The sequence below is a fragment of the Thermococcus celer Vu 13 = JCM 8558 genome (assembly GCF_002214365.1).
GTDB classification, from domain to species: Archaea; Methanobacteriota_B; Thermococci; order Thermococcales; family Thermococcaceae; genus Thermococcus; species Thermococcus celer.
In genome coordinates, this window is the sequence record NZ_CP014854.1 from 1,705,307 (window position 1) to 1,761,058 (window position 55,752).

At 56.2% G+C, this 55,752-nt stretch carries 60 protein-coding genes and 2 pseudogenes (2 of these 62 only partly in view); 42 read left to right on the forward strand and 20 right to left on the reverse strand.

Annotated features, from left to right (window positions below):
• The 4 genes from A3L02_RS09300 to A3L02_RS09315 all read left to right on the forward strand — a co-directional run.
• Nucleotides 1-312, forward strand: the 3' portion of a protein-coding gene (locus A3L02_RS09300; protein WP_088863644.1) for a translation initiation factor IF-5A. 99 nt of this gene lie to the left of the window's left edge; only the last 312 of its 411 coding nucleotides appear in the window; the start codon falls outside the window, past its left edge; it ends in the stop codon at nt 310-312.
• An 84-nt stretch (nt 313-396) separates the two neighbouring features.
• Nucleotides 397-1,260, forward strand: a complete 864-nt coding sequence (gene speB, locus A3L02_RS09305) for an agmatinase (RefSeq protein ID WP_088863645.1) — start codon at nt 397-399, stop codon at nt 1,258-1,260.
• A 138-nt stretch (nt 1,261-1,398) separates the two neighbouring features.
• On the forward strand, nt 1,399-1,893 hold the full coding sequence (locus tag A3L02_RS09310) for a CBS domain-containing protein (RefSeq protein WP_088863646.1): 495 nt from the start codon (nt 1,399-1,401) through the stop codon (nt 1,891-1,893).
• Complete coding sequence (locus A3L02_RS09315) at nt 1,881-3,200, forward strand: cation:proton antiporter (RefSeq protein WP_088863647.1); 1,320 nt, start codon at nt 1,881-1,883, stop codon at nt 3,198-3,200. The genes A3L02_RS09310 and A3L02_RS09315 overlap by 13 nt, the downstream gene beginning before the upstream one ends.
• Nucleotides 3,201-3,215: 15 nt before the next feature.
• Here A3L02_RS09315 and A3L02_RS09320 read toward each other — a convergent pair whose 3' ends face one another.
• Nucleotides 3,216-3,686, reverse strand: coding sequence for a hypothetical protein (locus A3L02_RS09320; RefSeq protein ID WP_088863648.1), 471 nt, complete (start codon nt 3,684-3,686; stop codon nt 3,216-3,218).
• A 75-nt stretch (nt 3,687-3,761) separates the two neighbouring features.
• On the opposite strand from A3L02_RS09320, the gene A3L02_RS09325 reads away from it, so the two are divergent.
• The 10 genes from A3L02_RS09325 (at nt 3,762) to A3L02_RS09370 (ending at nt 15,319) form a co-directional block, all read left to right on the forward strand.
• Complete coding sequence (locus tag A3L02_RS09325; protein ID WP_088863649.1) at nt 3,762-5,480, forward strand: chloride channel protein; 1,719 nt, start codon at nt 3,762-3,764, stop codon at nt 5,478-5,480.
• A gap of 18 nt (nt 5,481-5,498) precedes the next feature.
• Nucleotides 5,499-6,758 (forward strand): TIGR00375 family protein, encoded by a 1,260-nt coding sequence (locus A3L02_RS09330; protein ID WP_088863650.1) that lies wholly within the window; start codon nt 5,499-5,501, stop codon nt 6,756-6,758.
• Nucleotides 6,759-6,763: 5 nt separating this feature from the next.
• The gene (locus A3L02_RS09335; protein WP_088863651.1) at nt 6,764-7,735 is read left to right on the forward strand and encodes a thiamine-phosphate kinase; all 972 of its coding nucleotides are present in this window, start codon (nt 6,764-6,766) and stop codon (nt 7,733-7,735) included.
• Between the two features lie 40 nt (nt 7,736-7,775).
• Nucleotides 7,776-8,657 carry a lysylphosphatidylglycerol synthase transmembrane domain-containing protein gene (locus A3L02_RS09340; protein WP_088863652.1) on the forward strand — a complete coding sequence of 294 codons (882 nt, stop codon included), beginning with the start codon at nt 7,776-7,778 and terminating at the stop codon, nt 8,655-8,657.
• Nucleotides 8,633-9,859 carry a glycosyltransferase family 4 protein gene (locus tag A3L02_RS09345; RefSeq protein WP_088863653.1) on the forward strand — a complete coding sequence of 409 codons (1,227 nt, stop codon included), beginning with the start codon at nt 8,633-8,635 and terminating at the stop codon, nt 9,857-9,859. Before A3L02_RS09340 ends, A3L02_RS09345 begins: the two co-directional genes overlap by 25 nt.
• Nucleotides 9,856-10,578 carry a polysaccharide deacetylase family protein gene (locus tag A3L02_RS09350; protein ID WP_088863654.1) on the forward strand — a complete coding sequence of 241 codons (723 nt, stop codon included), beginning with the start codon at nt 9,856-9,858 and terminating at the stop codon, nt 10,576-10,578. The genes A3L02_RS09345 and A3L02_RS09350 overlap by 4 nt, the downstream gene beginning before the upstream one ends.
• A 24-nt stretch (nt 10,579-10,602) precedes the next feature.
• The gene (gene amrS / locus A3L02_RS09355) at nt 10,603-11,649 is read left to right on the forward strand and encodes an AmmeMemoRadiSam system radical SAM enzyme (RefSeq protein ID WP_088863655.1); all 1,047 of its coding nucleotides are present in this window, start codon (nt 10,603-10,605) and stop codon (nt 11,647-11,649) included.
• 2 nt (nt 11,650-11,651) lie between these two features.
• Nucleotides 11,652-12,476: a hypothetical protein gene (locus A3L02_RS09360; protein WP_088863656.1), complete on the forward strand. Its 825-nt coding sequence runs from the start codon at nt 11,652-11,654 to the stop codon at nt 12,474-12,476.
• Nucleotides 12,477-12,676: 200 nt separating this feature from the next.
• Complete coding sequence (locus A3L02_RS09365; RefSeq protein WP_088863657.1) at nt 12,677-14,491, forward strand: S-layer protein; 1,815 nt, start codon at nt 12,677-12,679, stop codon at nt 14,489-14,491.
• A 45-nt stretch (nt 14,492-14,536) separates the two neighbouring features.
• Nucleotides 14,537-15,319, forward strand: coding sequence for a hypothetical protein (locus tag A3L02_RS09370; RefSeq protein WP_088863658.1), 783 nt, complete (start codon nt 14,537-14,539; stop codon nt 15,317-15,319).
• On the opposite strand, the gene A3L02_RS09375 is transcribed toward A3L02_RS09370, so the two are convergent.
• On the reverse strand, nt 15,309-17,054 hold the full coding sequence (locus A3L02_RS09375; RefSeq protein WP_088863659.1) for a radical SAM protein: 1,746 nt from the start codon (nt 17,052-17,054) through the stop codon (nt 15,309-15,311). The genes A3L02_RS09370 and A3L02_RS09375 overlap by 11 nt on opposite strands.
• Nucleotides 17,055-17,140: 86 nt before the next feature.
• Between A3L02_RS09375 and A3L02_RS09380 the strand changes: the two genes are divergently transcribed.
• Nucleotides 17,141-17,683, forward strand: coding sequence for a ferritin-like domain-containing protein (locus tag A3L02_RS09380; protein ID WP_088863660.1), 543 nt, complete (start codon nt 17,141-17,143; stop codon nt 17,681-17,683).
• Here the strand turns inward: A3L02_RS09380 and rsmA are convergent.
• From rsmA to A3L02_RS09405, 5 genes are all read right to left on the reverse strand, one after another.
• Complete coding sequence (gene rsmA / locus A3L02_RS09385) at nt 17,647-18,504, reverse strand: 16S rRNA (adenine(1518)-N(6)/adenine(1519)-N(6))-dimethyltransferase RsmA (RefSeq protein WP_088863661.1); 858 nt, start codon at nt 18,502-18,504, stop codon at nt 17,647-17,649. The two genes, A3L02_RS09380 and rsmA, sit on opposite strands and share 37 nt — an antisense overlap.
• Nucleotides 18,501-19,121, reverse strand: a complete 621-nt coding sequence (locus tag A3L02_RS09390; RefSeq protein WP_088863662.1) for a DUF655 domain-containing protein — start codon at nt 19,119-19,121, stop codon at nt 18,501-18,503. Before A3L02_RS09390 ends, rsmA begins: the two co-directional genes overlap by 4 nt.
• 68 nt (nt 19,122-19,189) lie before the next feature.
• The gene (locus A3L02_RS09395) at nt 19,190-19,552 is read right to left on the reverse strand and encodes an RNA polymerase Rpb4 family protein (protein ID WP_088863663.1); all 363 of its coding nucleotides are present in this window, start codon (nt 19,550-19,552) and stop codon (nt 19,190-19,192) included.
• 2 nt (nt 19,553-19,554) lie between these two features.
• Complete coding sequence (locus A3L02_RS09400; protein ID WP_088863664.1) at nt 19,555-19,851, reverse strand: 50S ribosomal protein L21e; 297 nt, start codon at nt 19,849-19,851, stop codon at nt 19,555-19,557.
• Between the two features lie 135 nt (nt 19,852-19,986).
• Nucleotides 19,987-21,147 (reverse strand): tRNA pseudouridine(54/55) synthase Pus10, encoded by a 1,161-nt coding sequence (locus tag A3L02_RS09405; RefSeq protein ID WP_088863665.1) that lies wholly within the window; start codon nt 21,145-21,147, stop codon nt 19,987-19,989.
• Between the two features lie 59 nt (nt 21,148-21,206).
• Here A3L02_RS09405 and A3L02_RS09410 point away from each other — a divergent pair, with 59 nt between their 5' ends.
• The 5 genes from A3L02_RS09410 to A3L02_RS10475 all read left to right on the forward strand — a co-directional run bounded on the left by A3L02_RS09410 (nt 21,207) and on the right by A3L02_RS10475 (nt 25,120).
• Nucleotides 21,207-21,500, forward strand: coding sequence for a transcriptional regulator (locus tag A3L02_RS09410; RefSeq protein WP_088863666.1), 294 nt, complete (start codon nt 21,207-21,209; stop codon nt 21,498-21,500).
• A gap of 104 nt (nt 21,501-21,604) precedes the next feature.
• A complete protein-coding gene (gatD, locus tag A3L02_RS09415; protein WP_088863667.1) occupies nt 21,605-22,924 on the forward strand; it encodes a Glu-tRNA(Gln) amidotransferase subunit GatD in 1,320 nt (439 codons plus the stop codon).
• A complete protein-coding gene (gene gatE, locus A3L02_RS09420; protein ID WP_088863668.1) occupies nt 22,924-24,813 on the forward strand; it encodes a Glu-tRNA(Gln) amidotransferase subunit GatE in 1,890 nt (629 codons plus the stop codon). The genes gatD and gatE overlap by 1 nt, the downstream gene beginning before the upstream one ends.
• A 50-nt stretch (nt 24,814-24,863) precedes the next feature.
• Complete coding sequence (locus tag A3L02_RS10470) at nt 24,864-24,986, forward strand: hypothetical protein (protein WP_257789352.1); 123 nt, start codon at nt 24,864-24,866, stop codon at nt 24,984-24,986.
• A complete protein-coding gene (locus A3L02_RS10475; RefSeq protein ID WP_257789353.1) occupies nt 24,986-25,120 on the forward strand; it encodes a hypothetical protein in 135 nt (44 codons plus the stop codon). The genes A3L02_RS10470 and A3L02_RS10475 overlap by 1 nt, the downstream gene beginning before the upstream one ends.
• A 15-nt stretch (nt 25,121-25,135) precedes the next feature.
• Here the strand turns inward: A3L02_RS10475 and hmgA are convergent, their stop codons facing one another.
• Both hmgA and A3L02_RS09430 read right to left on the reverse strand, forming a co-directional pair.
• On the reverse strand, nt 25,136-26,362 hold the full coding sequence (gene hmgA / locus A3L02_RS09425) for a hydroxymethylglutaryl-CoA reductase (NADPH) (RefSeq protein ID WP_088863669.1): 1,227 nt from the start codon (nt 26,360-26,362) through the stop codon (nt 25,136-25,138).
• A gap of 16 nt (nt 26,363-26,378) precedes the next feature.
• Entirely contained in the window at nt 26,379-27,122 is a 744-nt protein-coding gene (locus A3L02_RS09430) for a MinD/ParA family ATP-binding protein (protein ID WP_088863670.1), read from the reverse strand.
• Nucleotides 27,123-27,266: 144 nt separating this feature from the next.
• On the opposite strand from A3L02_RS09430, the gene tdh reads away from it, so the two are divergent.
• The 4 genes from tdh to truA all read left to right on the forward strand — a co-directional run bounded on the left by tdh (nt 27,267) and on the right by truA (nt 32,671).
• Nucleotides 27,267-28,319: an L-threonine 3-dehydrogenase gene (tdh, locus tag A3L02_RS09435; RefSeq protein ID WP_088863671.1), complete on the forward strand. Its 1,053-nt coding sequence runs from the start codon at nt 27,267-27,269 to the stop codon at nt 28,317-28,319.
• Between the two features lie 70 nt (nt 28,320-28,389).
• Nucleotides 28,390-29,892 (forward strand): phenylalanine--tRNA ligase subunit alpha, encoded by a 1,503-nt coding sequence (pheS, locus tag A3L02_RS09440; RefSeq protein ID WP_088863672.1) that lies wholly within the window; start codon nt 28,390-28,392, stop codon nt 29,890-29,892.
• Between the two features lie 9 nt (nt 29,893-29,901).
• Nucleotides 29,902-31,608 (forward strand): phenylalanine--tRNA ligase subunit beta, encoded by a 1,707-nt coding sequence (gene pheT, locus A3L02_RS09445; RefSeq protein ID WP_088863673.1) that lies wholly within the window; start codon nt 29,902-29,904, stop codon nt 31,606-31,608.
• Nucleotides 31,609-31,867: 259 nt separating this feature from the next.
• Entirely contained in the window at nt 31,868-32,671 is an 804-nt protein-coding gene (truA, locus tag A3L02_RS09450) for a tRNA pseudouridine(38-40) synthase TruA (RefSeq protein WP_088863674.1), read from the forward strand.
• Here truA and A3L02_RS09455 read toward each other — a convergent pair.
• Complete coding sequence (locus A3L02_RS09455; protein WP_088863880.1) at nt 32,618-34,000, reverse strand: DEAD/DEAH box helicase; 1,383 nt, start codon at nt 33,998-34,000, stop codon at nt 32,618-32,620. The genes truA and A3L02_RS09455 overlap by 54 nt on opposite strands.
• A gap of 72 nt (nt 34,001-34,072) precedes the next feature.
• On the opposite strand from A3L02_RS09455, the gene A3L02_RS09460 reads away from it, so the two are divergent.
• Nucleotides 34,073-35,338 (forward strand): UbiD family decarboxylase, encoded by a 1,266-nt coding sequence (locus tag A3L02_RS09460; RefSeq protein ID WP_088863675.1) that lies wholly within the window; start codon nt 34,073-34,075, stop codon nt 35,336-35,338.
• A gap of 106 nt (nt 35,339-35,444) precedes the next feature.
• On the opposite strand, the gene A3L02_RS09465 is transcribed toward A3L02_RS09460, so the two are convergent.
• From A3L02_RS09465 to A3L02_RS09480, 4 genes are all read right to left on the reverse strand, one after another.
• Nucleotides 35,445-36,362, reverse strand: a complete 918-nt coding sequence (locus A3L02_RS09465; protein ID WP_088863676.1) for an ABC transporter ATP-binding protein — start codon at nt 36,360-36,362, stop codon at nt 35,445-35,447.
• A gap of 4 nt (nt 36,363-36,366) precedes the next feature.
• Nucleotides 36,367-37,236, reverse strand: a complete 870-nt coding sequence (locus tag A3L02_RS09470) for an ABC transporter permease subunit (RefSeq protein ID WP_088863677.1) — start codon at nt 37,234-37,236, stop codon at nt 36,367-36,369.
• 204 nt (nt 37,237-37,440) lie between these two features.
• A complete protein-coding gene (locus tag A3L02_RS09475) occupies nt 37,441-38,232 on the reverse strand; it encodes an N-glycosylase/DNA lyase (RefSeq protein WP_088863678.1) in 792 nt (263 codons plus the stop codon).
• Nucleotide 38,233: 1 nt separating this feature from the next.
• Entirely contained in the window at nt 38,234-39,205 is a 972-nt protein-coding gene (locus A3L02_RS09480) for a beta-ribofuranosylaminobenzene 5'-phosphate synthase family protein (protein ID WP_088863679.1), read from the reverse strand.
• Between the two features lie 68 nt (nt 39,206-39,273).
• Here A3L02_RS09480 and A3L02_RS10270 point away from each other — a divergent pair.
• The 4 genes and pseudogenes from A3L02_RS10270 to folP all read left to right on the forward strand — a co-directional run.
• A pseudogene (locus tag A3L02_RS10270) lies at nt 39,274-39,372 on the forward strand (dihydropteroate synthase); the annotation flags it as partial.
• 49 nt (nt 39,373-39,421) lie between these two features.
• Entirely contained in the window at nt 39,422-39,595 is a 174-nt protein-coding gene (locus tag A3L02_RS10275; RefSeq protein ID WP_157895711.1) for a hypothetical protein, read from the forward strand.
• Complete coding sequence (locus A3L02_RS09485; protein WP_088863680.1) at nt 39,585-40,754, forward strand: RNA-guided endonuclease InsQ/TnpB family protein; 1,170 nt, start codon at nt 39,585-39,587, stop codon at nt 40,752-40,754. The genes A3L02_RS10275 and A3L02_RS09485 overlap by 11 nt, the downstream gene beginning before the upstream one ends.
• Nucleotides 40,755-40,762: 8 nt before the next feature.
• Nucleotides 40,763-41,440 (forward strand): annotated as a pseudogene (folP, locus tag A3L02_RS09490) (dihydropteroate synthase); the annotation flags it as partial.
• Here the strand turns inward: folP and A3L02_RS09495 are convergent.
• From A3L02_RS09495 to sppA, 3 genes are read right to left on the reverse strand one after another with little or no spacing between them, the layout of a single operon-like run.
• Nucleotides 41,418-42,413: an AI-2E family transporter gene (locus tag A3L02_RS09495; RefSeq protein WP_088863682.1), complete on the reverse strand. Its 996-nt coding sequence runs from the start codon at nt 42,411-42,413 to the stop codon at nt 41,418-41,420. The pseudogene folP and the gene A3L02_RS09495 overlap by 23 nt on opposite strands.
• The gene (locus tag A3L02_RS09500) at nt 42,403-42,885 is read right to left on the reverse strand and encodes a PH1570 family protein (RefSeq protein WP_088863683.1); all 483 of its coding nucleotides are present in this window, start codon (nt 42,883-42,885) and stop codon (nt 42,403-42,405) included. Before A3L02_RS09500 ends, A3L02_RS09495 begins: the two co-directional genes overlap by 11 nt.
• A 4-nt stretch (nt 42,886-42,889) precedes the next feature.
• Complete coding sequence (gene sppA, locus A3L02_RS09505; protein WP_088863684.1) at nt 42,890-43,912, reverse strand: signal peptide peptidase SppA; 1,023 nt, start codon at nt 43,910-43,912, stop codon at nt 42,890-42,892.
• Nucleotides 43,913-44,004: 92 nt separating this feature from the next.
• On the opposite strand from sppA, the gene A3L02_RS09510 reads away from it, so the two are divergent.
• From A3L02_RS09510 to A3L02_RS09565, 13 genes are all read left to right on the forward strand, one after another.
• Nucleotides 44,005-44,811 (forward strand): sugar phosphate isomerase/epimerase family protein, encoded by an 807-nt coding sequence (locus tag A3L02_RS09510; protein ID WP_088863685.1) that lies wholly within the window; start codon nt 44,005-44,007, stop codon nt 44,809-44,811.
• 97 nt (nt 44,812-44,908) lie between these two features.
• Nucleotides 44,909-45,061, forward strand: coding sequence for a hypothetical protein (locus tag A3L02_RS10280; RefSeq protein ID WP_157895760.1), 153 nt, complete (start codon nt 44,909-44,911; stop codon nt 45,059-45,061).
• Complete coding sequence (locus A3L02_RS09515) at nt 45,054-48,173, forward strand: COG1361 family protein (RefSeq protein ID WP_088863686.1); 3,120 nt, start codon at nt 45,054-45,056, stop codon at nt 48,171-48,173. Before A3L02_RS10280 ends, A3L02_RS09515 begins: the two co-directional genes overlap by 8 nt.
• Nucleotides 48,174-48,184: 11 nt before the next feature.
• A complete protein-coding gene (locus tag A3L02_RS09520) occupies nt 48,185-48,634 on the forward strand; it encodes a hypothetical protein (RefSeq protein WP_157895761.1) in 450 nt (149 codons plus the stop codon).
• 43 nt (nt 48,635-48,677) lie between these two features.
• Nucleotides 48,678-49,223 (forward strand): hypothetical protein, encoded by a 546-nt coding sequence (locus A3L02_RS09525; RefSeq protein WP_157895762.1) that lies wholly within the window; start codon nt 48,678-48,680, stop codon nt 49,221-49,223.
• Between the two features lie 38 nt (nt 49,224-49,261).
• Entirely contained in the window at nt 49,262-49,918 is a 657-nt protein-coding gene (locus tag A3L02_RS09530; RefSeq protein WP_157895763.1) for a hypothetical protein, read from the forward strand.
• Between the two features lie 4 nt (nt 49,919-49,922).
• Nucleotides 49,923-50,402 carry a hypothetical protein gene (locus A3L02_RS09535; protein ID WP_088863689.1) on the forward strand — a complete coding sequence of 160 codons (480 nt, stop codon included), beginning with the start codon at nt 49,923-49,925 and terminating at the stop codon, nt 50,400-50,402.
• 149 nt (nt 50,403-50,551) lie between these two features.
• Nucleotides 50,552-50,944: a hypothetical protein gene (locus A3L02_RS09540; RefSeq protein WP_088863690.1), complete on the forward strand. Its 393-nt coding sequence runs from the start codon at nt 50,552-50,554 to the stop codon at nt 50,942-50,944.
• 12 nt (nt 50,945-50,956) lie between these two features.
• Complete coding sequence (locus A3L02_RS09545; protein ID WP_157895764.1) at nt 50,957-52,036, forward strand: hypothetical protein; 1,080 nt, start codon at nt 50,957-50,959, stop codon at nt 52,034-52,036.
• Entirely contained in the window at nt 52,029-52,751 is a 723-nt protein-coding gene (locus A3L02_RS09550; protein ID WP_088863692.1) for a hypothetical protein, read from the forward strand. The genes A3L02_RS09545 and A3L02_RS09550 overlap by 8 nt, the downstream gene beginning before the upstream one ends.
• Nucleotides 52,752-52,769: 18 nt before the next feature.
• The gene (locus A3L02_RS09555; RefSeq protein WP_088863693.1) at nt 52,770-53,327 is read left to right on the forward strand and encodes a hypothetical protein; all 558 of its coding nucleotides are present in this window, start codon (nt 52,770-52,772) and stop codon (nt 53,325-53,327) included.
• Between the two features lie 4 nt (nt 53,328-53,331).
• On the forward strand, nt 53,332-53,835 hold the full coding sequence (locus tag A3L02_RS09560) for a hypothetical protein (protein ID WP_088863694.1): 504 nt from the start codon (nt 53,332-53,334) through the stop codon (nt 53,833-53,835).
• Nucleotides 53,836-53,926: 91 nt separating this feature from the next.
• Nucleotides 53,927-54,568: a hypothetical protein gene (locus tag A3L02_RS09565; protein ID WP_088863695.1), complete on the forward strand. Its 642-nt coding sequence runs from the start codon at nt 53,927-53,929 to the stop codon at nt 54,566-54,568.
• Between the two features lie 88 nt (nt 54,569-54,656).
• Here A3L02_RS09565 and A3L02_RS09570 read toward each other — a convergent pair whose 3' ends face one another.
• The 3 genes from A3L02_RS09570 to A3L02_RS09580 all read right to left on the reverse strand — a co-directional run.
• Nucleotides 54,657-55,043 (reverse strand): ribonuclease III family protein, encoded by a 387-nt coding sequence (locus A3L02_RS09570; protein WP_088863696.1) that lies wholly within the window; start codon nt 55,041-55,043, stop codon nt 54,657-54,659.
• 104 nt (nt 55,044-55,147) lie between these two features.
• Nucleotides 55,148-55,435, reverse strand: coding sequence for a DNA-directed RNA polymerase subunit L (locus tag A3L02_RS09575; protein WP_088863697.1), 288 nt, complete (start codon nt 55,433-55,435; stop codon nt 55,148-55,150).
• On the reverse strand, nt 55,425-55,752 hold the 3' portion of the coding sequence (locus tag A3L02_RS09580) for a DUF2067 family protein (protein WP_088863698.1). Its footprint extends 305 nt past the window's final position; only the last 328 of its 633 coding nucleotides appear in the window; its start codon lies off the right edge, out of view — the gene reads right to left on this strand; it ends in the stop codon at nt 55,425-55,427. The genes A3L02_RS09575 and A3L02_RS09580 overlap by 11 nt, the downstream gene beginning before the upstream one ends.

Sequence of the window (55,752 nt, forward strand, 5' to 3'; positions counted from 1 at the left end):
TCACCCGGAAAGCACGGTTCCGCCAAGGCCAGGATAGAGGCGGTCGGGATCTTTGACGGCAAGGTCAGGAGCATCGTTAAACCCACCAGCGCCGAGGTTGAGGTCCCGATAATCGACAAGAGAACCGCCCAGGTCATAGCCATGACCCCCGACACCGTCCAGATAATGGACATGGAGACCTATGAGCTCTACGACGTCCCAATAGAGGGCGGCGTCGCCGACGAGATAAAGGACCAGCTCAAAGAGGGCATCAACGTCGAGTACTGGGAGACCCTCGGTAGGATAAAGATAATGAAGCTCAAGGGCGAGTGAGCCCTTCTCCTTTTTCTGCTTCGAATCCGCTCACTCCATCCGAATCCTTTTAAGGTGCGCCTTCTACTCTACGGAGGTGAGGGCATGGATTTCCTCTACACTTACGAGACGCTCAAGCTCGAATTCCCACTCTCCGAACCAGAGAACGCTAAGTTCGTCATCCTCGGGGTTCCCTTCGACGGGACGACAAGCTTTAAGCCCGGGGCGAGGTTCGGGCCGACGCTCATAAGGCACGCGACGCTCAACCTCGAGAGCTACATCCTGGACTACGACGTGGATATAGCAGAGCTCCCGATAGCGGACATAGGTGACATCGCCGTCGTTGCCGGCGACCCGAGGAGAACCGCGGACAGGGTGAGGGAAACGGTTGAAGAGCTCAAAAGGGCCAATCCCGGTGCAATTCCGATACTCCTCGGGGGGGAGCACTCACAGACCCTTGGGGCGGTGGAGGCCCTGAAACCCGCGAGCTACGTGGTATTCGACGCCCACCTCGACCTCAGGGACTCCTACGAGGAGAACCCCTACAACCACGCCTGCGTGGCGAGGAGAATAGCGGAACTCGGGGTAGGCGAGGCGATTTTCGGGATAAGGAGCGGGACGAGGGAGGAGGTCACCTACGCCGAGGAGCATGGAATCCCCTGGGTCCATGCAAGGGACTACGACTTCGATGCCTTCGTCGAACTGGTAAAGCCCCTCCCGGAGCCCGTTTACCTCTCCATAGACATAGACGCCTTCGACCTCTCGCTCGTTCCCTCGACCGGGACACCTGAGGCCGGTGGACTGGGCTTCTGGGAAGTGGTGGAGGCCATGGAGTGGCTCGTGGAGAACAAGAGGCTGGTCGGCTTCGATATAATGGAGGTTGGGGGTGGCGAACTCGGGGACATCACGGCGCTAACCGCGGCGAAACTCCTCTTCTATTTCCTGGGTGCAGGGGCCGGTATCCTTTAATTCTCCTTTCGTTGGGATTCTGTTACCGCCTGGAGAAATGACCTGCTGGTACAATGCTCTAAACGTCTCTCCAGTGTCCTCAATAACTCACGAAACCTTAAATAGAACCTCGTTCGTTCTTTAAACCCGGTGGTGATGATGGAAGTCGAGTCCGCCCTTGAAATCCTTCACTCCATAAAGCTGGCGGATATCATGCCCAGCATTGAAACAATGCCCGTAGTCACCGCTGACACGGATATCATAAACGTCCTCAAAATTCTGAGAAGCAGACACCATGTTTGGGTGGTTGACGACAGGGAGAACAGGGAACTCGTGGGTGTCATCAGGTACCTTGACGTTATGGACCTCCTCCTCCCCCCCGAGGCCCACAGGTTTAAGCTCGGTATGACGAGCAACACCATGAGATCGATCCTCGGAGGGGCCACCAGAGCGGGGGACGTTGCCGAGAGACAGGTTCTCACGATAGAGGAAGACGCCACCGTCCTTGACGCCCTGATGAAGATGCGCAAGTACAGGATACAGGTGCTGGCGGTCGTGAAGGACGGAAAACTGGTTGGTGAGATGAGCCTGCGCATACTGATAGACGAACTGCTGAGACTGCTCCGGGTGGGTGGGGCCCAATGGAAACGGTAACGTGGCTTCTCTTCACCGTAGGAATCTCTCTGATCCTGGCCAAGATAGGGGACAGCATAATCGAGCGATTCGAACTGCCTGGCGTTCTTGGAGAGCTTCTGATGGGAATGATACTGGGGAACCTCGTCTATTTCGGGATGATCGCCCCCCAGTACCTCCCGATAGTCAGCGGGGAGGGCTTCACCACGGATTTGACGGTCGTTTCCAACTTTCTGGCCAAGTTGGGCATAATATTCCTGCTGTTCCTCGGCGCCCTCGATTCCGATATCGAGCAACTCAAGAAAACGGGGATTACCGCTACGGTCTCCACAGTTCTCGGCGTCTTCGTGCCGCTCGTCCTTGGCTGGTTCGCCCTCACGGAGATGGGATACCCGAGTAGAGAGGCCTTCGCCGGCGGTGTCCTGCTCACAGCCACGAGCGTAGGATTAACCGTCCGCGTCATGATGGACCTTGGGGTCCTCACGAGCGAGGTCGGCGCCGCCTCGCTGAGCGCGAGCGTCATGGACGATTTCCTTGGCATAGCCCTCATCATATTCGCCGTCGGCACAGGAAGTCTCCTCGAGCTGAGCGTCAAGATAGTCGCGTTCTTCATAATAACCGGTCTCGTCTGGTGGTACCTCGTCGATTATTACATAAAGTTCGCGGAGAGGCTCCACGTCGAGAAGGGCATCCTCGGAACCGTCCTCGGGATGATGTTCCTCTTCGCGGCCTTAGCCGAGGGATGGTTCGCGGCGGCCATCGAGGGCGCGTTCATGATGGGCCTCGTGCTCTCGAAGCTCCCGGAAGGGAAGCGCCTCATGGAAGACGTGAAGGCCATCGGCTACGGCCTGCTCATACCATTCTTCTTCGTCCACACCGGCGCGATGCTCAACCTGACGGTCTTCGAGAACGCGAACGCCCTCGTGCTCGCGGCGGTTCTGACAACGGTTGCCGTCGTCGGAAAGATAGTCGGAAGGGGATTCGGAGCGTGGATGACGGCGTGGGGCCGCGGCAGGGCCTTTCTCTTCACGAGGGAGAACTTCTGGATGTCCCTCCAGATGGGCATAGGCTCGATTCCGAGGACGGAGGTGGCTCTCGTCGACCTCATGGTGGCGGTACACGGTGGTGCGATAAAGCCGCAGGACGCCCCCGAGTTCATAGCGGCGACGCTGATATTCATAACGGTCTCGGTGCTGATAACGCCACCGCTCCTCAAGTGGGCGTTCAGGAGGGAGATAAGCGAGGCCACCACCGCAAAGACCGCGAGGAAGGTGGAGAGAATCCAGAAAACCAAGGAGAGGATAAAGAAGATAAAGGGTTCACCGTGAGCCTTTCCTTTTTTGTCAGCCAAAGAACGCCCCCATCATGTCCATCTGCTCATCGCCGATTCCCTTTACCCTGAACTCGGGCATCTCGGGGATGAGCCTCTCGTACTCCTCGCCCGTTATCTCCCTCGCTTTTCCGCTCTCAACGAGGTAGAAGAGCCCGTAGTCCGGGTCACGGTAGGCGACGAGGAACCTCTCGACCTCTACGTCGTCGAAGTTCACGAAGATGACGTTTCCACCGGTGTAGGGACGCCTGCACTTGAAGGGGAAGCTCGAGGAGTTGAGCATGGCATCGCCAAGGGCCTGGTTGGCCCTCTCCCCGTTTATCTCCGTCCAGAACTTCCTGCCCTCGAAGTCGCCCTCGACAACTATGAGGAACCTCACCCCGTCGAGCTCGAGGACGGGGGCACTGTTCTTCGCGAGTATCTTAAACAGCTCGCCGATGGTCTCGGCGTTCCTGAGGGAAGCTACGAATCCTTCGACCTTCATGGTTTCCACCGGGGCTATTGTGGTGGGGGACTATAAAAGCTTAAGCTTTTTAGTGAGTACTCCCATCAGGTATCGATGACCTCTAAAGGTGCCTATCTAAGAAGGTGGAGTGTTATCATCGTTTTCTCAATCCTTGCCGGGATAGTGGGGGGACTGGGGGCGGTGATATTTCGACTGTTGATCAGCGGGGTTAACCGGCTCTTCTTCAGAGGGTTACTGCAGAAAGCCTCCTACACCATCGGCGGTATCAACGTTGGGTACGTTCTTCCCCCAACCCTCGGGGCGCTGGTGGTCACCCTCATAGTCCTCAAACGTCCAGAGATACGGGGAAACGGTATACCCGAGGTGATAGAAGCGGTAATATTCAAAGGCGGTAACATTCCCGGGGAGTTCGCGGTTCTGAAGACGATAGCCACGGCGGTAACGATAGGTTCCGGCGGAAGCGTTGGCCGGGAGGGGCCTATAGGCTTCATAGGTGCCGCCCTGACGTCGATCCTGGCGCGCTGGTTCAACCTATCCCGGGAGATGAAGAGGCTCCTCGTCACCTGTGGCCTGGCGGCCGGTATAGCAGGGACCTTCAACACCCCGCTCGCCGGGGCGATGTTCGCCCTTGAGGTGGTCTACATGGGAGCCTTCTCCATAAACCTCGTGCCCATCTTCATCTCCGCGGTTACGGGCAACGCGATAACCCTGGCGGTTCTCAAAAGGGCGGTCGAGATAGAGATCCCCGGCGGAATAGGGCACACCCTTCCGGAGCTCCCCCTGTTTTTCATCCTCGGACTGCTCCTCGGCTCTCTCGCCGCGTTCTACGCCAGGTTCCTCTACGGCACGGTTGACTGGTTCTCGAAGGCCCGGCTACCCGAATACGTCAAGCCCGCCCTGGGGGGTTTTGGGGTCGGCCTCCTCGGCATGATGCTTCCAGCCTACGGTATATTCGGGATAGGCTACGAGGGCATGAGGATGGCCTTCTACGGGAAACTAACCGTGGGGTTCCTCGTAGTCCTCGGAGTGGCCAAGATGCTGGCGACGGCCCTTACCATAGGCCCCGGCCAGAGCGGCGGCATCTTCGCCCCGAGCCTCTACATCGGAACCATGTTCGGGGCGGCCTTCGGGGAAGCCGTAAGGGCCCTCCTCCCCGGTTTGAACGCGAACCCCACCGTTTACGCCCTCGCGGGGATGGCCGCCTTCTTCAGCGGCATGACACAGGCCCCGCTTACCCAGATACTCATGGTTACCGAGCTGACGAGGAGCTACGCTGTCCTCCCCGCGGTTATGACCTCAGCAACAATGGGTTTTCTCACCGCCCGGCTCTTTCTACGGGGGGAGTCCATCTATACCCTCAAGCTACTCCGGAAGGGTTATCGTGTAAAAACAGGAAGGCCCGTCATCCTCGAGACGATACCCGTGGGGGAGATAATGACGCGGGAGCCGGTTTACGTTAGCGAGGATCAGGCCCTCTTCGAGGTTGAAAGGCTGATAGGAGAGACCGGCCACGACTGCTTCCCCGTAGTCAACGAGGACATGGAGGTCATCGGCGTAATCGGCGTAAAGGACGTTCTCAAGAAGTCCTCACGGATTAAAGGCCTGCCGGTGAGACGCTTCCTCAGGCGTTCCTACGGGGTTACGTATCCAAACGAGACGGCCGAGGAGGCCTTTGAGAAGCTCATGGCCCACGATCAGAACCTCCTGCCAGTTCTGGAGAGTCCAGAGAGCAGAAAGCTCGTTGGAGTGGTGACCAAAAGGGACATATACCGCGCCTACTACCGCGGTCTGGAGGGCATGTACATAGAGTGAAGGGAAGAAGGTGGTTCAATGCTGGCCGATGCGGATCTTCACATACATTCCCGTTATTCAAAGGCGGTCTCGAAGTTCATGACCTTCCCGAACCTCGCCGAAAACGCGCGTTTTAAGGGGCTCGCGGTGGTCGGTACCGGGGACGTACTAAACCCGAGGTGGGAGGAGGAACTGCTCAAATATACAGAGAAAGTCGATGAGGGCACCTACGAGAGAAAAGGGGTTCGTTTCATCCTCACGACGGAGGTCGAGGACAGCAGGCGGGTTCACCACCTCCTCATTTTTCCGAGCCTATCAGCCGTGGAGGAGATGCGGGAAAGGCTGAGCCCCTATTCGAGCGATATAGAGAACGAAGGAAGGCCGAGGGTCAACCTTTCGGCGGCGGAGATAGCGGACCTGGCGAACGAGCTCGACGTTCTGATAGGGCCTGCCCACGCCTTCACCCCCTGGACGGCCCTTTACAAGGAGTACAACAGCCTAAGGGAGGCCTACGACGGGGCGAGGATAGACTTCCTCGAGCTCGGTCTCTCGGCGGACAGCGAGATGGCCGACATGATAAGATCCCATCACTCGCTCACCTACCTGAGCAACAGCGACGCCCACTCGCCGATGCCCCACCGCCTCGGGAGGGAGTTCAACCGCTTTGAGGTCGATGAGGCGACGTTCGAGGAGGTACGGAAGGCCATTCTGAAACGCGGAGGCAGGAAGATCGTCCTGAACGCCGGTCTCGACCCCAGGTTGGGCAAGTACCACCTCACCGCGTGCTCCCGCTGTTACACGAAGTACTCCCTCGAGGATGCGGAGGCGTTCAGGTGGAAGTGCCCCAAGTGCGGCGGCAGGATAAAGAAAGGCGTGAGGGACAGGATCCTCGAGCTGGCCGACACGGAGGAGAGGCCGAATGACAGGCCGCCCTACCTCCGTCTGGCGCCGCTGGCGGAGATAATCGCGATGGTCATCGGGAGGGGTGTGGAAACGAAGGCCGTGAGGGCTATCTGGGAGCGCTTTTTAAGGGAGTTCAGGAGCGAGATAAGGGTCCTCGTCGACGTCCCCATCGAGAGCCTGGCGGAGGTTCACGAGGAGGTCGCCAAAGCCGTGTGGGCCTACAGAAAAGGCAAGCTCAGCGTTATCCCCGGAGGGGGAGGGAAGTACGGCGAGATAAGGCTACCGGAGGAGATAAGGAACGCAAAGATAGAGGACCTTGAATCCATTGAGATCAACGTTTCGGAGGATGAATACAGGCCCAGACAGACGAGCCTTATGAAATTCCTGAGGAGGTAAGGTGGATGGCGAGTGAATGGGATATAATTGAGCTCTTTACGCGGAACCTCAAACTCCAGGGTGACCTTCCGCTTGGAGACGACGCGGGGGCGATTAGGCTGGGCGACGAATGGCTCGTGGCGACGAACGACATGCTCGTGAGAGAGACGGACGTACCGGATATCATGACGCCCGAGCAGGTCGGTTTCAAGGCCGTTACAATGAACGTCAGCGACGTTGCGGCGATGGGTGCGAAACCGCTCGGTTTCCTCTTCTCCCTTGGGATTCCTGCGGACATCGATACGAACTACCTGGAGGGCGTTGCGAGGGGGATCGGGGAAGCCCTCGAGTTCTACGATGTGCCAGTTCTCAGCGCCGACACGAACAAGGCCGATGACCTGATAATAGACGGGATGGCCCTCGGGAGAACGGAGAGGCTCCTCACAAGGAGCGGGGCGAAGCCCGGCGATCTGGTCTGCGTGACCGGCGACGTGGGGCGGGCCCTCGCGGGTCTTCTTCTATGGAAGAATAAGATGGATGTGCCCAAAAGAATAAGGGAGCCGCTCTACGAGAAGCTCCTCGAACCGAGGGCCCGGGTGGTCGAGGGAATGGAGCTTAGCAGGTACGCTAACGCCGCCATAGACGTAAGTGACGGCCTCTCCAAGGAACTGCACCTCCTCTCAAGGATGAGCGGCGTTAGGCTTGAGATCGATGTCGAAAGGCTCCCGATTAGGGATGAGGTCATCGAGGCCGCACGGATGCTTGGAGTGGACCCCATCGAGATGGCACTCACCAGCGGCGAGGAGTTCGAGCTCGTCTTCACGGTACCCCCCGAGATGGTTACTGCCCTTCAAATGGATTTCACCGTTATAGGAAGGGTCGAAAACGGAGCCGGCGTGTACATTACCACCGATGGAAAAAGAACGGAAATGCCCCTACTCGGCTGGGAACACCTCGAGGGAGGGTTAAACGGAACGTATAGAGCGTTGTTCCGATAACGTTATAAAATCACGAGCCAATGAGGGGTAGGTCGGGACTATGCTGGGGAGTATTGCAACATCGGCAAGACAGTATTTTTCACTGGTTGGGACCGTCTCCCCAAGGTACCTTGCCCTGGCCTTTCTCACTTACTACGTGAGCGTCCTTCTCTACGGGATTCGATGGAAACTCGTTCTAAACGGTGTAGGCAGAGACGCTCCACTGGGGGAGCTCGTTAAGGCCATACTCGCCTCCATCTTCATAAACAACGTCACCCCGATGAGCAGGAGCGGGGGGGAACTGCTCAGGATGGCGTGGGTGTCGAGAAGGGCCATGGTACCCACGGGGGTCTCGGCCGTCAGCATAGTCTACGAGCGCATACTTGAGACGGTCCCCGTGTTCGTCCTTTTCCTTGCCGGGATGACCTACTTCTCGTCCGAGGAACCGATACCCTTTGTGCTCCTGGGGGTTACGGGCATATTCCTGATATGGGTTAAATGGGATTCCTTCGTCAGGCTCTCCCTCCACCTGTTCAAAGCCCCCGTAAGCCCCGAAGAGATCGAGAGGATAGCCTCCTTAAAGGACATGCACGGCCTCAACGTTGCCGCGATCATCCTCAGTTCGGTCGTCTGGCTCCTCGACGTCCTCCGGTTGAAGCTCATCACCCTCGCCTTTGGGCTCAACCTTGCCTGGAGCTTTATAGCGGTCATCTCAATAGCCAACCTCTTCTTTGGCCTCCTCGCCTTTACCCCGGGGGGCGTGGGAATAATCGAAGGCGGGCTCATCGGAACGCTCACGTACTTCGGTATCCCCACCGCCCTCGCGGTCTCGATAACCCTACTGGAACGCTTTGTATCGTACGTAGTCAGCAGCCTGGTGGGACTGGTGGTGCTCCTGACGTCCGGAGGGGTTGAAATATGGAAAGCCTTAAAATCGCAATAGCCTCCGACTGGTTCTACCCCAAAATCGGGGGAATAGAGTCCCATATTGATGAGCTCTCCCGCAACCTCCTTCTCAGGGGACACGAGCCCCACGTCCTGACCCACGATTACCGCTACATGAAACCTTACGTGGACGACTCTCCCTACCCCGTTCACAGATTCGCCGGGACCTTCTATTTTCGTAGCTACCACTCCAGCGTTGGATTCTCACAGCTGTGGAGAATAAACGAGCTCTACAAGGAGATGAACTTTGACATCACCCACGTTCACAGCATATACTCCCCCTTCTCGGTGGCTGTCTCGGACGTGTCAAGGGGGCTGAGAAACGTCCCCGTCGTGGCCACGAACCACTCCTTCTACGGAAAGCCCCCCTTTGATTCTCTGATCAGGAGGTTCATCGGCAACAACCTCAAGAGGGTGGACACGTTTATAGCCGTCAGTACCCCGGTAGCAGAGGACACCCGGAACCTGCTTGGCGAGAGGCTCAGAGGACGTCCCGTTTTTGTGGTGCCCAACGGGATAGACGTTGAGAGATGGCGGCCGCCGGAGCCTGAGGAAAGGGAGAGGGCCAGAAGGGAGGTCGGTGTGAAGAACGAGGTGGTGATCCTCTACCTCGGGAGGATGACGGAACGCAAGCAGGCACACAGAATACCGGTAATGGTGAGGGAGGCCCTAAGACGGAGCGGAATTCCGAAAAATAAGGTGAGGCTTATAATGGTGGGAAACGGACCTATGAGGCCAGTCCTTGAGAGGAACCTTAGGGAAACGGGCGTAGGAGAAATAACCGACCTCTACGACTTCATGGAGAGGGGGAGGCTCCTACCGCTCTACTGGGCGGCCGACATGGTCCTGACGCCCGGTATCCTCGAGGCCTTTCCCGTCGTGGGCCTTGAGGCAATGGCAACGGGAAAACCGGTAATCGGGAGGAAAGAGAGCGGCATATCCGATATGATAGTGAACGGTGTAACGGGCCTCCTGGCGGAGAGCGAGGAGGGCATGGTAGAAAACCTGGCCGTTGCCATACAGGAGAGGGATAAACTTGTGGCCATGGGGAGGGAGGCCCGCAGGCGCGCCGAGAGGGAATTCTCGTGGGAGGTTGTGCTGGATAGACTGCTGGGCGTGTACAGACGCACGATGGATATGAGGGACGAAGTGGACAGGAGGTACCTGCTCTACAGGCTGATCAGGGGGATTTCGTTATGATGGTGTCGATAACCTTCGACGTCGAGCACGACTGCCCGCCTTACTTAGAGACCACGAGGGGAATGGAAGATGGACTGCCAAGGCTTTTGGACCTGCTGGCGGAGAAGGGGGTAAAGGGGACCTTCTTCTTCACGGCCGAGATGGCGAGGCGCTTCCCGGGGCTCGTAAGGCGGGTGATCGACGAGGGACATGAACTTGGAAGTCACAACTACAACCACGAAAGGCTCGATAAGCTCACGAGGGGAGAGGGCGAGAGGGTCATCGAAAAGTCGCTCGAGGTACTACGCCAGTTCGGGGAGGTGGTCTCATTCCGGGCCCCCAACCTGCAGTTCCCTAATTACTATTATGATATACTGTCAAAAAACGGAGTCCTCGTGGACTCGTCGAAGGCAACATACAAGGGCTACCGCGAGGGCGTGAGGTTCTTTGGAGACGTCCTCGAGGTCCCCGCCTCGACCACGTCCTCGGTCATAAGGCTCCCCTGGAGGATTCAGAGGATCGTCCACAAACGCCTGAAGGAGCCGAGGGTCTACTTCGTCCACCCGTGGGAGTTCGTCCCGATGCAAAAGGAAAAGATAAGGTGGGACTGCAGGTTCAACACGGGGGAGAAGGCCCTCGAGCTTCTGGGAAGGTTGATAGACTGGTACAAGAGCCAAGATGTAGAGTTCCTGACGATGAGGGAGTACTACGAGAGGTACCAAAAGCTTAAACGGGGGTGAGCCTACCTTCCTTGGGTGAGAGCCATGCGCGAGGCCATGTACTGGGAGCCGCTCGGGGACGGAAAGGTGAGGTGCAGGCTGTGTCCCCTCAACTGCATAATAAACGAGGGCCAGCGCGGCTCCTGCAGGGTGAGGAAGAACATCGGCGGCAGACTCTACACCCTCAACTACGGGAAGGTCTCATCGATCGCCGCCGACCCCGTCGAGAAAAAACCCCTCTTCCACTTCTGGCCGGGTTCGTGCGCCCTCTCCGTGAGCACCGTCGGGTGCAACATGCACTGCAAGCACTGCCAGAACTGGGAGATAAGTCAGGCGGACGAGAGCTTTCCCTATCTCCACGACGCCACACCCGGGGAAATCGTTGCCTTAGCCAGGCGCTACGGATGCGAGAGCATAGCCTACACCTACAACGAGCCGGTCATCTGGTACGAGTTCGTCCTCGATACCGCCAAACTGGCCAGGAGGGAGGGCGTGTACAACCTCCTAATAACCAACGGTTACATAAACGAGGAGCCCTTCAGGGAGCTTGCCCCCTACGTAGACGCCATGAACATCGACATCAAGGCCTTCAACGATGAATTCTACATGAAAATATCGGGAGTGCCGGGCGGCGAGCCGAGCAGAAGGACCGCTGAAATAGCCAAGAAGGAGTTCGGAATCCAGGTTGAGCTGACCTACCTGATAATCCCTACGCTGAACGACGGCGAGGACGAGATACGGAGGTTCGCCCGGTGGGTGGTCGAGAGCCTCGGCGATGAAACGCCGGTTCACTTCTCCAGGTTCTTCCCCAACTACAAGCTCACCAACCTGCCCCCGACCCCCATCGAGACTGTGGAAAAGGCGTACCGCATCGCCAGGGAGGAGGGGCTGAAGTTCGTCTACGTTGGCAACGTACCCGGTCACGAGGGCGAGAACACCTACTGCCCGAAGTGCGGCAAACCTTTAATAGTCCGCAGGGGATTCGAGATCATCGGGTACCACGTGAAGGACGGAAGGTGCGGGTACTGCGGCGAGCCCGTTCCCGTGGTGGGCACTTACCGAAAAAAGCGATATAAATGGATGTGGTGGTGAAATTGACGGATATAGAGGTTATCTTCTACATCGAAGGCATAGGCAACGACGAGAAAGTTTTAGAAAGGGCCCTGAAGGAGACCGCCGAGAACCTCAGGAAAGAGAAGAACGTTAAGATCAAGTACGTGAACCTTGAGGAGGTCATGGAGAGCCCGGAGGAGGAGCTCCTCAGGTATTCGGGGGTCATAGAGGCCGGGTTGGAGGGAGGCCTCGCGGAGGTAGTCCGTCTGACCCTGCGCTACTCCCCCGCCATAGTGGAGGTACTGAGACCCGGAAAGCTGGAGGTTGAATCCAAGGAGCTCATGAAGATCCTCGGGGAAGTTTCGCTGTTCATGGGAAAACTCATGGAGGAGTTCGGAGGTCTGGCCGTTTATCCCAAGCTCGACGACGTGCCCGAGCCGAGAATGGGCTATTCACGGAATGAAACTGAAGAGTTCATAGTCGAGGATAGGGACGTGCTCTACCGCTTTGTCATAGAGGTCTTCGGTGAAGACGAGGAAGGCATAAAGACGACCATGGCCAAGGCCCTCGCGATCGAGGGGTGCAAAATAAACAAGCTCGTCGTTCAGGGAAAAGCCGAGGATGGAAAGTTTAAGGGTCTCCTCGCGGCCGAGCTTCTATCACCCGTTGAGACGCTCTTTCAGCTAACGGCAAAGTACGCCCCCGTTGCGATCTCGATAATGGAGCCCGAGATCATAGACATCACCGCCAACGAGCTTCAGAACACGTTAACCGACCTGGGCGGCTTCGTCAACGAACTGGTGACGAGGCCCTTGAAGAGGCGGCTCGCGGAGAAGAAGAACACGGAGTTCAAACTGAACCCGTGATATTATCGTCAAAAGGCGAAAAGCTTATAGGCATTTAATTAAGCCCCCTTTCATTTTTACGGCAATGAGCGAGCTTTTTTAAGGCAGAGAAAGGGTCTGAAAGCGAAAAGTATATATACCCCAATGGGATAGAGAGTGAGTGACGATACATCTTAGACCATTTCCGGGCTCAAAGCCCGCACTTAAGGAGGTGTTGGGAAATGAAAGTGAAGAAGATCGCGGCCCTTGCAATCGGTGCCGCAATGGTTGGAGCCACCATGGGCTTTGCCAGCGCTCAGCCGACCGTCCCGAACATACCGAAGGACTTCTTCGTTAACGCCGACGGAACCCCGAACGTTAAAATCGTTGTTGGAAGTAACGCTGCCGCCATGGACGTTGCCAGCGCCGCTGACATAGCCGTTGCCCTCGGAAGCCTGCTCTACACCAGCAAGCAGGTTGACGTTCAGGGCGACTACGTGAAGATAAAGGCCGAATACCCACCCGCCACCCTTGACTCGTGGACGATTTACGCTTACAACTACGACACCATGACCAACGACCACGGACTCACGATCAACGGAAGCGAGAACTGGGCCACCAAGTACGACGAGCTTCCGGGTGACTACTGGTACAACGGCGCCGCCTACACCGGCACCTACGCTGACTGGAAGAGCCAGTTCATGGTTAACACCACCATCGCCGACAAGGACAAGATAAACGGCGACCAGCTCATCGACTGGCACATAACCCTCAGCAACGTGGGCCTCAGCTCCAAGGACCCGAGCAGCTGGGACCAGAGCAGGCCGCCCAAGGACGCCGACCTCGTCATCACCCCGGGCAACGTCACGGTCTTCGTTGACTACGTCCTCTACAACTACAGCGTCACCAAACCCGAGCAGACCAGGGCCGAGTACCCCGAGTGGGGCGTCCCGGCCGACTACCAGAATGGCACTGAATATTACATTGGAGACGCCGAGAACGTCGCCGCCGGTGGCGGAACCATCGTCAGCACATACAGCAATGGCGTTGGAGCCGGTGGCACCTTCACGGTCTTCGGCCAGACCTACTACGTCCTCAGCGTCGGTAACGACACCTTCACGGCAGGTCTCGACAAGGGCACCGCCTGGTACCAGGTTGGCCAGCCGCAGGCCATAGAGGGCACCGACTGGGTCGTCACCGCCCTCGACATAAGCATCATTGACCAGAGGGCCCTCGTCAAGGTAGAGAACGCCGTCACCGGCCAGCACGAAGACCACGTTATCCTCGAGAAGGACACCCCCGTTACGCTCTTCAGCGGTGCGGTTGTACTCACCCTCAAAGACACCTTCGTCGGTGTCAACGGCAACCTCATAGCCGAGATCGCGGCCCAGGTTGACGTTAAGGACCACAGCAGCGGTGACACCGTCACCTACGACGGCAAGACCTGGGAGATGACCATCCACACCGACGGCACCTACATAACCAACATCACCCTCACCAACAAGGACACCCTCGAGGGCAACCCGGTCGACATCTTCGGCACCTACGACCTCAAGTACAGGTTTGAGCTCAAGAGCCTCAACGAGCAGGACGTTGGCTACGACATCGACGGCAACGGCGCCATCGACGACGTCGACCGCGTCGTCGCCTACGCCTACATCGACCTCACCGAGAAGCAGGGCACCGTTAAGGAGATAGAGCTCAAACCCGGCGACCAGGTCCTCGGCAGTGATTACTACGTCAGCGAGATCCACGCCACCGCCCAGGTTACCACCATCAAGCCGGTCACCGAGCCGATAACCGTCATGGACTACGAGGTCGATGTCAACGATCCGGGAAGCAACCTCATCCTCGTCGGCGGTCCGGTCGCCAACAGCGTCACCAAGTACCTCGTCGACAACGGCATCAGCAACGTTGACTGGTACAACAGCCCAGGCGACATCGAGTACCTCCAGGGTGCCCTTGGCGGCTACGACGTCGTTATCGTCGCCGGTGCCACCAGGAACGAGACCAGGGCTGCGGCCGAGGCTCTTATGCAGTACCTTGCCGGCCTCTGAAGGCCTTTCCTTCTATTTTAATTCCCTTTTCTGGGGGTTTTGAAGTTGAATCAAGGAAAACTCGCGGCGATTCTTGTAATTCTCGTATTGGTTGCGGCTCCAATCGGTTACTTACTGTACTTCTACCACGGCTTTGAGGCCGTCGTTAACCCTGGAGCGCCAAAGGCATCGAATCACTACGTGGTTGTGTACTCTCCCTCGGCCAAATTCTACGTCCTGACGGATGAACAATACCAAGAGCTCCTGGGCCAGGGAACGAAGCCATCGGAAGGCTCAAAGCTGTTCAGGGTCACGGTCGATAGTTACATCACCGGAAGTCCCGGCGTTGACCTCAACCTGACGCTCAGGAGCTTTTACAAACGCTTCACGGTAGTCATCGGGGATCCCTCGGTGGCCAACTGCAAGGATTCCCCGCAGCTGTATACGGGGGACTGCAGGTACAGAACCCTCACGGTCTCGGAGATCTCCGGCATGGTCTCCAACATATTCTCAACGAACTACTACATAGAGGGCCTCAAGATGGGCTACGACAATGCCACGGCGAAGCAGTACGCCTTCAACCAGACGTGGCTCAGACACGAGAAGACTTACCTGTCCTTCTGGACCAAGGTGGACATCGGACGCGGCAAGATCGGAAACGAAAACCATCTGGTGGTTCTCCTCCTCGGACCGGCGGAAGGGGCTAAAGAAAACAGAATATTCGTCCCCCGAAAGGGAGTACTCGTGATAGAGGGTAAAACCGACGAGACGCTGAGGGCGGAAGTAGTTCTCATCGAGAACCTCATCGGGTTCTCGTGGCCCAGAAAGAACGAGACCACTACAGGGTGATTATCCCGTCCAGGCTCTTCCTCTTCTCTTCTCCCACGAGGTCAAAGAACTCGTCCTTACCCCTAAACGGTCTCTTCGAGAGTATCCGGACAACGTTTCTCTTTCCGATGCCCGGGAGGTATTGAAGAACCCTCGGGGACTCGGTGTTCACGTTAACGGGCACAGGGATCCCGGTTATGCTCCGAAAGCCATGATCGACTATCAGGACGTCGTAGAACCTGTTCAGTTCAACTTCCTTGGGAATGCCCACGATCAGGGGATAGCTCCCCATCTGCCTCCCGTAGGTTAGACCTTTGTCGAAAACCTCGGCGCGGACGTCCCGGAGGATCGTTCCAGCCGGAACGACGCGCCTGAGCATCGGGAGGTCTATCCCGTGTCTTATCTTGTACCTGTAGTGCTGGATGAGCTTCCTGTGCTTTTCCGTCTTGACCCTCTTCCTCAGATGCCACAGCGGAGTGCCCGGGAAGACGACCACCTGGCGGATGTTTATGCGCCTCACCATCAGTCCATCGTCCAGGATGCGCTTCAGGAACCCGAACGTCAGCTCGTAGCTCTTCTTCGTCTCCCCCGGGAGGCCGAAGATGATGTTTATCCCCGGAAGGAGCCAGGGCATGCCGTTGGGCCCGCGTTTTCCGCCGACCTCGTTGAGGATCCTCACCGCCTCGTAGGTCTCCTCCGCGGTGGCGTTCAGGTTGTTCAGCCTGGCAACCTTTGGGTCGGCGCTCTCGAGGCCGAAAGCCACCACGTTGCCCGGGGTTCCGTACCTCATCAGGGCCTTCGCTATCCTCACGGATTCCTCCGGGTAGTTGGCTATGACGGCAGGATTGGCGTTGTCAACGTGGAGCGTTTTAACGTCCGGTGCGACGGAGCGGATTCCCCTGAAGAGCTTCTCAATTGCCTCCGGATTGGGAACGGGAACGCGGCCGTTCGGCCTGGCCATGTAGGAGAATATACAGCTCTGCCGTCCAACGCGGAAGTGCCTCACGCCGAGGTCGTAGAGGGCCTTCACCTCGGCAACTATGTCCCCGATCGGCCTGTCCTCGACCGTTCTGTACCTCACGGGCTCGGTGCAGAAGGAGCATCCACCAATCCCCATGGCCTTGGGGCATCCCCGCTGGCTCTCGATCTCGACTATGACGAAATCCGGGTAATCGGGGAACTGCCTGACAACCTCAGCGCCGAGGACGGCGTAGTCCCTCAGCTCATCGTAGGTTCTAAAACGGAAGGGGTCAGCCCGCCCGGGATCCCTCAGAAAGTCGTAAAGGAACGCCTCGAGGTCACCGTATACGATGTGATCGAAGACGGCACCCGCCAGAGCCAGCTCGCGGGAACTGATCCGCGTACCCCCCTCGTGCGCGGAGCCCATAAAAGCGGGCCCGCCGAGTATCTTAACCCCGCCGAACGGTTTGAGGAACCCCGCTACCTCCTCCACCTGAGAGGGAACCGCTGAGAGGTACTTGCCGGGGGTGTGGAGACCGCCCATGTAAACCAGAACGTCCGCCTTTTCAAGTATCCTCCTCGTCTCCGGAAAGTTGGGGGTTTTGTTTTTGGTGGCCACCCCCCTTTCTCCCTCGAACGTTGCCCTGAGGTCGTCTATGGTGAGATAGAAAACCCTGGCGTCGTTACGGGCCTTTTTAACCGCCCCGTAGGCGTAGCGGGGGTATATGCCGAGGTACGGGGGCACGCCCAGCCCCGCGGGTTCGTCGGTGTAACCGTCTATGAGGGCAACTATCATGGTCGAAACTACCGGCATCCTCTTAAAAATGAATCGGAGACGAAAAGTATAAGGGCTTCGATGCCATAGAGGTATGGGGGATTAAGTTGGGAAGTCCATATTACCAAACGGAGAATGAGAGGGAGACCCTCCGGGAGACGCTTGAGGCACTGGCCGAACTCAACAACAAAGAACTTATCGCGTACTGGATAGGCCAGGAGCTGAAGGAAGCGGAGATGTACCACAGGCTCCACAAGCTCAGCAAAGAAGCCAACTGGGATGAAAGGATCCCCAGGCTGTTCCTTCAGCTCTACAAAGAGAGCCTTGGACACGCGGAGACCCTGCTTGGGATGTTCAAACAGATGTTCCCCGATGAAAGACCTCCACAGGTAGACCTCCCCGCCCTGGAAGTTGAGCTATCAGAGAAACAGCTCGTCGAGATGATCCGGACCGGAGAATTGAGGGGCATCCTCAAATACCTCATGGGCACGGAGCGTATGGCCCGCGACGTTTACCATTACCTCGCGGAGAGAAACGAGAATGAAGATGCAAAGGCGACGCTGATATGGCTCGCCAACATCGAAGAGGGCCATTATCAGAAGCTAAGGAACGTCTATACCGCACTGTTTGAGGAGGAACCCGGGGAGTGACTATCCAGGATCCCCCCAGCTCTCAGGAACTCCTCGATCTCTTTAACTTCGTAGGGGGACAGCCTGAAGACGCGTTCCTCCGCGTGGGGCATCCCGGGGAGAACGTCCCTGATTTTCCTGAACTCCTCCCTGCCGAGCCCCAGCATGTGGTGGGACTTCTTCAGGGCGGCAAGGGCGGTGCTCCTCCTGTGCTGGAAGAGGGCCCTCACAAGGTTTTCATCGAGCTCCACCCTCTCGTCCCGGGGTTTGGGCTCGAGGATCACAACGGCGGAGTCGACCTTCGGCCTGGGCCAGAACGCGCCTTTTCCTATCCTCTCAACGAGTTCGGCGCGGGCCCTCGCCTGAACCATGAGGGAGAGCCGGGAGTAGTTCCTGTCCCCGGGTTTCGCCACCATCCTCCGGGCGAACTCGAGCTGGTATATCAGAACGGCCCGTTCGAATTCGTGCTTCAGAAAGCGGAAGGTTACGGGGGAGGAGATTCCGTAGGGGAGGTTTGAGACTATCTTATTGAACTCCGGAAAATCAACCCTCAGCGCATCCCCTTCTATTATCTCGACGTTGGGCCAGTCGTACTCCCTTCTGAGTATCTCCACGAGACGGTGGTCCTTTTCGATGGCGTAAACTTTGCCGGCCCGTTTGCTCAGGGCATCGGTGAGAACCCCAAGGCCGGGACCGACCTCAAGAACGCGGTCCCTCTCGCTGAGCCCGGCCCTCTCAACGTTCCTCTCAACTATATCCGGAACCATTAGGAAGTTCTGACCGAGGTCGGGGTTTGCCCTGAGGTTGTACCTTGAAATAAGGGAGAAAAGACGTTCCCTCATACGCGGAATATCCTCCTTGAGCCGACGAAGAGCCTGTACCTGTCCTTTCCCTCGAGTTCGTCAACGACCCTCCGGGCTATCATCTTCGCTGGATCGGGAAGGCCCTTAACGCGGTTGTGGAGATCCTCGAAGCTCTTGAAGGGTTCCCTCTTGCGCTCATCGAGTATCTCCCACATGTGCTTCTTTCCTATGCCGGGGAGGAGCTCCAGGCTGTGGAGCCTGTTGGTTATGGGTGGGGCAACGTTGAAGAACTGGACGAAGCGTTCCTCGTTGTTTTTGACTATCTCCTCAACAACGTAGGGAAGCTCGGCCTTGGCGGTGGCGGTCAGGTCGTCGTAGTGGATCTTCTTGTTTATCATCAGGATCTTATCCCGTTGCCCCTTTCCGATGAAGACTCTCTCGTAGAGCGTGAGGTCACCCTTCGGTGCAACCTCAAGGAGCGTGAAGGCCTTCTCGCCTATAACCTGGGCAACGGGCTTTCCGGTCCTCCTCCCGGTGTTTAAATCGGTGTAGCCCTCCGGCAGGTAGTCCAGCACGTAAGCGTACTCCTCATACTCAACGTTTCGCCTCTTCTTTTCGAGGCTCTCCCTGTAAGAATGTCTCCGGTACCTGTCCATAGTCTCTCCCCCAGAAATTATATCCCCCAGAGTTTTTATACTTTGTCTCGAAAAAGGAAAAGAAGGGATCACTCTCGATATTCGTCGAGGAGCCGTATTATCTCCTCGGCCTCCTCTCTGGTGGGCATGTAATCCTCCTTGCTGAAGATCACCCGTATGTCAAAGTAATCCTCGGGCATGAGGTCAACGAGCTTCGCGGCGAGCCGCTCGTCCATCCACTCGAAGAGTTCCACGAGCTTTCCCTTCAGCTCAACCGCCTGCTCTGGTTTAAGCCTGGCGAAGCGCTCGGCGTGCTCGAGGCTAACCCTGGCCTCGTAAAACATTGGCTCCTCGGGGTTCTCCTCCATGCCCTCGGCCCTGCGCCTTTCGAGGAGCTCCCGGGTCTCGGCTATGGTAATGTACCGCTCCTCGAGCTTCTTCCTCCCTATCATGCTCATCCCTTCTGGGCCCTGAGGTGAACCGGGTGGATGAAGAAGGTCTTAACCTTCCCGCCGTCCTTAACCTGGACGACGTAGGCGTCGCCGCGCTTTCCGACGACCGTTCCGGTTCTCCCGTGGAACCTCGGGTCGGGCATCCCCCTGTGGTAGCTCGGCTCGATGACTATGTGGACCCTCTGCCCGACTTCAAACTCCTGAAGGAAGCGGGTGAGCGGTGGGAGTCCCCTCCTTCTGGGGCCCTTGCTGAGCTTCCCCCGGGTCTTTCTCTTAAAGCTGTGGGCTTTTTTGACCATTCACACCACCTCACGAACTCTTATCCATCGCACGGGCACACGAAGGCGTATTCGGCCTTTTCAAACCTTTTCGGCGTATCAGCTAAGCCCTTTATGGCTCCGCTATCCAGTCGGGGAAAACCGTTTATAAAGTTTTCAGTCGTCGAGGATGTTCAGCACGTCGAGCCTCTCGCACCAGGCGGGCTTTCCAAGTAACTCGCTCACCGATGGACTCGTGCGCCCCCTATCGCCGGACACCAACTCCTTGATGTAGAGGCCGCCGTCGGTGACGAGCCTGAGCTCGAAGTGCCTCCCATCGAGCCATCTCGCCTCGGCCTCGTGAACCTTTTTGATTCTGATCCTGTCTGCCCGCGCCTTCCTCACGCGCCAGGGGGTCCTCTGGTGGATCTCAATGCCCCTGAGCCTCTCCGCCACCTCCCGCGCTTCCTCCGGAGTAACGCCATCGTCGACGCGGACGAGGGCGAGGTACTCCTTGCGGTGGTTTCCAGTGAGAACCTCCTCGGCCTCCTTCGCCGAAACGAGGTGGAGGTTCAGAACCTCAACCCTTCCGCTCGCGTTTATCTCCTCCGCGATGGCGTTGAGATCAAGATTCCTGCGCCTCGGGCGTTTTATCTCAACGATGAAAGGCCGCCCGTTCCCGAGCATCCTGACATCAACATCCTCCCTCCCCGCCCCCTTGAAAACGCACTTTCCACCGGACGCCTTAGAAAACGGCCGGCAGACAATCGAGGCGACGCTATCCTCAAAGTCCGGCAGAGGCGTTTGGGGAATGCCCCGAACAAGCTTTCTGTAACGACCGTAGATGTAGAGGGGGTTTATCTGGAGTTCAATTTTTCCGGAATAGGACTCCACGATGAAAACAACATCCGGATCCCGGGAGGTCTCCTTTCCAACCACTCTCCCAAAGGCCTTACCGAGCTCGCGGTTGAACTCCCGGTTTATCGGCTCGGCCGTTTCGATTCCGAACTCCCTCCAGAGGGTCTCTTCCTTTTCCCTCACCTCGGGCGGAAAACGGGAGCCGACGAGGAAGGTCTCGAACTCGATCCCGGAAGAAACGTTCTCCAGCTCCTCCACGAGCTCCGGGATTCTATCGAAGACGTTGCCGCAGAGCTCGCAGGTTTCGGGTTTCTCAAAGGGGGGCAACCCCTTAGCGGAGCGTTCCATGTTGAGGACGAAGCGTATCGCCTTCCCCCTCTCCCCGTTCGTGCCCCTTCCCAGTTTGGCGAAGAGCCTCCCCAGACAGTGGTCGCAGAGGTTGTTAGACTCCAGGATCTTCCCGGCGGTTTCGATTATCATTCCCACACCCCGCGAGTTCATCCGCAGGATTTATATCCCCCAATTCAGACCTTCCCGCGATGATGACTCGAAGGGCGAGGATAATAAAGCTTTTGGAGGAGAGGGACTACTCCCCGGCCGAGCTCTCCATGGCCCTCGGGCTGAGGGGAAGGGGGGCGAAGAAGGTAATCCTCGAGGACCTCAGGGCGATTCAGAGAACGCTAAAGCGCGAGGGAAAGGTGCTCCTCATAAAGCCGGCCGAGTGCAGGAAGTGCGGCTTCGTCTTTAAGCCCGAAATTAAAATCCCAACGCGCTGTCCGAGGTGCAAGTCGGAGTGGATAGAGGAGCCGAGGTTTAAGATAGAGGTCAGGTAATTGTCATTTAGACAAGAATCACGTGGAATTTCGGCCTGATTTCGTCGTTCATCCAGCCCGAAGGTTTATATTGAGGCGTTCACACTATTCCCGGAGGGAGGGCCATGCGCAAAGTTGAGAGGTTTATGAGGGAAAGAAACCTCGAGGTCGGAGACTACGTCCGGATAATTGAAAAGGAGAACGGAAATGTGAGCGTTTACGAGGGTATCGTAATGAACCCCTACGAGCTCTCCAGCGGCGAGACGCTCACGCTGAAGCTTGACAACGGTTACAACATCGGGATACTTGTCGACCAGATAGCGTCCGTCGAGATCCTGAAGAAGGCCGCCCCCAGGGGGGAGGTGGAGTTCGAGGAGGTCTTTCCGAAGAGGCCGAACCTCCCGAACGTCGCGATAATTGGAACCGGGGGGACCATAGCGAGCAGGATTGACTACAAAACCGGTGCGGTTCACGCGGCCTTCACGGCCGAGGAGCTCGCCAAGGCCGTTCCGGAGATATTCGATATAGCGAACGTAACGCCGAAGCTCCTCTTCAACATCATGAGCGAGGACATGCGGCCGGAGTACTGGGCCAGGATAGCCCACGAAGTGGCTAAAATGCTCAACGGCGGCGAGGACGGGGTTGTGATAGCTCACGGGACGGACACGATGGCCTACACTGCCTCGGCACTTGCCTTCATGCTCCGCGACCTCGGAAAGCCGGTCATCCTCGTCGGCTCCCAGAGGAGTTCCGACAGGCCGAGCAGTGACGCGGCCATGAACCTCATCTGCTCGGTCAAGATGGCGACCGCCGATTTCGGAGAGGTTGCCATAGTGATGCACGGCGAGACCGGCGACACCTACTGCCTTGCCCACCGCGGAACGAAGGCGAGGAAGATGCACACGAGCAGGAGGGACGCCTTCAGGAGCATAAACGACGTTCCCATAGCGAGGATATGGCCGAAAGGTGAGATCGAGTTCCTGAGGGACGATTACAGGAGGAGAACCGGCGATGAGGTCTGGGTGGACGACAAAATGGAGGAGAGGGTCGCCCTCGTCAAGGCCTTCCCGGGGATTCAGCCCGAGGTCATCGACTTCTTCGTCGATAATGGTTACAGGGGACTCGTCATAGAGGGCACTGGACTGGGTCACGTGCCGAATTACCTCATAGACTCAATAAAACGGGCCACGGAGGAGGGCGTCGCCGTCTGCATGACGAGCCAGTGCCTCTACGGTCGCGTTAACCTCAACGTTTACTCCACGGGGAGGAGGCTCCTGAAGGCGGGAGTGATACCCTGCGAGGACATGCTACCCGAGACCGCCTACGTTAAGCTGATGTGGGTCCTCGGACACACGGATGACCCGGAGGAAGTGCGCGGGATGATGCTGACGAACTACGCGGGCGAGATAACCCCCTACACAAGGTTTGACACCTTCCTGAGGTGATGACGGTGGCGTACGATTACAAAAAACTCGGACTCAAAGTTGGGCTTGAGATACACAGGCAGCTGAACACGAAGAAGCTCTTCTCACCCGTTCCGAGCGAGCTGAGCGACGAGGTTCACTTCACCTTCAGGAGGAGGTTAAGGCCGACGATAAGCGAGCTCGGGGAGATAGACCCCGCGGCGCTCGAGGAGTTCAAGAAGGGGAAGAGCTACATCTACGAGGGGAACTACGAGCTCACGGACCTCGTTTACATGGACGAGGAGCCACCCCACGCCCCCGACGAGGAGGCCCTTCGCGTCTCCCTCCAGATAAGCTACCTCCTCAACGCAACTCCCGTCGACGAGGTTCACTTCATGCGCAAGATAGTCATAGACGGCTCCAACGTCTCGGGCTTCCAGAGGACGGCGATAGTGGCCATGAACGGAAGGGTCGATACGCCATGGGGGAGCGTTGGCATACCCACGATATGCCTCGAGGAGGACGCGTGCAGGATCGTCGAGCGGAAGGAGAGGGAAGTAATCTACCGCCTCGACCGCCTCGGAATCCCGCTGGTGGAGATATCGACGACCCCCGATATACACCACCCGGAGCAGGCGAGGGCCGTCGCGAAGTACATCGGCGACGCTCTGAGGGCTACGAGGAAGGTGAAGCGCGGCCTCGGAACCATCAGGCAGGACCTCAACGTCTCGATCAAGGGCGGGGCGAGGGTCGAGATAAAGGGAGTTCAGGAGCTTGACATGATTCCCCTTATCATCGAGCGTGAGGTTCAGAGGCAGCTGAGTCTCCTTGAGATCAGGGACGAGCTGAGGAGAAGGGGCGTTAAAGCCGGAGATCTGAAGGAGGAGTTCCACGACGTCACGGAGGTCTTCAAAGAGACCGGCTCGAAGATAGTGGCGAGGGCGATAAAGAAGGGTGGAAAGGTCCTCGCCGTCAGGCTTCCGGGGTTCAGGGGACTCATCGGGAAGGAGATACAGCCCGGCAGGAGACTCGGCACGGAGATGGCCGACAGGGCCAGGAAGTACGTGGGAGGTATCTTCCACATCGATGAATTACCGAATTATGGAATCACCGAATTAGAGGTTAACGCCCTTATTGAAAAACTTAACCTCGGCGAAGAAGACGCCTTCGTCCTCGTGGCCGCGGAGGAGGAGACTGCCAGGAAGGCCCTCAAAGAGGTTCTCCGGAGGGCAAAGGAAGCGCTTGATGGCGTCCCGGAGGAGACGAGGAGGGCCCTGCCCGACGGAAACACCCAGTACATGCGTCCGCTCCCTGGGAAGGCCAGGATGTACCCGGAGACGGACATACCGCCGATACTCGTAACCCCTGAGATGAAGGAGGAGATACTGAAGAGCCTGCCGGAGCTCCCGCAGGAGCGCGTTGAGCGCTACGTGAAGGAGTACGGGATAGACAGGAGCCTGGCCGAGACCCTCGTCAACGACGAGCGCGATGAGTTGTTCGAGGAGCTCATTGCGAAGGGCGTCAAACCGTCCCTCGCCGCCTCGATCCTCGTCGTAGTCCTCAAGGGCCTCAAGAAGGAGGTTCCCATCGAGAAAATCAGCGATGAGCACATCAGGGAGGCCTTCGACCTCTACCTCGGCGGGAAGATAGCCAAGGAGGCCTTCGAGGAGATATTCAGGGAGCTCGCACTGAACCCGGAGAAGAGCGCCGCCCGGGTGGCCGAGGAGAGGGGTCTAACGCTCCTGGACGAGGAGGAGGTAGAGAGGATAATAGACGAGGTGGTCCGGGCGAACATCGATGTCATAAAGGCAAAGGGAATGGGAGCCATGGGCATGGTGATGGGCAGGGCCATGGCGAGGCTCCGCGGAAGGGCGGACGGAAAGCTCGTCAGCTCGCTCGTGAGGAGGAAGATTCAGGAGATAGCCTCCTGAGCCCCTTCTTTTCTTTGAACCTGACCTTCAAGGGGTGGAAGAAAGACGGGTTGAGGGAGCTCCTCAGACTCATCGGGGAGGGAAAGGTGAGCGGTGTGAGGCACAAACACCGCTCGGCCCTTAATTTCTTGATAAGCATTGCGGGTGGGTTCTTCCTCTCGGTGGCTACCTGATGGGATCCCTACTTACCGTGGCCTTCGCCGTGCTCCTCTACCTGATCCTCGATTACCCGTTCTCCCTGCTCTACTTCAGGGGCGTGAAGGTCGTTTCAAGTCCTAAGAAGGAGAGGAAGGGGTTTAGGGGTTAAAAACAAGAACCGGAACTAACGCCCCAGCGCCGCGTGGGCCTTGGCCAGGTGCTTGGCCGCTATCGCCGCTAAAAGCGAGAGCTCCCCCGCCAGAACCGCACCCGCCACTATCTCCGCGAACTTCCTGGCGTTCGTTCCCGGTGGATCCCCGCCACCGGCGACGCCCATTATGCTGAGTGCTTCCCTCTGCGTTGGAACCCGCGTTCCACCTCCCACCGTCCCTATCTCGAGGCTCGGCATGGTGACGCTGATGTAGAGGTCCCCCTCGGGGGTAACCTCGGCGAGGGTTATCCCGTGCGAGCCCTCCGTGATCTGCGCCTCGTCCTGACCCGTGGCGAGGAAGATGGCGCCGACTACGTTCCCGAAGTGGGCGTTGAAGCCGTAGCTTCCGGCCTGGGCCGAACCAACGAGGTTCTTCCTGTAGTTGACCTCCGCTATCAGCTCAGGCGTCGTCTTCAGCTTCTCCTCAACTATCTCCCTCGGAATCACGGCCTCGGCGATGATGCTCTTTCCCCTTCCGTTGATGAAGTTCATGGCGTTGGGCTTCTTGTCGACGCAGAGGTTGCCGGAGAGCGCGAGGTACTTAACGTCCGGGAACTCCTCCTCGATGACCTTCATTATCTCCTCGCTCGAGATGGTTACCATGTTCATGCCCATCGCGTCCCCCGTCTCGAACTCGAAGCGCAGGTAGAGGTTGTTGCCGACGATGTAGGGCTTGACGCCCCTGAGCTTCCCATGTCTCGTCACTTTTCTAACGGCCTTCTCCTGGAGGTAGTCGAGGTTGGCTTTGACCCACTCCGCGACCTCCCTCGCCCTCCTCGCGTCGGGGCACTTGAGGAGAGGTGCGCGGGTCATCTTGTCGTCTATGAGGGTTGTCTTAACGCCCCCTGCCGCCGTTAAAGCTGAGCAGCCACGGTTGACGCTCGCGACGAGCGCCCCCTCCGTGGTCGCGAGGGGAACGTAGAACTCGCCCTTCGCGTACTCCCCGTTGATCCTGAGCGGGCCCGCGACGCCCATGGGTATCTGGACGACGCCTATCATGTTCTCGATGTTCTTGCCTATCAGCCTGTTCGGGTCGATGGAGTAGTGGCCGATGTTCTCGAGGCTCACGCCGAGCTTCTTCTCGAGCGCTTTCCTCCTTATTTCAGTGGCGAGTTTTTTGTCGCCGTTAGTGTACTTCTCGACCTGATGGAGCTTTATCTCCCCGTTCGCTACCTTATCCACGATCTCTTCCACGTTCATGGAAACACCCCCAAAATCAGCCGAATATCCACCCCTCGAGTACCTCCCCCGCTTCCTGAAACGCCATGGCCGCGTCGCTCTTCGGGGCGTACTTGATTATGGGGATCCCCGCGTTGATGGACTCGGGGACCCTGTAATCGAAGGGAACCCATCCGATGACCGGAACGTCCAGGTCATCCTCCACGGCGTTCGCTATTTTTTCAACGACGTCCGCGGACTCCCTAACCTTGTTCAGCACGACGCCGATGTTGAGGTTGTACCTCTCACCCAGGACCTTCAGCTTTTCGATCTCGTTTTCCACCATCGTCTCGAAGGAGTATATCGGTGAGCGCTCGATTTCAACAACTATGAGCTGGTAATTTGCAATCTCAAACGTCGGGAGGGTGTCGAAGGGTATTCCCGTTGGGGAATCCACGAAGATGATCCCGAATTTGTATTTAAGCCCCTCCAGCAGGTCGACGAGCTTTTTGGGGGATATACCGAGAACGTCCTGGAGTCTGGTACTGCCCGGCATGACGTGGACTCCCGTCTCGGGGTGTTTATATATGGCCCACTCGGGATCGATGTCGGGGTTCTTCAGAACGGAGTGGAGGGTGTACTTCACGGTGTCAAGGCCGAAGTGGAAGCCAAGATTCGGCAGGTACAGGTCCCCATCGACCGTCAGAACCCTGTACTCCCTCATCGCAAGGTACGTGCTGAGGTTCGCCGTTGTGGTCGTCTTTCCGGCGCCGCCCCTCCCCGTCACCACTATCACTGCCATCGCTGAACCACCTTACCTGTTTAAGTGCTCAAAAGGAGATATAAGGTTTCCGATGGATACGGGAAGTTTCGGCACATTAAAATCACAAAAGGTTTATATCGTCCTCGTTTAGATAAGCATTGTAAGGTTAAGGAGATGATCCCCATGGCCGAGAAGATGCCGGCAATTATGAAGACCAAACCGGCCTACGGTGCCGAGCTCGTTGAGGTTGATGTTCCGAAGCCCGGGCCCGGTGAGGTTCTCATCAAGGTCCTCGCAACCAGCATATGCGGAACCGACCTTCATATCTACGAGTGGAACGACTGGGCCAAGAGCAGAATAAAGCCCCCTCAGATAATGGGTCACGAAGTTGCAGGGGAGGTCATCGAAGTCGGTCCCGGTGTCGATACGGTTGAGGTCGGTGATCACATAAGCGCCGAGACCCACATCGTCTGCGGCAAGTGCTACGCCTGCAGGCACAACCGCTACCACGTCTGCCAGAACACGAAGATATTCGGCGTCGACATGGACGGTGTCTTCGCCGAGTACGCCATAGTTCCCGCCCAGAACGCCTGGAAGAACCCCAAAGATATGAAGCCCGAGTACGCCACCCTCCAGGAGCCCCTCGGCAACGCGGTCGATACCGTCCTGGCAGGTCCGATAGCCGGGAGAAGCACCCTCATAACCGGCGCAGGCCCGCTCGGACTCCTCGGCATAGCGGTCGCCAAGGCCTCCGGCGCTTACCCCGTCATCGTTAGCGAACCGAGCGAGTTCAGAAGGGAGCTGGCGAAGAAGGTCGGTGCGGACTACGTCGTCAACCCCTTCGAGGAGGACCCGGTCAAGTTCGTGATGGACGTCACCGATGGTGCCGGTGTCGAGGTGTTCCTCGAGTTCAGCGGCGCGCCGAAGGCCCTGGAGCAGGGACTCAAGGCCACGACCCCCGGCGGAAGGGTTTCCCTGCTCGGACTCTACCCGCGCGACGTCACCCTCGACATGAACAACCTCGTGATATTCAAGGCCCTTGAGGTCCACGGCATAACCGGACGGCACCTCTGGGAGACCTGGTACACCGTCTCGAGCCTCATCCAGAGTGGCAAGCTCAACCTCGACCCGGTAATCACCCACAGGTACAAAGGCTTCGACAGATTTGAGGAAGCCTTCGAGCTCATGCGCGCCGGCAAGACAGGGAAGGTCGTCTTCTTCCCGCACAAGCGTTGATCAATTCCTTTCCCTTTTCCACCACAATTTTTAAGTAACTCTTCTCGAACTCACCCCGGGAGGTGACCCCATGGAGCTGAGCTATCAGGAGAAACTCACGCTCATAAAGCTCAACGAGGTTAAGAAGGCTAAATTCGAGGAGCTCGTCGAGAGAACCGGCCTCGACCAGGTGGCGGTAATGCGCTCCGTCCTCGGCCTCCAGAGCAGGGGACTCGCGAAACTCCACGAGAGGAGCGAGAAGGTGGCGAAGATAACGGAGACGGGCGAGAGGTACGTTAGGATTGGCCTTCCGGAGAGGAGGGCCCTGGCCGTTCTAAGGGAGAAGGGAAGGGTAACGCTCGACGACCTCAGGGGGGTTCTCGATGAGAACGAGCTCAAGCCGATAGTCGGCCTCCTGAGGAGGGAAGGCTGGGCCTCAGTAAAGAAGGAGAACGGGAAGCTCGTCCTTGAGATCACGGAGAGGGGGAAGAAAGCCGGGGAGAGACCGATAGACAGGGCTTTGGAGCTCCTCGCAGAGAAAAAGGTCGTCCCCCTGGGCGAGGTCGAGAAGCTCGTCCCGATCAAGGAGCTCAAGAGGAGGAAGGTGGCGGAAGAAGATATCTCAACGGAGAGGGTCGTTGAGATAACCCCCGCCGGAGAGGAGCTCACGAGAAGGGGCATAGAGCTGAGGGAGGAGGTATCGAACCTAACTCCAGAGCTCATAAAGTCCGGTAGGTGGAGGGAGGTCGAGTTCAAGCGCTTCAACATCCACGCCCCGGTCAGGAGGGTGTACCCCGGCAAGAAACAGCCCTACAGGGCCTTCCTCGACAAGCTGAGGAGAAGGCTAATCGAGATGGGCTTCATAGAGATGACCTCCGAGAGCCTCATCGAGACCCAGTTCTGGAACTTCGACGCCCTCTTCCAGCCCCAGAACCACCCGGCGAGGGACTGGACGGACACATACCAGCTTAGGTACCCGAAGAGCGGCAGTCTTCCGGCGGAGGAGCTCGTCGAGAGGGTGAGGAAGGCCCACGAGCACGGTCTGGCAGGTTCGCGCGGGTGGGGCTACGTCTGGTCTCCGGAGAGGGCGATGCTGCTGATGCCCCGCGCCCACGGAACCGCCCTCGATGCGAGACAGCTCGCGGCTGGCGTTGAGATCCCCGGGAAGTACTTCACGATTCAGCGCGTCTTCAGGCCCGACGTCCTGGACAGGACCCACCTCATAGAGTTCAACCAGATAGACGGCTTCGTAGTCGGCGAAAACTTAAACTTCAGGCATCTCCTTGGGATACTCAAGCGCTTCGCCGTCGAGATAGCGGGAGCGAAGAGGGTCAAGTTCCTGCCCGACTACTACCCCTTCACGGAGCCGAGCGTCCAGATGAGCGCCTACCATCCGGAACTCGGCTGGGTGGAGTTCGGTGGAGCGGGAATCTTCCGCGAGGAGATGACGAGGGCCCTCGGAATAGACGTCCCTGTGATAGCGTGGGGCATAGGGATAGACAGGCTGGCGATGTTCAAGCTCGGGATAGACGACATAAGGTACCTGTTCAGCTACGACCTGCGGTGGCTGAGGGAGGCAAGGCTCGTCTGGTGAGGTGGTAAGATGCCGAAGTTCGACGTTTCGAAGGCCGACCTTGAAAGGCTCATCGGGAAGGAGTTCAGCGTGGAGGAGTGGGAGGACCTCTTCCTCTACGCCAAGTGCGAGATGGACGACGTCAGGGAGGAGAACGGTGAGGTCTACTTCAAGGCCGACTCCAAGGACACGAACAGGCCCGACCTCTGGAGCGCCGAGGGGATTGCGAGGCAGATAAGGTTCGCCCTCGGGCTGGAGAGGGGACTTCCCGAATACAGGGTCGAGAAGAGCGACGTCACGGTTTACGTTGACGGGAAGCTGAAGGACATCAGGCCCTACGGTGTCTACGCCGTGGTGGAGGGGCTGAACCTCGACGATGAAGCGCTGAGGCAGATGATAAACCTGCAGGAGAAGGTCGCCCTGACCTTCGGGAGAAGGAGGAAGGAGGTGGCGATAGGCATCTTCGACTTCGACCGCGTGAAACCGCCGATACACTACCGCGCCGCCGAGAAGACCGAGAGGTTCGTTCCGCTGGGTTTCGATGAGGAGATGACGCTGGAGGAGATCTTAGAGAGGCACGAGAAGGGGAGGGAGTACGGCCACCTCATCAGGGACAAACCCTACTACCCGCTCCTCGTCGACAGCGAGGGCAAGGTCCTCTCGATGCCGCCGATAATAAACTCCGAGGTAACGGGAAGGGTAACGACCGAAACAAAAAACGTGTTCGTCGACGTCACCGGCTGGGACCTTAACAGGGTGATGCTGGCCCTGAACGTCGTCGTAACCGCTCTGGCGGAGCGCGGCGGGAGGATACGGAGCGTCAGGGTGGTTTACCCCGACTTCGAGGTGGAGACACCTGACTTAACGCCAAAGCCCTTCGAGGTCGACCTCGACTACGTCAGAAAGCTGAGCGGTCTTGATCTGAGCGACGGAGAGATCAAGGAGCTCCTCGAGCGCATGATGTACAGGGTCGAGCTCGTCGATGGAAAGGCGAAACTCCTCTACCCGGCCTTCCGCGACGACATAATGCACGCGAGGGACGTTCTCGAGGACGTCCTCATCGCCTACGGCTACAACGAGATAGAGCCTGAGGAACCTGAGTTAGCCGTTCAGGGGAGAGGGGACAAGTTCATAGAGTTCCAGGACGCGGTCAGGGAGCTGATGGTGGGGTTCGGCCTGCAGGAGGTCACCACCTTCAACCTCACCAACAGGGATGCCCAGTACGGGAGGATGCGTCTCGAAAGCGGCGTGGATTATTCAAACCACCCGCCGGCGGAGCTCGTCGAGATAGAGAACCCGATAAGCCCCAAGTGGTCGGCCTTAAGGGCGTGGCTGATCCCAAGTCTGCTGGACTTCCTGAGCCAGAACACCCACGAGGAGTACCCCCAGAGGATCTTCGAGGTGGGAACCGTCACGCTCATAGACGAGAGCAGGGAGACCAGGACGGTCAGCGAGGGCAAGCTTGCGGTGGCCCTCGCCCACCCGCGCGTGACCTTCACCGAGGTCAAGGAGGTGCTGGAGGGCACGATGCGCCATCTCGGGTTCGAGTACGGGCTCAAAGAGATGGATCACCCGAGCTTCATCCCGGGCAGAACCGGGTTAATCATCGTAAACGGAGAAGAGGTGGGCATCATAGGGGAGATCCACCCCGGGGTGCTGGAGAACTGGGGGATCGAGATGCCCGTGGCGGTCTTTGAGCTGTTCTTAAGGCCGCTCTACCGGGAGCCGTACCTCTAATCCCTTTTTTTCACGCTCTTCTCGAGCATCCTGCACATGATCTCGAAGTTCGTGACGTTCGCGAGTATCTCCACGTCCAGGATTCCCTCCATCTTATCACCCCCATATTCAGGTAATCAGGGGACTTTATCAATCTTTTCCAGCAGTGGTTGGATTGAGTCCAAAATTATGGTTTACTTTTGCAAAGTAATTTGGCGATGTTACAAAGCCCGCACCGGGACGGGAAAGACATTTATACCCACAGCGTGATTCAGCGACCATGAGGTTCGCGCTCAGGATAGCCTACGATGGGACCGCGTTCTACGGCTTCCAGAGACAGCCCGACGTCAGGACGGTCGAGGGGGAACTGATAAGGGTCCTCTCAAAACTCGGGGTAATAAGCGACGCGGGGAGCTCAAACTTCAAGGGCGCATCGCGGACGGACAGGGGCGTCTCGGCGTTCTTCAACGTCGTGGCCTTTGATACCGAAAATAGACCCGACCTCGTCAGGGCGGAGGTTCTCAACCACCACCTGAGGGACGCCTGGGTTCTGGGCGTTGCGGAGGTTCCGGGGGACTTTCATCCCCGCTTTCGGGCGAGATCGAAGACCTACCGCTATTACCTCGTCGATGAGGGCTTTGACGTTGAGAGAATGGAGGAGTGCGCCGCCCTCTTCGTCGGGAGGCACGACTTCTCGGCCTTCGCGAGGCTGGAACCCGGGAAGGACCCGGTGAGGGAGTTAACGGGGGTCGGGGTTACGAAGCGCCAGGGTTACTACGTGGTGGAGCTCGAGGGACGGAGTTTCCTCTGGGAGATGGCGAGGAGAATCGTGAACGCCCTCCGCTTCTGCGGCCTCGGCCTGATGGAGCCCGAAGAGGTTGAGAAGATGCTCGCCGGTGAATACAGAAAGAAAATACCACCAGCGCCCCCCGAGGGCTTGATCCTCTGGCACATGGAGTATCCAGGGATAAAATTTGAGGTGGACGAGAGGGGACTTAAGAAAGCCCGGCGCGACCTCTTCGAACGCTACTCACGGGCGCTTGCGAGGGCGGCCCTTCTCGGGGACGTCCTCCTCGAGCTCTGAGTCGTAGTACTTCCCGTAGTACTGCTTGAGGGCCTTCTGTCTCTCGATGAAGTGCGTGAAGAGCAGGGGGTCGTCGTCCTGGACGTCAACTATAACGGCCTTCATCCCCTTCTTCGGCCTCAGGGCGCGACCTATAGTCTGGATCGTCATTATGTCGCTCTTCCCGCCTCCGGCAAGGATTATCGCGGAGATCTCGGGTATATCGACGCCCTCCTTGAGGAGCGTGGAGATAAGAACCGGGATCTTACCCTCCTTGAAGTCCTCCAGAATGCCCCACCTGTTGGGGCTCTGAGAACTCAGGAACTCCGCCTTTACACCCTCCTTTTCGAGCATCTCCTTGAGGATCTTGCCATGCTCTATGCGCCTGACGTCTATGAGGACGCGGTGTCCCTTCCTCGCGAGCTCGACGGCCTTCTCCACTATGGCCCGGTTCCTCTCGTCGTTGTTCATCACCATCTCCTCGTAGAGCTCCTTGTAGCGCTCGCTGAAGGACGGCATCTTCGATTCGTAGGTTATCACCTCGAAGCGTGGCCTCGCGAGGAACCGCTCCCGTATCATGTCCTCCGCTTTGACCTCGAATATCGTCGGGCCGACGACGGCCTCTATCTTTATCTCCTCACCGCGAACGCGCCTCCACGGCGTCGCCGAGAGCCCGAAACGGTAGGCCTGGGGGAGCGAAAGGCCGAGCCTGTAGAACTTCTCCGCGGCCGAGGTCCTGTGGCACTCGTCGAACATCACCACCGCGTAGTCGTTCCGGAGCTTATCCGCCCCCCGGGAGAGGAGTGTCTGTATCATGGCGACCGTGACGCCGCGCTCCTCCCACCTGTTGTCCCCCACTATTCCCGGTTCGACGCCCAGGACTTCCCTCACCTTGTCGGCCCACTGGTAGAGGAGCTCCTTGGTGTGAACAACTATCAAGGCCGAGAGGTCGAGTTCGTGGATTATGCGCAGGCCCACCACGGTTTTCCCGCTTCCCACGGGGAGCGATAGAACCCCCATCCTCTCGCGCAGGGCCTTCCTAACGGCACGTTCCTGATAGCGCCTGAGGGCGTAGGCCCCGTTCCACGTGGAGTTGAGCTTTACCCCCCTGACCTGCCGCTCGTCCTTAACCCTGACGCGGTAACCCCTGGAGTTAAGGAACTTCTTGACCCTCGGGAGGAGGCCCACGGGGAATGTCCGCTCGTAGGGGTCGTAGAGGCTCTCGGGCTTCTCCCACTTCCCGAAGTCCTTCCGGTAACTCAACAGGTCGTATATCTTGAAGTAGAGCTGGGGGTCGGCCTTCTCGACCTTAACCAGCGCCGAGCCGTCGGGGATGCGAAGGACCACCATGGGCATGCCAATCAACGGGAGTTTGGAAAAAGACTTTATAGGCGTTTTGGAACATGGACATGGGGTGGTGAAATGCTGAGGGAAATCGTCGAGGGTTTTGAGGAAACGGTCATCGTGGAAGAGCCCGTGAGCAAGGAGCTCGAGATAACCAGATACCTGCTGAAGTATAAGGACAGGCCGGTTCTGTTCAAAGATGTGGACGGCTGGACGGTCGCGGGGAACATCTGGAGCACGAGGGAGCGGATAGCGTCCTACCTTGGAACCAAAAAGGAGAACCTCCTCCATCTCATAGCAGGGGCCATGGAGAACCCGAGACCCTGCAGGACCGTCGAGAGAGCGCCGTTCATGGCGAACTCCACGGCGGACTTCTCCCTCCGGGAGCTCCCGGTCCCGAGGTACTATCCCAAGGACGGGGGCCAGTACTTCACCTCCGCCATGGTCGTGGCGAAGGACGACGATGGATTCGTGAACATCTCCTTCCACAGGATGATGGTGATCGATGAGAGAAGGGCCGCCATAAGGCTCGTCCCGCGGCACCTCTACGCGATGTGGAAGGAGAAGGCGGAGCGCGGGGAAGAGCTGGACGTTCGGATAATCGTGGGAAACCCCGTGCACATCCTCCTGGCGGGGGGGACGAGCGTGGCCTACGGGACGAGCGAGCTGGAGATAGCCTCGGCGATGAGCGAGATGGCCTTTGGAAGGCCCCTCGAGGTCTTCGAGCTCAAGGGGATTCCCGTGCCGGTCGAGACGGAGTTCGTCTTCGAGGCGAGGATACTCCCCGAGCTGACGGACGAGGGCCCCTTCGTCGACATAACCGGAACCTACGACCGCGTGAGAAAACAGCCCGTGGTCGTCTTCGAGAGGATGCACCACGTTGATGATCCCGTCTTCCACGCCCTCCTGTCGGGCGGTTACGAGCACTACATGCTGATGGGCCTCCCAAAGGAGCCGCAGATATACGAGAGCGTCAAGCGGGTCGTGCCGAGGGTTCACGGTGTCAGGCTCACAGAGGGCGGCGCCATGTGGCTCCACGCCATCGTCTCCATCACCAAGCAGCACGACGGCGACGGCAAGAACGCGATTCTGGCGGCTTTCGCGGGGCACCCGAGCCTCAAGCACGTCGTTGTGGTTGACGATGACATCGATATCTACGACGACCGCGAGGTGGAGTGGGCGATAGCGACGCGCTTCCAGGCCGACAGGGACTTAATCCTCATCCCGAACGCTCGGGGCAGCTCCCTCGACCCCTCCGCAGATAGGAGCATGACGACCAAGTGGGGGGTGGACGCGACGAAGCCTCTGGAGGGAAAGGAGGAGTTCGAGAGGGCGAGGGTTTAGTCCGTTTTCCCTTCCAACTATCGTACCCCCAGGTCATTGAAAAGGGGGACTCAAAGGCCTCTGGCACGATTCTAAGGACGTGCGAAACGAAAAAAAGGTGAGGGGTTCATCCCACCATCTCGAGGAATATCTCCTCGAGGCTGGGCTCCTTCACCTGCATTGCGAGGATCTTCGCGCCCCGCTTCACCACGAAGTCGTAGACCTCTTCCCTGATGTCATCCGCGGCCACAATGCGGTACTTCCTGTCCCCCAGCGGCGTAACCGTCCACTCCACCCCGCTGAAGTCAACCGGGACGTTCGTTTCGAGGATCACGGTGTAGCCCGCCTTCGTCAGGAACCTCCGTTTAATGGCGTCGAGGTTGCCCTCCACGCGTAGCCTCCCCTTGACTATGACCCCGACGGTGTCGCACACCTCCTCCACGTGGGCGAGGATGTGGCTCGAGAAGAAAACCGTCTTGCCGGCCTTCCTCTGCTCCCTTATCACGTCCTTGAATTCGGCTATCCCCTTCGGGTCGAGGCCCGTCATCGGCTCGTCGAGGATTAGGAGCTCCGGGTCGTTGATGAGCGCCTGGGCGAGGAGGACGCGCTGTCTCATCCCCTTCGAGAACTTGCCGACCTTCCTGTTCCTGTACTCCCAGATGTTAAGTTCCTTGAGGAGTTCCTCGATGCGCTTCCCTCGTTCGGCCTTTGGTATCCCGAAGGCGTCGGCTATCGTATCAAGGGTCTGAACAGGCGTGAGGAAGTCCCAGAGCGTGGCGTGCTCGGGCATGTAACCGATTCTGGCCTTCGCCCTGACGAGCTCCCCCTCGTTGAACTTCCCGCCGTTGAACACCTCCGTATCGAAGAGCTGGATCTTCCCCTCCCGGGGAAATATGAGGCCGAGCGTGCTCAGGATGGTGGTGCTCTTCCCGGCCCCGTTGGGCCCGAGGAAGCCGTATACCTGGCCGGCTTTTACCTCGAGGCTGAGGCCATCCAGAGCGCGAACGCTTCCGTAAGTCTTGACGAGGTTCTCAATCCTGATCATGCTATCACCTCAGGTCCATGCGGAGGAAGCGGTAGAACGCGAGGCCGAGGTAGACGAGGGTGAGGCCGAGCAGTATGCCGACGTTGACGGGGTTCTCTCGGATGGCCCTGCCGATTCCACGGTACTCCACCCTCAGGTCTCCGGCTTCCCCTGTAATCCTGTTGGCATCGCTTACTATGACGTCTATCTGGGTTGTCGGGATATAGAACAGGTATTTTGTCTGGTACTCCTTGTACTTCGCCTGATAGGCCTCGAGGTCGGGGTGGTCCCCTATCAGGGTATCCTTGGCAGCCATGTACTGAACTATTGCAGGTACTGTCATGAAGACTATGAAAAAGATGATCAGGGCCACGCCGAGGGCGTTACTGGAGGATTTCACCGTCGTCGAGATGATGTATCCGAGAGCCACCAACTGCACCATCGCCAGAAGCAATAAACCGTTGAACAGGAGGGAGTCGGTGATGAGCTGGCCGTTCATGGGGGCGCCGAGCCACGCCAGGCCGAGTACCCCAACGAGGGTTGTCAGGAGGATGGCCAGCGCCACGACCACCGTGTGGGCAAGGAACTTACCGCCGATGTACCCCAGCCTCGTTACGGGTTTGCTCATGGCAACGCGGAGCGTTCCCTTCTCTATCTCGCTGTTTATCGCGGTGGCGCCTATTAGCAGGGCAAGTATGGAGATAAAAAATCCACCAAGCCCGTTTATACTGCCTATGAGGGTTGAAATGGCCTCTTGAACGGTTTCTACCTCAACTCCTCCGGATTTCTGGATGTAAAACCCCGGTATGTACAGTAACATCATGATCCCAAGTATGACCCAGAGCTTCTTGGTTCGAAGGCTCCCTTTAAACTCAAGCCGAAATCCCCAGAGCATGGACTTACCTCCCGCTGCGATATTGGGGAGAACCCCCAAGTGGAACTAACACGTGGAGTATAAAAATTTTGCTGATTTAGTTGGAGCGCATCCCGAACTCCAATCCGAGTTCGGGGATTCAGGCAAGGTCTCACCCTGCTTTGGATAGCGGAGAGGTCAAAACCAAAATCAAGGGGGAAGTGGTATCAACGGCTAAAGTGGAATTCAAAGCTCGGCCAGCCTCAGAACCTCCTCCCATTCCCGGCAGTTCTCCCTCAGTCTCCGCAGAACCTCCTCCTTTCCGCCGAGGACGGGCCAGAGGATCGAGTCGATGTGGAGCGGCGGGATTCTCGTCTTCTCCGCGATTCTCCGCCAGAAGCTCACGGGCGGTTCGGCCGTGAAGCGCCTCGTGTAGGAGTTTATCCTGACGTCTTCGGGTATCTCGATGGCCATCGGGTAGGGCACGAACTTCCCGAAGGCTATCCTGCCCGCGTAACCGAACATCTTCACCGCGAAGACCACAGTCTTGGCGCTTCTCCTTGAGTTGAGGGCCTTCGCGAGGTCGTCGCGCAGGCGCTCCATCCCGCCGAAGTAGTAGTCCCTCAGGTCGTCAAGAGACAGCGAGTCAACGAACGGCTCGACCCTCTCGAGTCTCCTCACCTTCCCCGCGACGAGCCTGCGGTTCGTCCTCGAGACGGGCAGGAAACGGGAATAGGCCCGGGAGATACCTTCTTCCGGCGGGTTCTCCGAGAAGTACCTCGAGAACTCCCACCACCAGTCCTCGCCCTTACCGCTGAGCTGGTAGCTGACGAGGGCGTTGGCAAGGACGAGCCTGATGAAGAGCCCGTCGTTCTTCAGATTCTCGCGGAGGTTCCTCAGGGCGTCGAACTGGAGGTCGACCCTCTCCTCGATCGTCCTGGCGCAGTCGAGTCCGAGATCGCCGAGGATGTCCACGAGCTCCCGGATCTTCTCATCGTCGGATCTGTACCCCACCCGGATGAAGCGGTCGAGGGTCACCTCACTCACCCGCCACGTTCCTTATCAGCCTCTCGAGGAAGGCGTTCTCGCCCACCACCTCAGCTCCCCGGTTGTTCGGGAGGCCGAGCTCAACCCTGGCCTTTAAGCCCTGGTCCCTGAGGAAATCAACGGCCTCCACGCTCAGCCCCTGGAACTCGCCCCGCCGTATGAGGCCGTAGACCGTCGGTCCCCAGGAGCTCTGGCCGTAACCGTAGGTTTTCTCCGCCAGAAAATCGAGTATAAGCTTTACGTCCTCCCTGAACTCGCCGCCCTGGTAGGGCTCGAAGTGCTTCCCAACGAGCCTCTGTATCGCGGACAGGTGCTCACCGAATGCCCTGATGTCCCGCTCCTTCAACGCCGGGAGGAGACCGAGCAGGATCCGATGGCTTATCTCCATTGCAACGTCCGCCCTGCCCGTGACCCCCTCCATCACGGGCTTTTCCTCCTCCTCGTTGAATCCTGGCTTGAGCTCCGGGATGATGAGGAGGAAAGCCCATCCGGCCGGAAAGTCCTCGCGGAATATCAGCGGCGGGATACCGCTCCTGCTCCCGCCGTCCACCACGAAGCCGCCGTGGGCGAAGGAGTAGATGCCGGCGCCGCCATTCTTCCCCCTTCCGAGAACCCGCGCGAGCTCCTCAACTGAGACGTCCAGGTTATTGAGCCGGGCTATTCCGGTCGCGACGGCCAGGCTGAGCTGGGTCGTGGAACCAAGGCCTACGTGCCTCGGGATGGCTTTCCTGACCTCGACTGTGTAGTTCACACCCGTTTCGTAGGCGGAGTTCATCCTCTTCACGGTGAACTCGATGGTCTCCCTGTCCTCGCCCCGGGCGATTATCTCAAGCCCCTCGCCCTCGACGATCCTGACCTCGTAGCCTCCCTCGAGCGCCACCCCAAGGCTTCCGAAGCGCCTTCCGAGGGTGGCCGACGGGTCTATGAGGCCGAGGTGAAGCCTTCGCGGAGTCCGGATTATCATGACACCACCGGAGATTGAAGGGCGAAAGCCCTTTTATACCCAGCGACCATTCCAGCTCAGTGGTTGCGGTGAAGTTCGCTGGAGTCGACCTTACCGAGCCGAGGATAATGGGCGTCATCAACGTCTCACCCGAGAGCTTCTACAAGGGGAGCGTCAGGGACGATGAAAATCATCACCGCAAGGTTTAAATACTACAACTTAGTATTCCCTTGACGGGTGTTAGTAATGCCTAAAGCGACTTTTGTCATCGACAGTGAAACGCTTGAAGAATTCAAAAGGCTGGCCAAAGAACGCTATGGGAACAAGAGGGGAGTCCTAAGCATTGCAGTTGAGGAAGCAATAAAAGATTGGATTAAGAAAACAAGAAAGGAACTCGAAAATGCCGAATGAAACGATTAAACTCACCGCAAAATTCAAGCTCAAAGAGATTCCAGACGGGTTAGATGGTCTATTCCAAACTTACCGTGAAATAGTGAACACCCTCATCACCCACGCTCACGAAAACAACATCACCAGCTTCTACCGGCTGAAAAAGGAGACTTACAAGAGCCTTCGCAAAGAGTACCCGGAACTACCAAGCCACTACCTTTACACGGCCTGCCAGATGGCAACGGCAATCTACAAGAGTTACCGCAAAAGAAACAAAAAGGGAAAGGCAAAGGGGAGGCCAGTCTTCAGGAAGGAAGTCATAATGCTCGATGATCATCTCTTCAAGCTCGACCTCGACGGAAAGATAATAAAACTCTCCACTCCTAACGGGAGGATTTCGCTGGAGTTTTACCCCGCAAGGTACCACGAGAAGTTCCGGGGCTGGAAGGTTGGGCAGGCCTGGTTGGTTAAAACCCCAAAAGGCGTCTTCGTGAACGTCGTCTTCTCCACGGAAGTTGAAGTTGGAGAAGCAAAGACTTTCGTCGGCGTTGACCTGAACGAGAACAATGTAACCCTGAGCCTCCCGGATGGTGAGTTCGTGCAAATCATCACTCATGAGCGTGAAATCAGGACGGGTTACTTCCTGAAGAGGCGGAGGATTCAGAAGAAGTTTAGGGCAGGCAAGAAGCGGGAGAAACTCCTCGAGAAGTATGGGGGAAGAGAAAAGAACAGGCTGAACGACTTGTACCACAAAATAGCGAATAAGATTGTTGAACTGGCGGAGGAATACGGTGGAATAGCTTTGGAGGACTTGACGAACATTCGGGATTCGATAAGGTATTCGGCTGAAATGAACGGGAGGCTTCACCGCTGGAGTTTCCGAAAGTTGCAGTCAATCATCGAGTACAAGGCGAAGTTGAGGGGCGTGAGTGTTGTTTTTGTTGATCCGGCTTACACTTCTTCCCGGTGCCCGGTATGTGGGGGAAAGTTAAGCCCGAATGGGTACCGGCGGGTGAAGTGTGAGTGTGGTTTTGAGGCTGATAGGGACGTTGTTGGGAGCTGGAACATCCGCTTGAGAGCCCTGAAGATGTGGGGAGTGCCCGTTCCCCCCGAAAGCCACCCGATGAAGATGGGAGGGTGGAAGGTTGGCCGTAATGATGTTTACAAAAGTTACGGCTAACCAGAACGGCATCTTTCATAGACGTCGGGGCCAAGTCGACGGCGCCCTACCTCGAGACCCAGATCCCGGTGGAGGAGGAGATAAGACGGGCGGTCTGGGCCGTTAAGGCCATCAGAGACCAGGTCGATGTCCCGGTAAGTATAGACACGACCAGCGCGAGGGTTGCCGAGGAGGCGTTAAACGCGGGAGCGAACGTGATAAACGACGTCACGGGTCTGAAGGGAGATCCAAGAATGGCAGAGGTGGCCAGGGAGTACGGGGCCCCGGTCGTGCTCTGCGCCCACGGGGAGGTGCGGGACTTCAGCGACCCGGTTGGAACGGTGATGGAGTTCCTGAAGGGGAGCATAACCGTAGCCGAAAAGCACGGTATCGAGGAGGTGGCGGTTGACCCTGCCATAGGCTTCCTCCGCCCGGAGTGGCCGCCCTGGTACGAGTGGGATTCAAAGGTCATAGCCAACATGAACCTTCTGAAGACCTTCGGAAGGCCGATACTCGTCGGGGTATCGAGGAAGTCCTTCATCGGGGCGATAACCGGAAGGAAGGACCCGGCGGAGAGACTCGCGGGGAGCCTGTCGGCAACAGCGATAGCCGTCCTCAAGGGTGCGAACATCGTCAGGACGCACGACGTTAAAGAGACAAGGGACGCGGTGGCGGTTGCTTCCTTTATCGGGCGCTTTTCGCCTTGATCTCCTTCCACTCCTCGACGAGGGTCGCCAGGAGCGAGAGGGCCACGGGGCCGATTATTACCCCCACGAACCCAAACGCTAAATAGCCGCCGAAGATTCCGATTAGAGACACGAGGGCGTTGACCCCTTTTTCCCTCGTTCCGAGCCTGGGCCTTAGGAGTACATCGGGGAGAGGCGAGATGAAGGCTATTCCGTAGAGGGAGAAAAGGATGGCCTCGAGGACGTTGCCGCCGTTGAAGAGGTAGATTACCCCTGCGAGCCAGACCACCCATCCACCCAGGACGGGCAGGAGCTCAAAGACGATCGTGAATATACCCGCCGCTATGGCACCTCCCGGACCCGCGAGGCCGAAGAGTATGAAGCCGAGGGAAGTGAGGATGCCCTTGAGGATACTGATGACCAGCCAGCTACGGAGGAGGTTGTGGAGGGTCTGCCCGGCCTTTTCCAGGAGCTTCATCGCGAGCTCTTTATTCTCGGGCGGAAGGAGTGAGTACACCTCACGTTTTATGGACCGGGCGTTGACGAGCATACCGTAGAAGGCGAAGACCATGACTATAGCCTGGAGGGCGAGCTTCGGCAGGGAGTAGGTGTAGCCGAGCACGTACTCCTCAAAGCGCTTCGGGATGTCCTCGGCGAGCTTCTGGAAGAGCTCGTAGATCGAGGGGGGAAGGTTCAGGGTGAGGAGCCACCGGAAGAAGGCGCTGGTGTAGTAGGCTAAGGAGCTCTTGACGTCGTTTATCCAGAGGGCGAAGCCTATTATGAAGAGGAACGTCAGAATCGTGAGGACGGCCGTCATGATAAGTGCCGCTCCCCTGTTGCCCGTTCTCTCGGCCAGCCGCTCGTGGAGGGGGTAGAGGATGTAGGCGAGCGTCACGGCTAAGATGATGGGGGAGAGGATTGGGCTGACCGTCTCCCACACGAGGTAGAGGACTACCAGCGAAACCGCTATCCAGATCCCGGCTTCAAGCTCCATCCAGCATCCCCAGGTATTTGAGTACAAGCTCCCGGGCACTCGGCTTGTTGAAGGTCACGAGGACCTTCCTCCCCTCGTCGAGGACGAAGTCCCTTCCGATGGCCAGCAAACCCCCCTTAAGCCTGTGAACCTCGGCTTTTTCAATGTCTATACTCTCCTTGACTTCCCGGGGAGCGTTTATCTCCTCCAGAGCCTTCTTTAGCCTGTTGACGATGCTCCGGTTGAGGAACTTCACGGGGCTGGGCGTGAACTCCCCGGCCTTTATCTCCGCCGCGTCCATGTAGATCCCCCAGAACTCCCTGGCGCACTCGAAGGGGTAGACGTAGCCCTCCCCGTAGTCCGGAAGGTAAAGCTCCCTGATGATGGCAAGGAGAAGCCTTCTCGCGTCCTTTCCGTAGAACTCGATCCTAAGCTTGAACCTCCCGTCCTCGAACCCGTTTTCGAACACCTCGAGCTTCTCCTCGCAGAGCATGAACTCACCCCCTTAAATACGCGTTGACGTACCTCGGGTCAAGGAGCAGGGCGGTGCTCCCGAATATCCCGAAGTGGGATGGTGTGGGGCCGTTGTAGATTACCACCCTCGCGTTCGTGACGTTGAGGATCCCCTCGAGGACATCAACGGCGTGGTCCAGATCGCCCGTCCCGTCGACCAGGCTTCCCGTGACGTTCATTGCAAACCACGTCCTTCCTGTGGCGTATCTCTTCGTCTCGTTGAGGCTCATGCCCCTGCCGCTGCTAACCGCCTGGAGGAAAGCCTGGAAGTACGTGTTGACCGTCTCGCTTATCATGGCCTTCTCCTCGTCGGTCAGGCCGCGCCATTCCGCCCCCATGTCCTTGTAGGGCCCCGTCTTGAAGACCTCGACCTTTATCCCCTGCATCTCGTAGTTTCCCTGGAGGTCGTAGTGGACGTAGATGACGCCGATGCTCCCGACCTCGGCCAGGGGGTCGGCTATTATCCTCTCGGCGCCGACGGCTATGTAGTAACCGCCCGAGGCCGCCATCCCACCCGTGTATGCGACGACAGGCTTGACGAGGTCGAGCTTTCTAACCGTGGAGTATATCTCTCTCACCGGACCCACGTAGCCACCGGGGCTCTCCACCCAGAGGACGACTCCCGCGATGGAATCGTTTCTGGCAATATTCCTGAGCACGGGGACGACGTTGAGGGCGGTGTACTCGTCTATGAGGCCAAAGATTGGAACCACGGCTATCGTGGCGTTGCCTCCGGGTTGATTCTGGTTTCTGAGCTGGGCCTTCAGAAAATCGATCTGCTTTTGAAGTTCGTTTATCTGGAGTAGATAGGCCGTGGAGTTACAGCTCGCGTTGGATGGACCCCCAACCATCACCGTGCTCGTTACGTTGCCCGTTACGTTTGTGTACGGGGGAGTGTAATTCCTCAGCTCGGAGTTCTGCATGTAGAGAAGAACGACTGCCACGCTCGACGCCGCGAGGAGGAGCGTGAGAACCGCGGCGACGTACTTCCAGATGTTCTCTCTCATCCACTCACCCATCCATATCTATCCCCCTGACTTTTAAACCTGCCCCTCGGTAAGCTTTTATATCCGGCGTTCAACTATCCTTGGGTGGTGTTATGCAGATAGGAGTAACGATTTACCCGCACCTCGTCACAAAGGACAAGACCCTCGCCTCGGTGCTGGCGGACGTTAAAGTGAAGAACTACGACTTCGTGTCAATATTCCCCCACACGCTCGGTCTCATAATGAACGGCGTCGTAAGGGAGAACAAGCTCAGAAAGGTCGAGACCACGCTCCGGGGAGTTGGTATCGACTACATCGTCAGGATGCCCACCTCCGTGAACCTCCGCGACAACATCTACTACACGAGGCACTTCCGCGTCGCGAGGGCCGTGGCGGACGTGGCGATAAAGCTCGGGACCAAGGTCATAGTCATGCAGAGCGGGAGAACGGGGCGGCTCGACCTCGAGATAGAAGCAATTCAACAGCTCGCCGACATGGTCGCACCGTTCGGCATAAAGATAGCCCTCGAGAACACCTTCAGCGTCAAGGACACGCTCTACGTGGTCGACAACGTTGACAGGGAAAACGTCGGCTTCGCCCTCGACGTGGCCCACGCCTTCCTGAGCGCCCAGGGCGACGGGGACAAGCTCCTCGAGGACGTGAAACTGGGAACCGACAAGACGATAATACTCATGATACACGACAACTTCGGAAAGCTCTTCCCACAGGTTGAGCCCGAGGACGCGCTCGCCTACGGCGTCGGTGACCTCCACCTCCTGCCCGGAGAGGGCGCCATACCCTTCGGGAAGGTCCTCAGGCTCTTCGGCGACGTCCCGCTCCTCCTGAAGATAAAGGACCCCGAGAAGTTCGCGAAGGTTCCGACCAAGCATGGGCTGATAGAGTTACTGACGAGCCTGTGATTTTCCGTTTTTTGCTTACTATTTTAAGCAGTGTGTAAAATCTGGATAGGAAAAGTATTTATACCCCTTGCGTGTTACCCCTATATGTGATTGGATCATGAAGCAATTGGGTGGAATATGGTTGATAACATTGCTCGTTGGAATGAGCGTGAGCACGGCCCTCTTCGTCACCCCCGTGGCGGGAGCAAGTAACGACCCTTACAACGCCTTCTGGGGACATCCTGAACAGGGAGGCAGAGCTTGTGGTTGAAGTCGAAAAAGGTAATCTTACTCTTGTCCCAGAGTTAATCCAAAACTCTCGCTTAGGTGCCGACAACGCCGCGAACATCTCGGCCTTAATCTGGCAGGCTCTGGAAGAGTTGAAAGCTTCGGGAGTCAAAACATACTACACTGCCGAAGAACTGCGTGAAATGGCTCAAAACATCAGCGGGAATGGCCTGCCCCAGGAGACGGTTAATGCTCTTAAGGAGCAGGGCTGGACTGATGAGCAGATTCAAGCGTTAGAGGAGTACATCGCCCAAAACAGCGGGAACATTACGGAAGACTTTAACATGACTGCCTTCATCGGGGACTTCTCGACGGCGTTCGTTAAGGTTAGTTTCAAGTACAATCATTACGAAGCCTGGGCGCTGGAGAAATGGAAGTGGGCCCAACCAACCAAAACTCCAGCGACTAACAATAAGAACGAGTTAATTAATCCTGTTCTGGCTAATCAGTGGGTGTCCTTTTACAGGGAATACTCTCAGGGAAACTATCAGAAAATGGAGCCGGCCATTAAAAGTCTGAGAGACCAGACGTACGATTTGCTGAAGGGGGATTGGATTAATATCCATAAGACTCCCATCGTCATTTACAACAATAGCCGTTTAATCCAACTGACCGGCAGGATCACCAGTGTACAACATATTGAGAATGGTGGACTTATATTCACGGTAACTACTACATATGCAACTCGTGATAGATACGTAATTATGGAGAACAAGACAACCTACTACTGGCCTAAAGCCCTTAAGGCTTATGAGCTTATCGGGAACGTTTATGCTCTCGTGAAGGCCAAAAATTATGGGAATGATAACACTGAGATTGATAGGATGCTCAATCAAAAGGTCGCAGAGTTAAAGGATGCCCTAACTATTGTCGTAATTTATTCCCACGTAAGCCCCATTAAAGGTCCAATCAAGCCTGAACCAATACCAATCAAGCCTGAACCAATCAAGCCCGGAGATCCGGTAATGCTCCCCCTTGATTCCGCTACATCGGGGGAATCATATGATTCCTCCCCGGACTCGAGCTTAACAACGAAGGTTCCAGACGAAATTGAAGCACTGGCCCTCAACCCCGAGGATTCCTGGGGAAGGTTCGTAATTGACGGCGTTAGCGTTGAAGCCGTGGACAAGGGCACTGACTACGCGAGGTACAGGGTCGTGGTTCGCTACCACGTTGAGGACAACGCGGTCTCTAATGTTAAAGTGACGTTCGACGGCACCGAATTGACTGATTCAACGTCCCTGGGCTTCCTCTCTCCAGGGGACAGCGATAGCGTGGAGAGTGAGGTGAGCGGGTACGTTCGTGGAAGCGGTGAGGTTCACGTTAGTGGAACGGTCAAAGTGACTTACACTTCGAGTTCAGGCCCCGTGCCGACCAGTGCAGGCAGTGAACCGACTGGGGGAACAAAGGAGATGGAGATCACCAAAGAGTACTCCACCACCATAAAACTGGATGATGTTATAGACCCGAACAAGATAACCGTTAATGTTATTCCGGGTGAAACCACGATTCATGAGGGGGATAATGTGGTTTTCAAGGTGCATGTTTTCAACGGTAACGGTAAGGCCCTGAGCGGAACGTGCACCCTCAGGGCGACATACCCCGAGACGAGCACCTCTGTTGGCACTGTGCAGTTGAACACGGAAATCAGCGTGCCGGCGGAAGATTGGGTTACGGAGACGATAGGAACTGTTAACTATCCAAATTCGGGAACCTTCGGATACAGTGGTGAGTGTGACTTTGGGAACGGTATCTCCAAGAGCTTCAGCGGAAGCGTTACGGTGGTGAGGGATGATAATCCGGATCCACCGGCTCAGGGGGCACTGAAGATAGTTAGCCTTACTCCCGAGCCAGACCATGCGAGAGTGGGTGATACTGTGTGGTTCAGTGTTAGGGTTAAGAGCAGTTACCCTTCAACCCGGAGCCTCAAGATCAAGCTGCTTATTGATGGTGAGTTAATTAAGACAGTAAGCGGAAGTATCGACGGCAACTCGGAGAAGACATTCACATTGGCGTGGAAGGCAAATAAATTAGGGCCCGTTAATGTGATTACCCAGCTCCTCTACCTTAACAGTGACGAGGAAGAGAAACCCGAAGATGAAAAGAATACAACAGTACACGTTAGTGGGGATAACCTTTTCGGCAGGCTGGTGCCGAATGTCGCCCGTGAAGTGACCCAGGGAACCACCGTTCACTTCGACGTGATCGTGGAGAACAGAGGAAATTATCCAGCATACGATGTTCCCATCAGAGTTTATTACGCGTATCAAACTCCAGAGGGTGAGTTCAGTGATTCGATAGTATTTGAGCGCAGTCCGCGTGAGATAGAGGGTGGTGCCCAATACTATGCATTCAACAGCATATGGTCAGACGGGTTCAACATAACCCTATCCAACGTGGGGGCCTATTACTTCACGCTCTACGTCAACGGGGAGATCGAAGATGATGTGAAAATAACGGTGGAGCCGAACGGCAGTGTGGCGGCATGGATGGAGTGTAACCCGGAATTCGTTAGCGAGAATGATGATTCAGTAACGTGCAACTTTAAGGTGAAGAACTTGGGGAACGCTCCTTTAAACTTTGAGGTAACGGATGTATACTTCGCGGGCGGTCAGATATACGACAGCGGTAAAAGCGACAATTTCATAGTTCCAAAACCGCGTAGCCTTGACCTTGGGCCCAACTCCTTGGGGGTCTTCGCCTTCACGATACCGATTAACGACGAGCTCCAGAAGAGGATACCATTGGACCTGCAGGACATAAACCTTGGAACGCCGGTAGCCATCAAAGCACGCCTGCATCCACCGGGAAAACCAGTAATGTGCGTGGTGCAGATGAATCCACGGCCCGTTACTGCAGGGGACGTTGCAAGGGACGCATACCATGCAGTCAAGATAATAAAAGATGAAGTCATAGGGACGTTCACAGATGGTGCAACTGCCGGAGGTTACTTGTTGAGATATGTGGGGGTTCCTCCTGAGGTTGGAGGTCCGATAGGAGGAGCAATGGCATTATACCTGAAACTGTGGTGGGATGTCCTGCATTCGCCTGTGCCAGTTTACCATGGGGACAACAACCAGATAATTGGTGATTAGGGGTGATACCAGTGGCGCTGGGAGAAGTGTTCCTTTACTATTTTTATTTTGGCTTTAATTTTCTTTTTATCGCCCTACTTGCATATAAAATTGTAACGGGCAAAATCCCTAAGAAGTGGAGACCGTTGGTAGAGTCTGTGCTTTCCCTAACGACTTTCATGGCCCTTCTACTGGTTATGGGAGTGACAAACGAAACGGTTGTGTATCTCATAGCACTCGTTTTTCTTGTGGTGACATGGAAAGAAGAGTATGAGAGGAAGTTATTTGGCAGGCTCTCGAAAGGTCTAACGAGACCCATCCTTTATCTCCTCGTCCTGTTCGTGATTTCGTTCGCGGCGGTTTACTGGAAAACCAATTTGCCAGTACTTGCAATCCCATTGGGTATCATTCACCTGGCCTACGCGGGCTTGGTGTATTACGCGCACAAGACCTGGGAGGAGGGAGGAATGTGGCGAGCTTGACATCGGAGATCACAATTGGGTACATTGATTATGTTGCGGGGTGATGCACATGGATGCTATCTATCTCACCCTGCTTCCAATTTTGGGGCTCGTTGCATACCCCAACTGGAAGGGGGTGCTTCGGCTTTCCTTTGCCCTTTCCTTGCTATCCTGGGAGGTGATAGCACTTAGTAAAGCATTTCAGGACCCCATCGTGGGTTTAGGGTTTGGAATGCTCTCGTTGGGTGTTCCATACTCGATACTCAGAAGTACAAATGGGAAAGAGCAGGGGTTATCGGGAGAGAATGTCCTCATATCGGCTATTATTGCATTTGGAATCGCATATTTAGTGTACAACGGTGGAATTAGGGACTTTGTCACTACCCTCAAGGTGGTTGCCATAATGATACTGGACGGACTTGGAATAGCATTCCTAAATCAAAAACTTGGAAAATGCCTCGTAATATCCGCACTGTCAGCATTGTGGATACTGACGCTAGCAATTGAAGACCCCATGCTGATGGTTCCAAGTGTGATAACTACTTTGTTAGGTGTTTTATATTTACATAGCAAAGCTTATTATTCCTGCCACCATGAAGTTAACAACTGAACACCCATAAAGATTAAGAGAACTGGAGCAACGTTGCGGTGGAGGTGAAGCCCGTTGGGAACATTATTGCAAGTATGGTTTGTGATCCGGCAATTGTTCCACTGGACTCCTCAACGGTCTGTACCGTGCACCTTGGGCTCAGAAGTGCCAATACGGTTACGTTAAACCTGAAGGAGGTTGACTTTGGGGGTAAGAAGGTGTGGCCGGACGGTCCGAGCAGTGTTAGGGTTAATAGGCAAACGGTGACTTTAACCCCGACGAACATGCAGGAGGACCTGACAATAATCATAACGATAAACGACGAACTGGCGAATTATTACTTTGAGAAGAAACCACTTGGGTGGGGCTCCTATAGTGACAGACTTGTGGGGTACTCCTACCTCATCAAAGCAGTCTTCAGTGGTGGTGTTGCAAGTAGTGATATTGTTGAGATAAGAGATAGATCACCCTCGCTTGGTGAAAAAGTTGAGACTTTAACAAAAGGAGGAAGCATTGCTCAATATGTGCTTGAGAAAGTGGCTAAACATGCTGGACAATTGGAAACTGTGGCCAGCGGCTCATTAGGAAAAGCGACAGTAGTTGTATCAAAATTCTTTGGAGTTTTAGGTTGGCTCTTAACTGCTAGAGATGTTATAAACTGGCTCAGAGCTCCAACACCCTCAGATGGGGACAATAATAACGTCATTGGAGGGTGATACGATGGATTTGAAACGAAGGCTCTTCCGCCTTTCAATTTTTATCAACGTTGTAATCATGGCGTTCTCCGTTTACTACGTCAAAGTCCAGGACTCAGAATGGTGGGGTTATACATTTATCGGCGTCTTTATGTGGACCGTGGGGCTTGTTTCTGTCGTTCCGGGTAAAAGAGTCTCAAAATGGTATAGGGTGAATGACTCCTTAATTTATCCAGTGGTTACACTGGTGCCTTTTGCGATCTTTCTCCACTCATCAAGTTCTATGAACTTTGTGGTAAAAACGGTGGTGATTTTAGCACCCATCGGGCTGATGGTATACTATATTCAGAAAAGGCTCAACAAAACTATCTTGCTCGTATACTACTCGGGATTATTGGTGCTTGCGGGAATACTGTGCTGGGGATATCCCCTTGTTCAATTAACTTACATTCCATTTGTGGTTTACTGTGCCATGAATCTCCTGCAGGAAGTGAAGGACGAATAATAGGAGAATGTTCAAGCATGCGGGGGATGAAATTAGCCTAAACGAGGGTTGAAGATGATGGAAGTATTCAAGGTGCTTAAACTACTGGTGGTACTTTACGTCTAAGTGTAAATGGTCGGAAACCCCTATGGCACTTGGAGGTGGATTGGATGAACGCTGAGTCCAAATCTTGTGAAGGTGAAGGCCTTAGCTTGACTAAAGTCGGGGTTATCGCCTCCCTCCTTACCATTTTCCCGTTTTTGGTGGTGGACGCGATAACGCTCGGTGCTGGTCTTTTGATCGTCTACTGGGGCATGGCCCTTTTCTATCTCTTCTTGGACTGCTTCATCTTCTCGAATTTGAATCTGAAGAGAAGGGATAAGCTGTTGTTATTCGCCTACTACTTCGCCCTGGGCTCGGCCATCTATTTAATCCCATCGGATTTTCCAAGGTTTAGATTCCTTATGGGTATCATCATGAACGGTGTTATCGCGTATCTGTGGGTTTTAGTTAGCGTGCGGTTGCATGATACGGCTAAAGCCATGTATTACTGTCCCCATTGAACACGAAAGCGATTGAAGAACGGAGAGATTACAATGCCCCCTGCAATCGGGCCCACGCGGGTTTGGTGTATTACGCGCACAAGACCTGGGAAGAGGGAGGAATGTGGCGAGCTTGACGTCGGAAATCACAACTGGAGGGTTGAAGTGTTGGATGGTACGCTAAAAGCGTCCAAGAGTGGAAGTTTAAGTGTTTCCAAGCAGGCGGCTAATCTATTTGATGTTGCTTTGACCGCCTGGCCTGTGGAGCTTGAGGGTGGTGGTTTAGTGTTCCTGCAGGTTCACGTGTGGAATCACGCTAACTCGGCGATTTCGGTGAAGGGGTTCATCGAAGATGAAGAAGGGGCCGTGATTAAAAGGATAGATGGTTATGAAGGCAGGATTCCAGCGAAGGGCTATAAAAACCTGACGTTCACCTACAACCTCGCCGGAGTCGGGAATCACACGTTCAAACTCTTCCTCGATAATTACGATGGTGAACCAAACGGGGCGGGAGAAGAGCACTGGAGCAACGTTGCGGTGGAGGTGAAGCCAATGAAGGGAAGTGAGTTGAAGCAGGTGGGGTTTGATTGCAATGACCCAGAATTCAACTGGAAGGGTACGGAATACAAGGCTTCATTAGTGTGCAGGGCCTTTATTTACAATCCCACACAAAATGACATCTCTTTGAATGCTGTGGCGGTCAAAGAGTGGCATACGGACAACACAGACTTTACTAACTCTCTTGGCCCTTGGGTAGTAGTGGACTATCCCGATACAATACGGAGCTCTGAAACTTCTACGATAACCTTCAGGAATACAGCACACACATCACTTCACACACTTGAGATGGACCTGTTCGGGGTTTATGCCTCAATATCGCTAACGTACATAATATCACCACAGCATGGTGACGACGTACACTTCACAGGTTATGACACGATAAACATAAGGCAAGATGACAAGGACGTGGTAGTGGACGGTGGGACACAGGCAATTTTGGATTTTATTGGGGGTGAAGAACTTGTAGTTGCTGTTAGAACCAAAGATGCTTTAAAGACTTTGCCATTTGTAGTCCAATTCTTTAGGGAAGCGTGGGGGTGGATAAATGATTAGTTACTCCTTACTGCTCTTCATTTTCCTTTCCATCCTTTACGGGCTGATATTTTACCATGGATTCTGGAGGGGCGTCCACTTTGCATTGACGCTCCTTATAAGCCTGTTCATCGTGGTTGACCGGCTAACCAAGTCCACCATTAACGTGGGAGTAACCGCCACAATTTTAGCAATGACCCTTATAGCGTTACTCACCGAGATATGGATGGCTATAACAAACCCAAAACGGCAAAGTCGCGCCCTAAGAAAAATATCCATCGGAAAGAACACCTCACCTTTTTCACCACACATAGCCACGGCGGCGGCACTCCTGGTTGTTTTCTTATTGGTGTACGCGTTTGTTGAAAACATCAAAGGTCTTCTCCTGCTCGCGGCACTCGTGAGCTTCGTGGCACCCGACGTAGTGACAGTTGGTGTGGTGGGCTTTGTAACGGCGTACGTAATATACCTTGAAACAAACGTTTTTCTATCGGTCACGGCATTCCTGATCTTTATACCAATAGTGACCGGAATCCTGCCGGCTATCGTGGGAATAGCTTCGATATTCCTGTTGTTGGGATTTTTAGCCTCCCTGCACCCTGAAACTACACTGGAAGAGCTCGAAGTTACGGCTTTTGGGGTATTCTATTTAGTCGCCTTGGTTTTAGCTTACAGGTCAATAAACGCAAGCCCGCGGGGGGATGAGCATGCTGGAGAGGGCATATCACTCCAATGACGTAAAAGGGGGATAAATATGCTGGAAGTTCTCGATTTTATTTTCCTTTTAGTTTTGGTAATAGCCGTCATCGTTGGAGTAATCCTGGGCGGGATACTCGCGCTGGCGGCAACGGCGGTGGCTTGGGGCTCGCTTATACTCACCATAGGGCACGGCACCCGGCTCGATATAGGCCTTGGGTCTCTATACGTTGTGTTTTGGATGATGACCGCGACCCTTATCTTCTCTTTGAAAGTGTGGCCGGATAGAAGTAAATTGCATCCAGCACAGGCACTTGCCTTCGGGTATTTCCCGCAGGTGCTAATCCTTTTCATGATGGAGCATGTCTCGCTCAGTATCACGGGGCTCCTTGTGATTTGGCTATTGAACGATAAGTCTGTTTACACACGCCTGCCGCCTGAGTTTTTTGAGCGCAGGATTTTAACTTCGCTGTTGTACCTGCAGGCGGCCGTTGCCCTGCTGATAACCCGCTCGCCCTTCGCTATCCCGTACTTTTTCATGGTATGGTGGTGGATCAGGGTGAGCATGTCCAAGGAAGCGTTGATTAAAACCGAGCGGGATGAAGTGTTGGGGTGATACGATGGATTTGAAACGAAGGCTCTTTCGCCTTTCAATTTTTATCAACGTTGTAATCATGGCGTTCTCCGTTTATTACGTCAAAGTCCAGGACTCAGAATGGTGGGGTTATACATTTATCGGGATCTCTCTATTACTTGTGATGCTGGTATTTGGTTCTCCAGCAAAGGGATTGAGCAAGGAAAACAAGATCTTCCATCTGCTGGGCTATCCTCCCTTCTATCTCTCGGTCATGATACTGTTCTTCATCCTTTACTATAACATGAAACTGTTGGTTTTAGCGTTATTTTTAGTCATTTGGCTCATAGTGCTGACCGTTGATTACATCCAGAAGGATCTTAACGTGAAAAACGTGACCCTCTACTACGCAACTTGGGTGCTGGTGTCCTGGGCGTTTCTTTATAAATACTGCCTCATACCCCTGGCTTATACCGTGTCGACGCTCTACTTCCTTGCGCACGTTACTGAACTGATAACCCCAGAAAACTATGGGAAGGGATTGGGTTGAACCTTAAAGAAACAGGGCATGCTCATAACCGGGCGTTCGGCCCGATCCGATACGAAGATTAAGAACAAGAACGTGGTAGGAGGGTGATTCCATGAGGAAGGTAAGTGCCGGTGTGGCCTTTTCATACTTTTTCCCAATTTCACTGGTGATCGCCAATCTTAAAGTACTCACCGAATGGAGCGGGAGCGACAAGGTCGTTGCCGGCGGCCTGTACTCCCTCGTGGCCCTGCCGTTCTTCGCATTGAGCTATTACCTTTCAAGGAGTGATAGGACCTCCATTTTCTGGCTATCCTTTGTCCTTCCGGTTTTTGGATTTTATCCTCTTGTCTATTCGATAAAAGCCCCCTACTCTGTGATACTTTGGGCATTTATGCTCCTGGCCGCGTTCCTTCCCCTCAGCGATTCCGAGGTCGTGCGTTTGACATTTATTGAAGAGAATGGGCCCAACGCACTCGTAATGCTGATTCCACCTTTTATCTCCTTAATAAGTTTGGAAAAGGCGGTTCTCGGCATCGTGGGGCTTTCGCTGGTTGTCGTGTTGATCTACCTCCTGCGGCGCAACGTGTCCGTCCAGTACGTTTTGTCGTACGTTGTCACGTGGTCGCTGGTAAACCTGGACTGCGGCTTTGAAGCCCCGGGTTTCCTCATGGGCCTGATCTTTGGTTTGGGCATCTTTCACCTGATTCGTCGCCTCGAGGTGATATCCGCGACACTCAGCAGGTGGAACTATTAAAAACGCGAGAACATCACGATACAAAAATATGGGAAAACTCAATGGTTCCTTCCCGTCCTCCGTGTTAGGCCACCTTCCGGCGGAACCCTCACAGCCCCAGCCTCTCGCCTATCACCCTGAAAACCTCGGCGAAGGCCTTTCCCACCGCCTCCTTCTTCCGCGAGAAGTGGGTGACGTCCTCCGTGAGGTTCTCCCTCAGGATTTTGGCGGCCTCCTCAACCGTTATCCTGCCCTCGAGCCAGGCGTAGGCGAAGATGGCCTCCGCTACGTCTCCCTTGCCGTGCTTGTCAGCCCTCGGCGGGATAACGTGCCTCAGTCCTGCCAGCTCGAGCGCCACGCTGAGGGACGCGTTCGGAACCCTCTCGCCCGTCGGCCTGCCGAGGTACTCGCTCAGGGCGAGGGAAAAGGTGCAGTTGATCAGAGAATCGCCGAGCTTCGCGAGTCCTTTGTCCGTGAAGTCCCTCCCGTACCTCAAGCTCTCACCCGCTTTTTCTCGGAGGGATGGTCTTTAAGGTTTTTGAAGGGTAGAAAAAGGCAAAAGAGTTGTGGATAAAAACAGAACGGAGCCAGAGACGGTGGTTACTCGCCTATGGCCGACTTCCACGCCTCGAGAACCGCCCTCGACCTGTCGAATATCTTCTGGGCGGCCTCCTCGAGGGCCTTCTCGGGGGTCACCTCCCCGTCCGTCACGACCTTGAACTTCGGCTTCCTGGCCATGAGGACGGGATGCTCGATGGTGTAACCCGCGAAGGTAACGTGCTCGTTCTCGTGGAGCACCTCGTTGAGCAGGTTTGAGAAGGTGTGATCCTCACCCTCAAGGTAGAACTCGAGGACGTTTTCCTCACGCTTGATGACCTCAATCTTCATTTTCCTCACCCTCCAGATGTCTAAGGAGCCCCTTCATCGCCTGCTCCTTGTTCTTCACCAGTTCGTATTTAAACTTATCCTCCTTCCACTCGGCCAGCCCCAGCTCAACCAGGAGGTCGATGACCTCGGATGGGTCGAGGCCCTTGAGGGCCGCCACGGGAAGGACGACCTCCCTTATCTGCCGGGTGGTCTGGAGCGAGACGTCGGAGAGGTACCCGCCGAGCCTCTTAGCCAGGGAAACGAGCTCCTCCCACGGCATGGAGGTTACCAGTTCCCCCTCCCGAAGCTCAACCCTTTCGCCGAGCAGTTCCAGGGTC

Bases quoted from the DNA above. Each gene is read 5' to 3' on its own strand.
- A3L02_RS09525 (WP_157895762.1), top strand. From the start codon at position 48,678: ATGCACATGGATGCTATCTATCTCACCCTGCTTCCAATTTTGGGGCTC.
- A3L02_RS09340 (WP_088863652.1), top strand. From the start codon at position 7,776: ATGCTGGGGAGTATTGCAACATCGGCAAGACAGTATTTTTCACTGGTT.
- A3L02_RS09485 (WP_088863680.1), top strand. From the start codon at position 39,585: ATGCCGAATGAAACGATTAAACTCACCGCAAAATTCAAGCTCAAAGAG.
- A3L02_RS09565 (WP_088863695.1), top strand. From the start codon at position 53,927: ATGAGGAAGGTAAGTGCCGGTGTGGCCTTTTCATACTTTTTCCCAATT.
- A3L02_RS09460 (WP_088863675.1), top strand. From the start codon at position 34,073: ATGCTGAGGGAAATCGTCGAGGGTTTTGAGGAAACGGTCATCGTGGAA.
- A3L02_RS09540 (WP_088863690.1), top strand. From the start codon at position 50,552: ATGAACGCTGAGTCCAAATCTTGTGAAGGTGAAGGCCTTAGCTTGACT.
- rsmA (WP_088863661.1), bottom strand. From the start codon at position 18,504: ATGAGGGAACGTCTTTTCTCCCTTATTTCAAGGTACAACCTCAGGGCA.
- A3L02_RS09395 (WP_088863663.1), bottom strand. From the start codon at position 19,552: ATGATAGGGAGGAAGAAGCTCGAGGAGCGGTACATTACCATAGCCGAG.
- A3L02_RS09365 (WP_088863657.1), top strand. From the start codon at position 12,677: ATGAAAGTGAAGAAGATCGCGGCCCTTGCAATCGGTGCCGCAATGGTT.
- gatD (WP_088863667.1), top strand. From the start codon at position 21,605: ATGCGCAAAGTTGAGAGGTTTATGAGGGAAAGAAACCTCGAGGTCGGA.
- A3L02_RS09330 (WP_088863650.1), top strand. From the start codon at position 5,499: ATGCTGGCCGATGCGGATCTTCACATACATTCCCGTTATTCAAAGGCG.
- A3L02_RS09535 (WP_088863689.1), top strand. From the start codon at position 49,923: ATGGATTTGAAACGAAGGCTCTTCCGCCTTTCAATTTTTATCAACGTT.
- hmgA (WP_088863669.1), bottom strand. From the start codon at position 26,362: ATGAACGTGGAAGAGATCGTGGATAAGGTAGCGAACGGGGAGATAAAG.
- A3L02_RS09495 (WP_088863682.1), bottom strand. From the start codon at position 42,413: ATGGAGCTTGAAGCCGGGATCTGGATAGCGGTTTCGCTGGTAGTCCTC.
- A3L02_RS09325 (WP_088863649.1), top strand. From the start codon at position 3,762: ATGACCTCTAAAGGTGCCTATCTAAGAAGGTGGAGTGTTATCATCGTT.
- A3L02_RS09350 (WP_088863654.1), top strand. From the start codon at position 9,856: ATGATGGTGTCGATAACCTTCGACGTCGAGCACGACTGCCCGCCTTAC.
- gatE (WP_088863668.1), top strand. From the start codon at position 22,924: ATGACGGTGGCGTACGATTACAAAAAACTCGGACTCAAAGTTGGGCTT.
- A3L02_RS09560 (WP_088863694.1), top strand. From the start codon at position 53,332: ATGGATTTGAAACGAAGGCTCTTTCGCCTTTCAATTTTTATCAACGTT.
- A3L02_RS09315 (WP_088863647.1), top strand. From the start codon at position 1,881: ATGGAAACGGTAACGTGGCTTCTCTTCACCGTAGGAATCTCTCTGATC.
- tdh (WP_088863671.1), top strand. From the start codon at position 27,267: ATGGCCGAGAAGATGCCGGCAATTATGAAGACCAAACCGGCCTACGGT.
- A3L02_RS09500 (WP_088863683.1), bottom strand. From the start codon at position 42,885: ATGCTCTGCGAGGAGAAGCTCGAGGTGTTCGAAAACGGGTTCGAGGAC.
- truA (WP_088863674.1), top strand. From the start codon at position 31,868: ATGAGGTTCGCGCTCAGGATAGCCTACGATGGGACCGCGTTCTACGGC.
- A3L02_RS09470 (WP_088863677.1), bottom strand. From the start codon at position 37,236: ATGCTCTGGGGATTTCGGCTTGAGTTTAAAGGGAGCCTTCGAACCAAG.
- pheT (WP_088863673.1), top strand. From the start codon at position 29,902: ATGCCGAAGTTCGACGTTTCGAAGGCCGACCTTGAAAGGCTCATCGGG.
- A3L02_RS09465 (WP_088863676.1), bottom strand. From the start codon at position 36,362: ATGATCAGGATTGAGAACCTCGTCAAGACTTACGGAAGCGTTCGCGCT.
- A3L02_RS09455 (WP_088863880.1), bottom strand. From the start codon at position 34,000: ATGGTGGTCCTTCGCATCCCCGACGGCTCGGCGCTGGTTAAGGTCGAG.
- A3L02_RS09400 (WP_088863664.1), bottom strand. From the start codon at position 19,851: ATGGTCAAAAAAGCCCACAGCTTTAAGAGAAAGACCCGGGGGAAGCTC.
- pheS (WP_088863672.1), top strand. From the start codon at position 28,390: ATGGAGCTGAGCTATCAGGAGAAACTCACGCTCATAAAGCTCAACGAG.
- A3L02_RS09555 (WP_088863693.1), top strand. From the start codon at position 52,770: ATGCTGGAAGTTCTCGATTTTATTTTCCTTTTAGTTTTGGTAATAGCC.
- A3L02_RS09310 (WP_088863646.1), top strand. From the start codon at position 1,399: ATGGAAGTCGAGTCCGCCCTTGAAATCCTTCACTCCATAAAGCTGGCG.
- A3L02_RS09375 (WP_088863659.1), bottom strand. From the start codon at position 17,054: ATGATAGTTGCCCTCATAGACGGTTACACCGACGAACCCGCGGGGCTG.
- speB (WP_088863645.1), top strand. From the start codon at position 397: ATGGATTTCCTCTACACTTACGAGACGCTCAAGCTCGAATTCCCACTC.
- A3L02_RS10280 (WP_157895760.1), top strand. From the start codon at position 44,909: ATGAAGCAATTGGGTGGAATATGGTTGATAACATTGCTCGTTGGAATG.
- A3L02_RS09550 (WP_088863692.1), top strand. From the start codon at position 52,029: ATGATTAGTTACTCCTTACTGCTCTTCATTTTCCTTTCCATCCTTTAC.
- A3L02_RS09345 (WP_088863653.1), top strand. From the start codon at position 8,633: ATGGAAAGCCTTAAAATCGCAATAGCCTCCGACTGGTTCTACCCCAAA.
- A3L02_RS09390 (WP_088863662.1), bottom strand. From the start codon at position 19,121: ATGGACAGGTACCGGAGACATTCTTACAGGGAGAGCCTCGAAAAGAAG.
- A3L02_RS09480 (WP_088863679.1), bottom strand. From the start codon at position 39,205: ATGATAATCCGGACTCCGCGAAGGCTTCACCTCGGCCTCATAGACCCG.
- A3L02_RS09320 (WP_088863648.1), bottom strand. From the start codon at position 3,686: ATGAAGGTCGAAGGATTCGTAGCTTCCCTCAGGAACGCCGAGACCATC.
- A3L02_RS09430 (WP_088863670.1), bottom strand. From the start codon at position 27,122: ATGGCAGTGATAGTGGTGACGGGGAGGGGCGGCGCCGGAAAGACGACC.
- sppA (WP_088863684.1), bottom strand. From the start codon at position 43,912: ATGAGAGAGAACATCTGGAAGTACGTCGCCGCGGTTCTCACGCTCCTC.
- A3L02_RS09575 (WP_088863697.1), bottom strand. From the start codon at position 55,435: ATGAAGATTGAGGTCATCAAGCGTGAGGAAAACGTCCTCGAGTTCTAC.
- A3L02_RS09335 (WP_088863651.1), top strand. From the start codon at position 6,764: ATGGCGAGTGAATGGGATATAATTGAGCTCTTTACGCGGAACCTCAAA.
- A3L02_RS09510 (WP_088863685.1), top strand. From the start codon at position 44,005: ATGCAGATAGGAGTAACGATTTACCCGCACCTCGTCACAAAGGACAAG.
- A3L02_RS09410 (WP_088863666.1), top strand. From the start codon at position 21,207: ATGATGACTCGAAGGGCGAGGATAATAAAGCTTTTGGAGGAGAGGGAC.
- amrS (WP_088863655.1), top strand. From the start codon at position 10,603: ATGCGCGAGGCCATGTACTGGGAGCCGCTCGGGGACGGAAAGGTGAGG.
- A3L02_RS09405 (WP_088863665.1), bottom strand. From the start codon at position 21,147: ATGATAATCGAAACCGCCGGGAAGATCCTGGAGTCTAACAACCTCTGC.
- A3L02_RS10475 (WP_257789353.1), top strand. From the start codon at position 24,986: ATGGGATCCCTACTTACCGTGGCCTTCGCCGTGCTCCTCTACCTGATC.